This window comes from Mesorhizobium sp. M0802, assembly GCF_040320115.1.
GTDB lineage: Bacteria > Pseudomonadota > Alphaproteobacteria > Rhizobiales > Rhizobiaceae > Mesorhizobium.
This window is the reverse complement of sequence record NZ_JAMYOY010000021.1, coordinates 1-56,624: the sequence shown is the minus strand read 5'-3', so window position 1 is coordinate 56,624 and position 56,624 is coordinate 1. Positions and strand designations below refer to the sequence as shown.

Genomic DNA, 56,624 nt, shown 5'->3' with positions numbered 1-56,624 from the left:
CCAGCTTGTCCTTGGTCTGCGAGGAGAATTTCGGGTCGGGAACCTTGACCGACAGCACCGCCGTCAGGCCTTCGCGGCAGTCGTCGCCGATCAGCGCCACCTTTTCCTTCTTGGTCAGGCCCGACGATTCGCCATAGCCGGTGATCTGGCGCGTCAGCGCGCCACGGAAGCCGGCCAGATGGGTGCCGCCATCGCGCTGCGGGATGTTGTTGGTGAAGGCCAGCACGTTCTCGTGGTAGCTGTCGTTCCACCACATCGCCACTTCGACGGTGATGCCGTCGCGCTCGGCCTTGATGGCGATCGGCTTGTCGATCAGCGGTTTCTTGACCCGGTCGAGATATTTGACGAACTCTTCCAGGCCGCCATCATAGTGCAGCTCGTGGCGCACGAGATCGGCATGGCGGGCATCGGTCAAAATGATGCGTACGCCGGAATTCAGGAAGGCGAGCTCGCGCAGCCGATGCTCCAGCGTGCCGAAGTCGAATTCGACCATGGTGAAGGTTTCGGACGACGGAAAGAAGGTGAGCTCGGAACCGCTGCGGCCCTCATAGGTGCCGGGCTGCTTGTCCTGCTCATAGCTGCCGGTGGCCTTGAGCGGCGCATCGGCATTGCCATGCGTGAAGCTCATCTCGAAAATCTGGCCGTTGCGGCGGATTTTCAGCTTCAGCCAGGCCGACAACGCGTTGACCACCGAGACGCCGACGCCGTGCAGGCCGCCAGACACCTTGTAGGAATTCTGGTCGAATTTGCCGCCGGCATGCAGCTGCGTCATGATCACTTCGGCCGCCGAAATGCCTTCGCCAGTGTGAATATCGGTCGGAATCCCGCGGCCATTGTCGATAACGGTGACCGAACCGTCGGGATTAAGCGTCACCGTGACGAGGTCGGCATGGCCGGCCAGCGCCTCGTCGATGGCGTTGTCGACCACCTCATAGACCATGTGATGCAGGCCCGAGCCGTCGTCGGTATCGCCGATATACATGCCCGGCCGCTTGCGGACAGCGTCCAACCCCTTCAAAACTTTGATGGAATCGGCGCCGTATTCGGCCTCAGCGCCGTTGGCGTTGTCGCTTTGATCGCTCATGAAAACCTGTCTGATTGATGCCGCATGCTCAGCGCGAAAAAATGGCTTCGAATCACGCCGCTTTGATGTCCTAGATATAGGCGCAAAAGGCGGTTTTTCCAAGGTTTGCGGGCATTTCAGGGCTGAATCCCGAGCTGGCAGCCGGCTATTTTTTCGCGGCTTTCAATTTGGCCAGAAGACCGCGCAGATATTTGATCGTGGGTTTGTCCCTCGGCGCCAGTTTGCCTGTGCGGTCAAGCTCCAGCGTCAGGTCTAGCGCCTGCGACAACACAGCCTTCGGATTCTTCGCCACATAGGCATAGTTGATGTAGGCCTGTACCAGATCGAATTGCCAGATCGCATTGTCTGGATCGGACAGGGCCAACCGCTGGCGGATGGCCAGGCTGGCTTCGAAGGCCTTCTTCGAGCCCTCATAGTGGCGCTGCTCGGTCTCCAGCAGGCCTATTTCCTCGAACGTGATCGACAGGTCGCGCTGCCAGTCGGAATTGCCCGGGTCGAGATTTGCCAATCGGTTGGCAATGACGAGACTGTCCTGATAGTTCTGCAAAGCACCGGCGATATTGCCCTGGGCATCAAACACGCCGGCAATTTTTTCCAAACAGACCGATAGGTCGCGCTGCCAGTCGGTGTTGCCTGGGTCCCTGGCGGCAAGGTCTCGCGCCGTGGCCAGCGCTTGCTGGTAGGCCTCCAACGCGAGTGGCCAGTCCTTCTGGTCGCCGTAAGCATTGCCGATCTTGGCGTAACCGACCGACAGGTCGCGCTTCAAATCGGTGTCGTTTGAGTCGCGGCGCACCAGCGCTTCGGCGATTATTTGGCTCTTGTTGTAGGCGTCGAGCGCGCCCGCAGCGTCGCCACGCTCGCGCAGGACGTCGCCGATCCTGGTGTAGCTGACGGAGACGGCGCGCTGATGCCTGGGGTCGTCGGGGTTGTTCTGCGCCAGCGCCAGCCGAATTCTCAGGCTCTCTTCGAATGCAGTCTGGGCGCCATCCAGCTGGCCGGCGGTGCGGGCAAGGCCGCCGATTTCGTCGTAGGTAATGGTCAGATCGCGCAGCAGATAGACGCTGTTCGGCTCGGCATCGGCCAATTGCTGCTTGATGGACAGGCTTTGCCGGTAGGCCTGGGCTGCCGCACCCACATCGCCTTGCGTGGCCAGCACATTGCCGATCTTATCATGGGCCATGGCGAGATCGCCGAGCCAGTCCTTCTTGTCCGGCACGTTTGTGGTCAGGCCCTGCAACATGTCCCTGGCCGCCTCATAGTTTTGCAGGGAGGCCGGCAGATCGCCTTGCGCCATCTTGATGTTGGCGAACTTGATATGGCCGATGGCGAGGTCGCGCTTGACGCTCGGATCGGTTTCTTGACGCGCTCGCTGCTCAAGATTGGCAACCAGCGCCGCAAAGGCGCGGCCGGCGGCGTCGGTGTTGCCAACCGTTGTGTAGAGGATGCCGAGCTCTTCCAGCGTGCGGCTTTGGCGGTCGGCCTGTTCCAGGCTGAGCGAGGTCTGCCCGGCTTCGCCATAGAGCGCCAGCACCGTTTCATAGTCCTTGATGGCGGTTGCATAGTCCAGGGTGGCACGCGCCGCGCCGCCCGAGAGAAATCGCGTCGCGGCTTCGGACAGGGTGCGGCTGACGAAATTGGCCTTCAACGCCTGGCGCGAGACATTGTCGACGTCGGCGGCCTTGGCGAGGATCACGCGTGCACCATCGAAAGCGCCGAGCGCCAACTGTTCCTCGGCCTGGCGGCGCAGTTCGGTCACCTGCGGGTCGTCGGCGGCCAGCGTCTTCATCTCGCCGCGCACCTTGACGAAGGCGTCGGCCGCCTCGCGCAGCTTGGCGTCCAGGCTTTCGCCGGAGAGATGGCTGGTGTCGGAACTGATCAGCGCGCCATAGAGCGGCGCCAGCGGCATGTCGGCATCGCTGGCGACCCGTTCGACCGCGCCGCGCATTTCCGGCGTCACATCGGCCATGGCAAGCAACAGCCGCTCGCGCTCCGGCAGTTGTTCCTTGGCCGCCGAGGCGAAGAACAGCTTCGGCAGCCCGCTTTCGACGTAGGGCAGCTGTTTTCCGCGCGAAAGGTCGTAGACCTCCTGCTGCACCAGCGTCAGCACCGAGCGGATTTCGAGCCCGTCGGTGCCGAGGTATTTGATCAGCGCCGCTGTAAAGGGCGAATTCGCACCGGTACCGTCGGCAGCCGTCTCGCCGGGCGCCGCCGAAAAGGCGAACAGGATGTTTTCCGCCTTGCCGACGCGTCCGAGGCCCGGCTTGATCTTGTCCACAAGGTCCTTGATCAGCGATGTGGCGCCACGCCCGTCGCCGTTGCCGCCTGTGAACGGATCGCTGCGGCAGGCGTCGAGCACGATCAGCCCGACCTTCGCCGTGGCGGCAACCGCATCGCGCACTTCCTCCAGCGGCAGGCTGGTCTTCTCCAGCTGGTCGAGCGAGGAGGCATCGGCATCGACCGGCAGAAGACGGTTGTCGCCGGAGATTTCGACGCCATGGCCGGAGAAATACACCAGCGCCACGTCGGCGCCCATGGCGTCCTCGCGAAAATCGTCGAGAGCCCGGCGCATGCGCCTGAGATCACGATTGGTCTCGACCACGACCTCGAAGCCGAGCTTCTTCAGCGCCACTTCCATCACCTCGCCGTCATTGACAGGATTGGCCAGCGGCCGCACCAGCCGGTAGTCGTCCTCGGCAATGACCAACGCCACGCGCCGCTCCGCCACCGCTGTGGCGGTGGTCGCAAGCATCAACAGCAAGGCAAACAACAGGCGCAAATCGAACCGCCCCCGGCTCAGTCACCTGCCGACCATTCCACCTCTTTATGGCATGAGCAAGCCGGGGCCGGCTGCGTTACGCAGCCCGCATCGGCTTCAGCGCCCCGCTCCAGCGCGAGAGCTCGTCCAGCATGGTCTTGGTCCCACCCTCTACCTGCTCACTAGCCTGGAAGGAGCCGTCGCTCTCCAGCAGTTTCTGATACATCGGCAGCGCGACGCCTTCCGAGATGGGCATGACGCCCACCGCGGTCAGCAGCGGCTTCAGCGCCTGCGCGGCGCGCAGGCCTCCGGAAACGCCGCCATAGCTGAAGATGGCGGCTGGCTTGTATTTCCATTCGCGCGCAAGGTAGTCGATGGCGTTGACGATCGCAGGCGCCACGAAATAATTGTACTCCGGCGCAACGAACACGAAGGCGTCGGCGGCATCAATGACCTTCGACCAGGCTTTGGTGTGGTCGTTCTGGTAATTGCCGAGCCTGGGGTGATGCGGCTCGTCCAGAACCGGCAGATGGAACGTGGCAATGTCGGTCAGCACCGGTTCGAATTTGCCGTGCTCGCGGGCAAAATCCTCCAGCCAGTGGGCGAAGACCGGCCCGGCGCGGCCCGGCCGCGTGCTGCCGATTATGATGTTCAGCTTGTGCTTCAAGCGGACTCTCCTGGGCGATTGGCAGTAGCTGTTGGTAACTGTCACCTATGGCAGAGTGTCCAACCGGACAAGCCGCAACCGTTTCACCGGCGGTCACGATCCGATGAACACACCGTCTGTCGGGCACACCGGGCGCTGCAGCGTTTCAGTTTGCCGTTCGGTCACATGGACGCCCGGATTGCCAGCCACTACATCTGAGCTATCAGCGGAGCACCTCATGGACACGCAGCCCGTCCCCTTCGTGCCGCCGGCGCCCAGGCCGCGCACGACGCCGCCTTCGACGCTGGAGATGATGCGGATCGTCTACCGCAATCCGCTCGAACTGTGGGGCGAGCACACCTACAACGAGCCCTGGATTTCGGCGAATGGCGTCGGCGGGCATCTGATCGTCGCCAACGATCCCGGCCTTATCCGCCACGTGCTGATCGACAACGCCAAGAACTACAAGATGGCGACGGTGCGCCAGATGATCCTGCGACCGATCTTGCGCGACGGGCTGTTGACCGCCGAAGGCGAGGTGTGGAAGCGCTCGCGCAAGGCGATGGCGCCGGTGTTCACGCCGCGGCATATCTTCGGCTTCGCCGAGCCGATGCTGCGCCGCACGATGCAGTTCGTCGCCCGCTACGAGGAGGGCGGCATGACCGATGTCGCCCACGACATGACGCTGCTCACCTACGATATCCTGGCCGAAACGCTGTTTTCGGGCGAGATTGCGGGCGAGCCCGGCAGTTTCGCGCAGGAAATCGACCGCCTGTTCGAAACCATGGGCCGTGTCGATCCGCTCGACCTGTTGCGCGCGCCCGAATGGCTGCCGCGGCTGACCCGCATCCGCGGCCGCAAGACCATGGCGTATTTCCGCAAGATCGTCACCGATACAGTCAAGATGCGCGAGGAGCGGCTGAAGCGCGACCCCGACACCGCGCCGCAGGATTTCCTGACGCTTCTGCTGCGCGCCGAAGGCCCCGACGGGCTGACGCGGGCGGAAGTCGAGGACAACATCATCACCTTCATCGGCGCCGGCCACGAGACCACCGCGCGGGCGCTGGGCTGGACGATCTACTGCCTCGCCGAAGCGCCGTGGGAGCGCGAAAAGGTCGAGCGCGAGATCGATGCCGTGCTGGCGCGCGAACCCGACCCGACGAAATGGCTCGACGCAATGCCGTTCACCCGCGCCGCCTTCGAGGAGGCGCTGCGGCTTTATCCGCCGGCGCCGTCGATCAACCGCGAGCCGATCGAGACGGAGACCTGGAACGATCTGGTGCTCCCCAAGCGCGCGGCCGTACTGGTGATGCCTTGGGTCGTCCACCGCCACAGAAAACTGTGGGACATGCCCGACGCCTTCATGCCCGAACGCTTCCATCCGGGAAACCGCGAGAAGATCGACCGCTTCCAGTATCTGCCGTTCGGCGCCGGTCCGCGCATCTGCATCGGCGCCAGCTTCGCCATGCAAGAGGCGATCATTGCGCTGGCCATCATGCTGTCGCGCTTCCGCTTCGATGTGACCGCCGAGACCAAGCCGTGGCCGGTGCAGAAACTGACGACACAGCCGCAAGGCGGCCTGCCGATGCAGGTGACGCGGCGCGTTTAACGGCGCAACGCCTTGTTACGCGATGCCGGCGGGCTTGCGCTGGAACTGGCCTGCGGCGCGGAAGCGCCAGAGATAGCTGGGCAGGATTGTGCCGATAGACTGCGGCTGGATGTCGAGGCCGGCAAGGTTCCGGTTGGCCTTGTTGGCCTCCTCCGACACGATGTTGGGCTGGCGCAGCAGCAGCACCTGGTCCTTGGTCAGCAACGGGTTGGGCAGCAGGCCGAGGATCGAGGCCTGCAGATTGGCCATCCACCACGGCACCGGGACCAGGAGCCGCTTGCGCTCGATGACGGTGAGCAGCTCTTCCATGCACTGCTTGAAGGTGAGCACTTGCGGCCCGCCGAGTTCATAGATCTGGCCGCCCTTGATCTTGCCCTCGACCGAACGCGCCACCGCTTCGGCGACATCGCCGACATAGACCGGCTGGAACTTGGTCTGGCCGCCGCCGATCAGCGGCAGCACCGGCGAATAGCGCGCCATGTCGGCGAAGCGGTTGAAGAAACTGTCCTCGGGTCCGAAATTGATCGACGGACGGAAGATGACGGCGTCCGGGATCGTCTCCAGGACGGCCTTTTCGCCGAGCGCCTTGGTGCGGGCATAGTCGGATTCGGCGTTGAGGTCGGCGCCCAGCGCCGAGATGTGGGTGAGCCCTGCGCCGACCGAGCGTGCGGCTTCGGCGACGGCGCGGGCGCCGAATTCGTGCACGGTGTTGAATTTCTGCCGGCCGCTTTCATGCGGGATGGCGACCAGATTGATGACATGGTCGGCGCCCTGCACGGCGCGGTCGACAGACCAGCGCACGCGCACATTGGCCTGCACCGGCTGGATCTGGCCGACATTGCCGAGCGGCTGCAAATGTCCCGCCAGATCGGGCCGGCGCACCGCCACCCTGATGCGGTAGCCGCGCTTGGCCAGCGCCCGCACGATGTGGCGGCCGACGAAGCCGGAGCCGCCGAAGACGACCACGAGCTTGGGGATCTGCAGGATTTCGGTCATGGCTGGCTCCGGCGCTCGAAAGCTTGGCTGAAGCCGTTTCATAGTCCGTTTTGGGCCAAAGGCAAAGGGTGACGCGTCGTCGCTGCCACCCTCTTATGGACCTTCAGAACGCCTTGCCGAGGCGCGCGTCGACCGACTGGCGGTTGCCGCCGCGGATAACGAAGAACAGCAGGATGGCCGCCCATAGAAGCGACTTTTCAGCGCCGGAAAAGCCCTGGCCGACAGTGATCCAGTGGAACCAGACGGTGACCAGCAGCACGATCATACCGGCAAAGGCGGCGGGCCGAGTCAACAGGCCGATGGCGATCAGAATGCCGCCGAAGAATTCGGTGCAGGACAAAAGCAGCGACCAGAACGCGCCGGGATAGAAGCCGAGGCCTTCGACCATCTCGGCGGTGCCGAAAGGGTTGGTGATCTTCTGCGAGCCGTGAATGGTGAGAAACCCGCCGGCGACGACGCGCAGAAGGGTTTCGGCGCCATCATACAGGGACGAATACAGGCGGCCAAACACCGGAACGATAAGTTTGCCCCGGGAAGCGTCGGTGGTTGCGGACATCGTAGCTCCTGTTGTTGTGACGATCCCTTGCAAACGCCCGATGGTTCCGGCAAGTCAAGTTAACAAAAGTTAACTTCCGCCATCATGTTTTAGCACACAGAGCACGAACGCAGAAAACCCCGCCGAAGCGGGGTTTTCCGGGTGACGCAACTGTCGGGACAGAGCGCAACGCGGCGGATAACCTGAGACGGCATACGCCCGCCCGGGCCCTAAACGCATCCACAGAAGACACCGACCGGGCAAACCCGACCCGGCAGCTATTGGTCGTTGCGATCGGTAGAAAGGTTCAGCCAGGTCGCGTAAAAATTCGTTGTCGCAGGACTGCTTCAGCCCGAATAGCGCTCGGCGAATTCGGAAATGCGCTGCACTACGGCTTTGGAGGCATTGATGCCGCGCGCCTGCGCCTTCTCGGCCGCTTCGGCCCGCGCCCGGCCCGGCACGTGCACGCCAAAGCGCCGGCGCAGCCGGTCGAGCTGGTCCTTCATGCGCTGCTCGAAATCCGGGTCGAGCAGCTTGGGCTCGACAGCGAGCACGAACAGGCCGGTTCCGGGGCTGTCCGGTCCGCCGGAGAACCACGGCGCGTCGAGCGACCAGTTGGCGCCCGACAGGCCGGCAGCCAGGACTTCGACCATCAGCGCGATGTTGGCGCCACGCTGGCCGCCGAAGGCCAGCATGGCGCCCTTCATGGCCGCGGCCGGATCGGTGGTCGGATTGCCGCTGGCGTCCAGCGCCCAGCCTTCGGGGATCTTCTTGCCGTCCTCGGCCGCCTTGCGGATGTTGACGAAGGCGGTGGCGCTCGACGACTGGTCGATGACCAGCGGCGCGCCATCGGCGGCGGGTGCCGCAAACGACATCGGGTTGGTGCAATAGACCGGCTTGACCGAGCCCGAGCCTGCCAGCACCGCCGGCCCGTTGGTGGCGGCGAAGGAGACCAATCCCAGCTGCGCCAGACGCCCAGTGAAATAGCCTAGTGCGCCGCAGGTATAAGCGTTCTTCTGCGAGAAGATGGCGACGCCGAACAGCTTTGCCGCCTTGGCGAGGTCGTCGATGGTGCGGTCGAAGCCGGTATGGGCGAGGCCGCCACGCGCATCGGATTGATAGACGGCGAGCGCCGGCCTGGTGATCACGGGATCGGCATTGCCGTCGATGCGGCCGGCTTCCAGCGCTTCGAGGTAATCGATGAAATGGGTCAGCCCGACGGTCGAAAGCCCTTCCGCCTCGGCGGCAATGATCGAGGCGGTGAGCGACTTCGCCGCCTCCTCATTGGCGCCGGCGCCGAGCGCCGCCATCCGGCACAGCCCTGTTGCCTGGTCGAGAGAGAGTTGCATGGTGCGGACCCGATTGGTGGTGAGTGATTAGGGAGTAGTCAGTAGGGAGTAGCGAAAGCAAGCGGTTTCCCGGTCATATGCTGACTACTCACTACTGCCTACTCACTATTCCCTAGCCCACCTTGTTCGGTATGCGCGCCTCGATCTTGCTGAATGCAAACACCAGTATGCCGGTGATGATCATGTAGATCAGCGCCAAAAGCAGCAAGGGTTCGTAGGTGAGGTAGGTGTCCTGCCGGACCTTGGACGAGACTGCGAAGATGTCGATGACGCTGATCGTCGCCACCAGCGGCGTCGACTTCAGCTGCAGCACGGTTTCGCCGGTCAGCGTCGGCAGCGCCCGGTAGATGGCCTGCGGCAGCCAGATGCGGCGGAAAATCTTCCAGCGGCTCATGCCGAAAGCGCGGGCCGCCTCTAACTGCCCCTTCGGCACGCCGGCAAAGGCGCCGCGCATCACTTCGCCCTCATAGCCGGCGAAGGACAAGGTCAGCGCCAGCACTCCATAAGGCCAGGCTTGCCTCAGATACGGCCACATCCAGGATTCGCGGATCCAGGGAAATTGCGGAAACAGCGAGCCCAGCCCGTAATAGAGCAGCCATAGCTGGATCAGCAGCGGCGTGCCCCTGATGACGGTGCAGAATGTCCTGGCGGGCGCGGAAAACCAGAAAGAGCCGGCGGCCTGCGCGAGCCCGAGCGGCACGGCGAGCAGGAAGCCGAGAAAGCAGGTGACGGCCAGGATCCACAGCGACCGCCAGATGCCGAGAAGCCCCATTTCATAATATTGCGGCAGCCAGTCCCAGCGCATGAAGAAGGCGGCGCTCAGCACCAGCCCGATCGCGATCAGGATCAGCACGATGCGATGCGGCTGCAGCCACAGCGACGTCCGCGCGGCAACATTGATGATGATCGCTTCTCCGGCCATCAGCGCGCATCCTTGAGCGACGGCATACCGCGCCGCGACCAGGCCTCGAGACGGCCGATGAGGAGGTTGGAGACCAGCGACAAGATGAGATAGAGCACGCCCGCGGCGAAAAAGAAGGTGAAATAGGCTTTGGTGACGCCCGCCGCCTGCCGCGTCGCCAGCGCCAGCTCGTAAAAGCCGACGACCGCCAGAAGGGCCGTATCCTTGGTGGCGATCAGCCACAGATTGGCGAGCCCGGGTATGGCGAAGGGCAGCATCGCCGGCAAGGTGATGCGCCGCAGCATGAGCCCGGGTGACATGCCATAGGCGCGGGCGGCTTCGATCTGGCCCTGCGGTATGGCCAGGATGGCGCCACGAATCACTTCGGTCGAATAGGCGCCCTGGACAAAGCCGAGCACGGCGATGCCTGCCGCAAGGCCGCTGATGTCGACGCGCTGGTAGCCCATTGCCGTCAGCGCCTGGTTGATCAGGTCTGTTCCGGCATAATAGAGCAGCAGGATCAGCACCAGTTCGGGCACGGCGCGCACGATGGTGGTGTAAACCGCCAGCAAGTCGCGTACGACCGGCCCGCCGTAAAGCTTGCCAAAGGCGCCCCCGGTGCCGATCAGGAGACCAAGGACCGTGGCGCCGAGCGCGATCTCGATCGAATGGAGCAGCCCAAGCAAGAGCGTGCCGCCCCAGCCCGGCGGATTGGGCGAAAGAAGCTCGATTATGCCGGCCGCCGAGGCCGAAAGAAGTGCGTCGATCAGCGTCGCCCCCGGATTGCTGGCTTCAACCACCGCCGACGGCAGCGCCGGCGGGGGCAGGGAGGCATGGCGCTAACGCCGTGCCCCCTAGCTCATGCGAGGATCGTCAGTTCGACTGCGCGCCGCCACCACCGTAAATGTCGAAATCGAAGTATTTCTTCGATATCTCGTCATATTTGCCGTTCGAGCGGATCGCCTTGATGCCGGCGTTGATCTTGGCCTTAAGGTCGGTGTCTTCCTTGCGCACGCCGGCGCCCACGCCCGGTCCGAGCACTTCATCGTCCGGAGCCACCATGCCCTTCAGATCGCAGCAGGCCTTGCCCTGGTCCGACTTCAGGAATGCGTCGAGCGCGATCGAATCCGCCTGGACGGCGTCGAGGCGGCCTGCGGCCAGATCGTTGTTGGCTTCGTCCTGGGTCTGGTATTCCTTGATCTCGGCGGCCGTGGGGCCGAAATGCTTCTTGGCATAGGCCGAATGGGTGGTCGACACCTGCACGCCGAGCACTTTGCCCTTGAGATCGTCCGGCGTGGCGCCGAATTTCTGGTCCTTCGGGCCGATGATGGCGGTCGGCGTGTTGTAGTACTTATCCGAGAAGTCGATGGTCTTCTCGCGTTCGGCGGTGATCGACATCGAACTGGCGATGACGTCAATCTTCTTGGTCGTCAGCGCCGGGATGATGCCGTCCCAGGCGACAGGCGTGATGACGCAGTCGAGCTTCTCCTCGGCGCAGACGGCGTCGATGAACTCGATTTCCCAGCCAACCCATTTGCCGGAAGCGTCCGGCGAGGTGAAGGGCGGATAGGGCTCGGCGGCGACGCCGATCTTGACCGGATCGGCCTTGGCCACGCCCATGGCGGCGACGCCGAGCAGCAGCGCTGCGGCGAATGTTTTCAGAACAGTCTTCATGTCACGACTCCCAGTTTGTTGTTGGTTCCCGGTTTTCTTCCGTCCCGGCTTGTCCTAGCCGATGTTGCGGATGAACTGCTTCAGCCTTTCGGATTTCGGTGCGCCGAATATCTGCTCCGGCGGCCCCTCTTCCTCGACCAGCCCGTTGCAGAGGTAGACGACATGGGTCGCGACCTCGCGGGCGAATTTCATTTCATGCGTGACCAGCACCATGGTGCGGCCCTCGCGCGCCAGGTCGCCGATCACCTTCAGCACCTCGCCGACCAGCTCCGGGTCCAGCGCCGAGGTCGGCTCGTCGAACAGCATGACGCGCGGGTTGATGGCCAGGGCGCGGGCGATCGCCGCGCGCTGCTGCTGGCCGCCCGAGAGATAGGCCGGATAGACGTCGCGCTTTTCGGCGAGGCCGACGCGCGCCAAAAGCTTTTCGGCTTCCCTGATCGCCACGTCGCGCCTGACGCCCAGAACATGCACCGGAACCTCGATGACGTTCTCGATCAGCGTCATGTGGCTCCACAGGTTGAAGTTCTGGAACACCATGCCGAGCTTGGCGCGGATGCGTTCGATCTGCCGGCGGTCGGCAGGCACGGTGTGGCCGTGGCTGTCTGCCTTGAGTTTGATCTCCTCGCCATTGACGCGGATGATGCCGCTGGTCGGATTTTCCAGGCAGTTGATGCAGCGCAGCAGCGTCGACTTGCCGGAACCCGAGCCGCCGATAATGGCGATCACCTCGCCGTCGCGCGCCGACAGCGATACGCCTTTCAGCACATGCAGATGGCCGAATTTCTTGTGCAGGTTCTCGACATGGATGGCTTCGGCGGCGCCGTCCTGCGCCTTGCCGGATTGGACTGCGGCGGTTCCCGCCGCGCTCACCGGGGAACCTCTGCCACAGGGTCCACGGCAGATCGTCGAACGTCTATCCGGCTAATCAACATACGCTGTAATGCCCACTCCAGACTTCAGCATGGACCCAACAGCGCGAGCCCGTCAATCCCGCTCATTACGGCACTTGCGGCCTTATTGTGCAAGTGTATAAATAGCCTCCGATGAAATTTTTTCCATTTTTTTCACCTTGAACACGGCATTGAAAAGGGCACTGATGAGCGCTTTCGGATCACAATCCATGGCGGCGCCGTTGCGGCGCGTGCTGATGCGGTCGGCGGCCAATGCCATGCGCGGTGCCGACCGGGCTACCTGGCACTATGGCCCGGGTTTCGACCCGGCGAAAGCGGCGGCGCAGCACGCGGCTCTCGCTGAGCTGGTGACGGCGTCCGGCGCCGAAATCGAATGGATCGATGACAAGGCCGACGGGCTGTCGGATTCCGTATTCACCCACGACCCGTCGCTGATGGCCGACCGCGGCGCGCTGATCCTGTCCATGGGCAAGCCATTGCGCGCCCGGGAGCCATCGCTGCATGAGGAAACCTACACACGCCTGGGTATTCCTATCCTCGGCCGCGTCGAGGCTCCCGGCCAGGTCGAAGGCGGCGATTGCGTATGGCTGGATGCCAGCACGCTGGTGATCGGGCGCGGGGTGCGCTCCAACCAGGAAGGCATACAGCAGGTTTCCAACCTGCTGACGCCGCTCGGCATTTCCGTCTACGGCTTCGATCTGCCGCTGTGGCAGGGCGAGGAGGCGTGCCTGCATCTGATGTCGGTGATCAGCCCGCTGGCCGACGACCTGGCCCTGGTCTATTCACCGCTTTTGCCGGCGCCGTTCTATCAGTTGCTGAAGGCGCGCGGCATCCGGCTGGTGGAAGGCGACGCCGAAGAGTTTGCCGCGTCCAACGGCCTCAGCCTGAACGTGCTGCCGACGAGCCCGCATAAAGTCATTGCCGTCGCCGGCTTTCCCAAGACCAAGGCCGCGATGGAAGCCGCCGGCTGCACGGTTCAAATCTTCGAGGCGGATGCCCTCTGCATCGCCTGCGAAGGTGGGCCGACATGCCTGACGCGGCCCATCCTGCGGCAATGAATGAGCGCCGCAAGTTCCGCCGCGAGGGCGAGGAGCGGCGGCGGCAGGATTTGATCGACGCGACCCTGGACAGCGTGGCCGAACATGGGCTGGAGGGCGCCAGCCTGCGCACCATCGCACTGCGCGCCGGCGTCACCGCGGGGCTGATCCGGCACTATTTCCCCGGCAAGGAAGACTTGCTGCAGGAAGCGTACGCGGCGCTGATGGGCCGTATGACCGAGCAGGCGAAGGCAGCATTGCTCATGGAAGACGCCGCGCCGCGCCAGCGCCTTGCGGCCTTCGTTACCGCCAACCTCAACGCCCCGATCATCGATGCACGCGTGTTTTCGCTGTGGGCAACCTTCATCGGCCGCGCCGGCGCGGATCCGAGCCTGGCTCGCGCCCACCGCGAAGGCTATCTTGGCTTTCGCAACGAGGTGGAAGCAGTCGTTGCCGAAGTGCTCGGCGCCGAGCAGCGCAGGCCAAACGCAAATGAGCTGCGCCGCCATGCCATTGCCATCAACGCGATCATCGACGGGCTCTGGATCGAAGGCTGTCTGGCCGCAGAGATGTTCTCGCCTGGCGAATTGGCGGCGATCGGCGTCAAAGCCATAGAGGCCGAGCTCGGCCTCGCGCCGCAAAAGGGAGAGAAGCCATGACCACCATCGGCGAAGCGCTGATCACGCTGCTCGAAGCGCATGGCGTCGACACCGTTTTCGGCATTCCTGGCGTCCACACTGTCGAGGTTTACCGCGGGCTGGCGCGTTCAAAGATACGCCATGTCACGCCGCGTCACGAACAGGGCGCCGGCTTCATGGCCGACGGCTATGCCCGTGCCAGCGGCCGGCCGGGCGTTGCCTTTGTCATCACCGGACCGGGGCTGACCAACACCATCACCGCAATGGGCCAGGCGCGCGCCGATTCGGTGCCGATGCTGGTGATTTCGGGCGTCAACGCGATGCCGACGCTGGGAAAGGGGCTGGGCTTCCTGCACGAACTGCCGGACCAGCGCGGCATGATGGAGAAGGTGGCGCTGTTTTCGCAGCGTGTCACCGAGGCCAGCGAATTGCCTGGCGCTTTGGCGCGGGCCTTCGCGCTGTTTTCGTCGTCGCGGCCGGGCCCCGTCCATATCGAGATCCCGACCGACGTCATGGTCAAACCGGCCGACGGCATCGCTGCTTCGCTCACCAATGCAGCGCCGCGGGCGCCGGATGGCGCGGCCATTGCCGAGGCAGCCAGGCTGATCGCAGCCGCGCGCCGGCCGCTGATCCTTGCCGGTGGCGGCGCCAAGCGCGCCGAACAGCCATTGCAGCTTTTGGCCGAGCGGCTCGGCGCGCCTGTCGCCCAGACCGCCAATGCGCGCGGTCTGCTGCATGCACATCCGCTTTGCGTGCCGGCCAGCCCCAGCCTGAAGGCGGTGCGTGCGCTGATGGCAGACGCCGATCTGGTCATCGCCGCCGGCACCGAATTCGGCCCGACCGACTATGACGGTTACAGCGATGGCGGCTTCGTGCTGCCCGCCAATCTGATCCGCATCGATATCGGCGCCGACCAGCTCGCCCGCCGCCCGGTGAGCGTCGGCATCCAGGCCGATTGCGCGGAGGCGCTTGGTGCACTGCTAGGCGCGCTCCACCCTGATCATGCCGCAGCGAAGGACGGCGAGAGCCGCGCAGCCGCGTCGAGAAAGGCGGCCTTTGCCGAGCTCAGCCCGGCCTATGCCGCGCAGGTGCGTGCGGTGGAAACCATCCGCGACGCACTGCCGGGCGCCATCATCGTCGGCGATTCCACGCAGCCGATCTACGCCGCCAATCTCTATTACGACCATGACCGGCCAGGCGGCTGGTTCAACGCCGCCACCGGTTTCGGCGCGCTCGGCTACGGGCCGCCGGCGGCGATCGGCGCAGCGCTCGCCATGCCCGGCGTGCCGGTGGTTTGCCTGACCGGCGACGGCGGCTTCCAGTTCACCTTGCCGGAGCTAGGCGCGGCGCTCGATGCACCCGCACCGGTCATCTTCGTCGTCTGGAACAACAGAGGCTATCGCGAGATCGAAACGTCGATGCTCGATGTCGGCGTCGAGCCGGTCGGCGTGTCCCCGGCGCCGCCGGATTTCTGCAAGCTGGCCGAGGCCTACGGCATATCAGCCGAGCGGCTTGCCGGTACTGCCGGTCTCGCCGATGCGCTCAAACGCGCACGCGCAACCAGACTGCCGCACGTCATCGAAATCACCATCGACTGACGCCTGGCCGCGCGCCGTACGTCCATGCGCGGGGGTCGGAAGGGGCGGTCGGCGGCTTCGAGCGATGCAAAGACGCAACAACTGCCATGTCGAGATGTCGGTTGAGTGATCGTGCAAAAGGCGCGACGCTCTGCGTCGGCGCGGCACGACAAGCGACATAATATAAGAAACGACAGGAGCGTCCAGGATGACGGAAACAGTTCAGGGCAAGCATATCGTGGTGACCGGTGGCACCGGGGCGCTGGGTGCCGCGGTCGTCGGCAAATTGCTGGCGGACGGCGCGATCTGCCATGTGCCCAATGCCCACGCGTCGGCCCCCTCGCATTTCCCCTTCGCGGCCCATGATCGCGTCCGGCTGGCGCATAATGTCGATCTCGCCGATCCTGCCAAGGTCGATGCCTTCTATGACAGCGTTCCCGAATTGTGGGCCTCCATCCATCTGGCCGGCGGCTTTGCCATGGCCCCCGTCGAGAAAATCGAATCCGCATCCTTTGCCGAAATGATGGACACCAACGCCCGCACCGCCTTTCTGTGCTGCCGCGCGGCAGTGCGCTCCATGCTTGGCTCGGCCACTGCAGGCCGCATCGTCAATGTCACGGCACGCGCCGGGCTCGACCCGCGCCGGGGTGCCGGCATGGTCGCCTATAGCGCCAGCAAAGCGGCGGTGGCAGCGATGACCGTGGCGATGGCCGAAGAGCTGAAAGGCAAGGGTATCCTGGTCAATGCGGTTGCGCCTTCGACGCTCGATACGCCGGCCAACCGCGCCGATATGCCGGACGCCGATTTCGGCAAATGGGTCAGCCTCGAAGCCGCCGCCGAGGCAATCGCCTATCTGGCATCACCCGCCAATCTGGCAATGAGCGGCACGCTGGTGCCGCTCTACGGCCGCGCCTGAAGTTCCGCCGCGCAGAGCGGCTCATTTGGTTTGGCTTCCGATGGCGGCCTTTGCCGACCTCGCCTGATCTACAGCGGAGGTTGGCCATTCAATCATGGCGACCGCCGACGCCTCCACGGCATTAGACTAGAAGGCCTGCGACTACGTCAGGTTCGAGACCCCACTTCCACGACCTCGACTGCGTCGCCGATGGCGATCGTGCCGGCGTTGTTGGGAATGGCATTCTGGCCGAAAATGATGCCGCCCTTGGCGGAGCGGTGGAGTTTGCCAAGCGTCTGCAACGGCTCGCGCGGGTCCGGCTGCTCGCCGCTCAACGGATCTCGGGTGGTGATGACGCAGCGCGAGCAGGGCTTTGCGATGCGCAACTCGACAGCGCCGATGCCGATCGTCTTCCAGCTGTCTTCGAGCCATGCGCCGTCTGCGTCGACGACGATGTTTGGCCGGAACCGCGCCATCTCGATTGGCCTGGCAAGATGGCTGTTCAGATGGTTCAGCGAGCCTGTCGTGGCGATCAGCAGCGGAAAACCGTCGGCAAAGCCGACGAAATCGCCGGGCTGGCCGAATTTCGCATCGACCGGCCGGTTTTGCGGATCGTCGAAATAGACGAGATCGACAGGCCGGCCAAGAATAGCCGAGAGATAGGCGCCGGCGGCCGGATCGCCCGGCCGCGCGGCAACCATATCCTTCCAGATCTTGACTTGCCGGAGCGCGGTGCCGGGAGCCGGTGCCTCGACGAAGTGCGAGCCATGCCTGTCATGTTTCAACAGGATGCCCGTTCCGCGATGCTCGACGTCGATCGTCGTCATATCAGGTATCTGGCGAATGGTGAGGAACTGCCCATCCTTGTCGACGACCATCCAGCGGCGGTCGCCTTCCATGCCCATTGTCTCGATGTCGGCGCTCGGCACGGCATGGCCGCGCAGGCTCTTGACCGGATAGCGATAGAGTTCGACGACCTTCATCGCGCATGCTTCTCCGTTGCCCGAAGGGCCGGACTTCCGTGTTTACGTCTGCAACGACGGCCGAGCCTACAACCGCGCGTGTGGAATTGAAGGGGTTGCACAGTCTTAGTCTAGTGCCAATCGCGCAGCCGAGCATGAAAAACCCGCGAGCCTTGCGGCCCGCGGGTTTTCTTGTTCAGGCTGCGCGCGAGGCGCAGCCGAGGCTTACGCTTGCGCGAAGCGGCTTACGCGCTGCGCGCAAAGCGGCTTAGCTGCCCTGCTTCTTCAGCGCGGCGCCAAGGATGTCGCCCAGCGAAGCGCCGGAGTCGGTAGAGCCGTACTGTGCGACGGCTTCCTTCTCTTCGGCGATTTCCAGCGCCTTGATCGAGACCTGCAGCTTGCGGGTCTTCTTGTCGAAGGCGATGACGCGGGCGTCCAGCTTCTGGCCGACCGAGAAGCGCTCGGGGCGCTGCTCGTCACGGTCACGGCTGAGGTCGTTGCGCTTGATGAAGGTCTCTATGCCGCTGTCGACCAGCCGCACTTCCAGGCCGCCATCCTTGATGCCGGTGACTTCGCAGGTGACGACCGCGTTCTTGCGCAGTTCGCCTGAAGTCGCCGCTTCGCCGACCGTATCCTTGGCCAGCTGCTTGATGCCGAGCGAGATGCGCTCCTTGTCGATGTCGACGTCGAGCACCTGCGCCTTGACCATGTCGCCGCGATTGTACTCTTCGATGACCTGCTCACCCGGACGGGTCCAGTCGAGGTCCGAGAGGTGCACCATGCCGTCCACGTCGCCTTCAAGGCCGATGAACAGGCCGAACTCGGTCTTGTTCTTGACCTCGCCCTCGACCTGGCTGCCGACCGGATGGCTCGCGGCAAAAGCCTGCCACGGATTCTCGAGCGTCTGCTTGAGGCCGAGCGAGATGCGGCGCTTGGCCGGATCGACCTCGAGCACGACCACGTCGACTTCCTGCGTCGTCGACAGGATCTTGCCGGGGTGCACGTTCTTCTTGGTCCACGACATTTCCGAAACGTGGATGAGGCCTTCGATGCCCGGCTCCAGCTCGACGAACGCGCCGTAGTCGGTGATGTTGGTGACGGTACCCTTGATCTTCTTGCCGATCGGGAACTTGGTGCCGATCTCGGACCACGGATCGCTCTCGAGCTGCTTCATGCCGAGCGAGATGCGGTGGGTTTCCTGGTTGATGCGGATGATCTGCACCTTGACCGTCTGACCGATGTTGAGGATCTCGGTCGGGTGGTTGACGCGGCGCCATGCCATGTCGGTGACATGCAGCAGGCCATCGATGCCGCCGAGGTCGACGAACGCACCGTAATCGGTGATGTTCTTGACGACGCCTTCGACAACCTGGCCTTCTTCGAGGTTCTGCACGATTTCCGAACGCTGTTCGGCGCGGCTTTCCTCGAGCACGGTGCGGCGCGACACAACGATGTTGCCGCGGCGGCGATCCATCTTGAGGATCTCGAAGGGCTGCGGGTTGTGCATCAGCGGGGAGACATCGCGGATCGGGCGGATATCGACCTGGCTGCGCGGCAGAAAGGCCACGGCGCCGTCGAGGTCGACAGTGAAGCCGCCCTTGACCTGGTTGAAGATGACGCCTTCGACGCGCTCACCCTTGGTGAACTTCTCTTCGAGCTTGACCCAGCTCTCTTCGCGGCGGGCCTTGTCGCGCGACAGGACGGCTTCGCCCAGCGCGTTTTCGATGCGCTCAACCATAACCTCGACCGTGTCGCCGACCTTGAGCGTCGAGTCCTTGCCCTTGACGCCGAATTCCTTCAGCGGCACGCGGCCTTCGACCTTGAGGCCGACATCGATGATGGCCATGTCTTTTTCGATCGCCAGGATCGTGCCCTTGACGACCTGACCTTCGCCGGAGTGACCGGTGGTAAATGATTCTTCGAGCAGGCTCGCGAAATCGTCGCGAGTGGGATTTGCAGCTGACATATTTTCTCCTGGAGTGCCCCGCATCTGAAGCGGAACGGGCGCCGTGGGTTAGCGTTGCGTTGGCCTGCCGGCGTTCCGGGCTACAAAAGCCCTGGGCCGCCTAAGCGGCAATTCCGGCGCATGAAGAATGCTGGCAGGCTGGTTCGTGCCCGATATGGGTATTTTCTTCGCTTCCGGCAATCGGTGGAGCGGGAAAACCCTGGATCAGGCTTTGTCTCTCTTAGCCAGGGCGTCGTCGATGATCGCTTTGGCCGCTAGAAACGCGGCCTCTATAGCCATTTCGGAGGTATCAAGCAAGTGCGCGTCCGCCGCTGGCTTCAGCGGCGAGTCGGCGCGGCCCATGTCGCGCTCGTCGCGCCGCACGATATCGGCAAGGATTTCGGCGTAATCGGCAGTGCCGCCAATGCTCTCGATCTCCGCCAGCCGGCGCTGCGCGCGCACCTGCGCGCTCGCCGTCACATAGAGTTTTATGTCGGCATCGGGGCACACGACGGTGCCGATATCGCGCCCGTCGAGCACCGCGCCTGGCGGTGTCCTGGCGAAATCGCGCTGCTTTTCGACCAGGATGCGCCGGACGGTAGGGTAAATCGCGACCTTCGAGGCCGCCTCGCCAACCGCATGCGCCGACAGCACCGCACGGTCGAGCTTTGCCAGATCGACCTGGCGTGCGGCGGTTTCGGCTGCTGAGACATTGTCGAGTGGCAGCGCGTGCCGGATCAACGCATAGGCGACGGCGCGGTAGGTGAGGCCGGTGTCGAGCAGGTTGAGGCGGTAGTGGTCGGCCAGCCGTCGGGCCAGCGTGCCTTTGCCGGCGCCGGCGGGACCGTCGATGGCGATGGTGAAGGTCATTGGCGGGCCAACACGAAAGACAGACGCCGCGATCCTTCGCGCCCCCCTCTGTCCTGCCGGACATCTCCCCCTCCAGAGGGGAGATCAGAAGCTTCTGCGCCCCACTCTTTCCTGCAATTTCGAAAACTGGCGAAAGCCGCTGTGACGGCCGATCTCCCCCCTTGAGGGGGAGATGTCCGGCAGGACAGAGGGGGGCGCTGTCCCGCCGACATCTCTGCTTGCTTTGCGCTTGGCATCAACCTACCCGATCTCCGCACCGAGCCCCGTCATCAGACCCATGAACTCCGGGAAACTCGTCGCGATCATGGCGGCGTCGTCGATGGTCACCGGCTTTTCCGTTGCCAGCCCCATTACCAGGAAGCTCATGGCGATACGATGGTCGAGATGCGTCTGCACCGTCGTGTCCTGGCCATTGGGATGGCCGCCCAGCCCCTTGCCGCCGGGCTTTCCGCGCACCGCGAGCGAAGCTTCGCCTTCGGCGCAGTCGACGCCGTTGAGCTTCAGCCCATTGGCAACCGCTGCCAGTCGGTCGGATTCCTTCACCCGCAGCTCTTCCAGCCCCTGCATCAACGTCTCGCCCTCGGCGAAGCTCGCGGCAACCGCCAGCACCGGATATTCGTCGATCATAGACGGCGCCCGCTCGGGCGGCACGGTGACGCCCTTGAGCTCGGAGTAGCGCACGCGCAGATCGGCAACATCCTCGCCGCCGGCATTGCGCGGGTTCAAGATGTCGATCTGGCCGCCCATTTCCTGCAACGTTAGAAGCAGGCCGGTGCGGGTGGGGTTCATCAGCACGTTCTCGATGACGATGTCCGAACCCGGCACGATCAGTGCCGCGACCAGCGGGAAGCCGGCCGAGGAGGGGTCGCCGGGCACGGCGATGGTCTGCCCCGTCAATTTGCCCTGGCCCTCGATGAAGATGTGGCGCACGCCGCGCTCGTCGGTCTCGACCGAGAGATTGGCGCCAAATCCCCTAAGCATCTTTTCGGTATGATCGCGCGTCATCACCGGTTCGATCACGGTGGTGATGCCGGGCGTGTTGAGGCCTGCCAGCAGCACGGCCGACTTCACCTGCGCCGAGGCCATCGGCACGCGGTAGGTAATGGGTGCGGCGTGTTTCGGCCCATGCAGCGTGATCGGCATGCGGTCGCCCGGCGTCGCCTTCAGCACCTGCACGCCCATCTGGCGCAAGGGTTCGAGCACGCGGCCCATCGGCCGTCCCGACAGCGATGCGTCGCCGATGAAGGTCGTTTCCATGTCGTAAGTGCCGACGAGGCCCATTGTGAGGCGGGAGCCGGTACCGGCATTGCCGAAATCGAGCGGGCCTTCCGGCTGCAGCAGCGCGCCATTGCCGGTGCCGCGGATCACCCACTCGGCGCCGCGCTTCTCGATATGCGCGCCCATCGCCTTCATGGCGGCCGCCGTGCGCATCACATCCTCGCCTTCGAGCAGGCCGGTGACGCGGGTTTCGCCGGAGGCAAGGCCGCCGAACATCATGGAACGGTGCGAAATCGACTTGTCGCCCGGCACGCGAGCGGTGCCGGAAAGGGCGGATGATTTGCGGGCGGTGGCCGGCTTGGCAGCGGCGGCGTGAGACATGGAATTTCCCTGGACGGAATGCCGGCGCACCGGCGCTTTTCATTTGTTGCGGCGGTCTCGTATCACGGCGGGCACGAATGGTCATCCCCATGGTCGTCGCTTGGCGCGAGGCCTTTCAGTGCTTGGTTTTGTGACGCCGGCTTTTCGCTTTGACAGCGCGGTAAACTGTGGTTAAGGGGACCACTCTTTTACTGACGAGGCTTGACGTGGCAAAAAACGAACTTGGCACAAAGCGTGTCGACCCTGAAACGGGCCGAAAATTCTACGACCTGAACAAGGACCCTGTCGTCTCGCCCTATACGGGCAAGACGTATCCGCGTTCCTATTTCGAGGACGGCAAGATCGCCGTCCTCGAAGAGGAAGAGGAAGTGGCCGAGAAGGAAGTGGACGCCGAGGAAGAAGAAGGCGTTGAAGTCGTCTCGCTTGAAGAGGCCGACGAAGACGTCAAGGCCGGCGACGAGCTTCCCGACCTGGGCGACGACGAGGACGATGTCGATCTAGGCGACGATGAGGACGATACTTTCCTTGCCGACGAAGAGGAAGAAGACGACGATGTCGCCGACATGATCGGCGTCGGCGACGACGACGACGAAGTCTAAGAACGCTTCGAACGCATGCATTTAGCGGCGTTCACGGGCTATGACGAAAAAGCGGCCCTCGAAGGCTTGATCTTCAGGGAAGGCGGGGTTAGAAGCCGCCTGCACTAAACGGCGCGGTCCTGAAACCCGCGCCGGACCTCTCGCCGGCAACGGCGACGGCTGACTGCCGGAGTGGGGCCATAGCTCAGTTGGGAGAGCGCTTGAATGGCATTCAAGAGGTCGTCGGTTCGATCCCGATTGGCTCCACCAAACAGTCTCTTTCCGACGCTCGGTTTCGCGGCATTCATGCTTGTCGCCTGCCAGTCGGCGCCTGAACCATCATCGCCGCCCGCACCTCAGCCCATGGAGCCTGCCGCGATCTCTGCTCCTGATGGTGCGGCGGTCCTCGATCCATCCGTGCGGGTTATGCCGCCCGGCGAAGGCGTCCCGGCCAAATATGTCGCGTTTTCCGGCATATGGGGCGGACAGCTGGACGGGATGTATGACGGCAAGCTCGCCGTGCTGACGATTACGCGCGGCGGCAATGTCACCGCCACCTATGCCTGGGGCGATGTCGCCGACAACAAACCGGGCGTGGCCGATGGCGAAGGCAAGATTTTCGGCAACACGTTGAAACTGCGGCGCCTTCCCAATGGCGCGGACGTCAGCGCGGTCATTCAGGCGGACGGAACGCTGGCCGTCACCTATGGGCTTGCCGACCGAACCTATACGGGCACGTTCACCAAGCAATAATCGCGAGAGCTAATCTTCCGGGGGAGCCACGGCTGGCCCCTTCCCTTGATCAGTGCAATCCGAATTCGCGCAGCAATTCTTCACGGTAGCGCACGAAGCGGCTCTCGCTGCGCTCGCGCGGGCGTGGCAGGTCGATGTCGATCAACCGCGCCGCGCCGCCTTTCTCCTTGGGCAGGATCAGCACCCGGTCAGCCAGATAGATCGCCTCCTCCAGATCGTGGGTGACCATCACCATGGTGACGTTCTCCTCGCTCCAGATGCGCGCCAGTTCCTCCTGCATGCCGATCTTGGTCATGGCGTCCAGGGCCCCCAGCGGCTCGTCGAGCAGGAGGATCTCGGGCTGCACGGTGAGCGCCCGGGCGATGCCGACGCGCTGCGCCATGCCGCCGGAAAGCTGGCTCGGAAAAGCATCGGCGAATTCGGCAAGGCCGACCAGGGCGACGTAGAAGCGGGCGCGTTCCTCGGCCTGCCTCTTGGGAACACCGCGCACTTCGAGGCCGAACGCGACATTGCCGAGCACGCTCAGCCACGGCAGCAGCCGCGGCTCCTGGAAGATCACGGCACGCTCGGCGCCGACGCCATGCACCGGCTGGCCGTCGATCGCGACACCGCCGCTGTCGGCCGCCTCCAGCCCGGCCAGAATACGCAGCAGCGTGGTCTTGCCGGAGCCGCTGGCGCCGACAATGACCAGGCATTCCCCCGAACGAATGTCGAGGTTGAGCGTCCGCAGCACGGCAAGCTGGCGCCCGCCGAGGCTGAAGGATTTGGACAGGTCGCGGATCGAGACCTCCCCGCCGCGGTTGGAACCGGTCATCTCATCTCTCAGCTATTTCAGAGCTCAGTTGATCTTGGTTTCGCCGGGCCGGTACAGAATGTCGGCGGCTTTCAGCTTGCCCTTGGCCAGACGGCCGTCGCGCTCCAGCACGGCGACCCAGAAGTCGATGTCGCGGTCGGTCGCCTGCGCACCTTCGCGCAGACCAAAGCCGGTCCAGTAGCGGGCGAGATCGCCGTTTTCACCGCGCTTGTCGAGGATAGTGGCCAGCACCTTGCGGGCTTCGTCCGGGTTCTGGCGCGACCAGTCCGAGGCGCGCGCCGACTGTTCGACGAAGTTGCGCGCCGCATCCGGGTTGGCGGCAATGAAGTCGCGCCTGAGTACGACGAAGCCGCCGGCGAGTTCGCCGAGCACCTGCGTGTCGTCGAACACGCCGCGCACGCCGCCATTGGCGACCAGCGCGCCGGCAAAGGTCGCCTGCCAGTAGCCGAGGCCGGCAATGTCGACCTGGCGCGAGCGCAGCGTCTGCTCAAGCTGCGGGCCGGGCACGACAATGAGGTTGGCGGCGGTCGGCGGCAGGCCGACGCTGTGCAGGGCCTCACGCACCGTATAGTCGAGATGAGCGCCGAGCGTGTTGACCGAGATGGTCTTGCCGGCAATGTCGGCGATCGATTTGATCGGGCTGTCTTCCAGCACGTAGAAGACGCTCTTCACATCCTTGTTGATACCGTTGCTCGGATACGCCGCGACGAAGTCGTTGCCGCCCGAGATCGAGTTGATCACCGCCGCGGTGGCGGCCGAGCCGATGTCGACGCTGCCGGAAGACAGCGCAAACAGCGATTCCGGTCCACCCGAGGAATAGCCGACATTCTCCAGCTCGACGCCGAGCCCTTTGAAGTAGCCGAGCTCGTCGGCCAGCTCATGCGGGGAGATGCTGCCACGGCTGGCGAGGTAGCGGAACTTGACGGCTGCGGCTTGCGCAAAGGCCAGGCGCGGCAGGCCGGCGGCGATGAGGCCGGCGGCAAGCGGCGCGCCGGCAAGCAGCGAACGGCGGGTGATTTTCATGATCGGGTCCTTGTGAGGTAAACGGTGAGGGGCGGACTGCTCAGTTGACAGGATTGCTCCAGCGACAGAGCCGCCGCTGCAGGGTGACCAATGCCTGGTTGGCGATCAGGCCAAGCCCGGCGAGGATGACGATTGCCGCAAACATCAGCGGGATCTGGAAATTGTACTGCGCGTTCATCACCTGGAAGCCGATGCCCTTGTTGGCACCGATCATCTCGGACGCGATCAGCAGCAGCAGCGCCGTGGTGGCGCTCAGCCGCAAGCCGACGAAGATCGACGGCACGGCGCCCGGCAGTACGACGCGGCGAAACACGGTGAGCCGGCTCGCACCATAGACGCGCGCCATTTCAAGCAGCTTGGGATCGACTTCCTTGACGCCGCTGGTGGTGTTGAGCAGCAGCGGAAACAGCGTCGCCCAGAAGATGACGAAGATCTTCGAGGTCTCGCCAAGTCCCAAGAGCAGGATGAACACCGGATAGAGCGCCAGTGCAGAGGTCTGCCGGAACACCTGCAGGATCGGATCGAGCGCGGTTTCGACCGGGCGCACCTGGCCCATGAACAGGCCAAGCGGAATGGCGACGGCGACGGCTGCGGCAAAGGCGATGCCGGCGCGCTGCAGGCTGATGGCGATGTCGCCGAGCAGGCTGCCGCCGGCAAGCCCCTTCCAGAGCGCTTCGACGATCATGTCGATCGGCGGCAGCACCGCCGCGTTGACCCATCCGACGCTGCTCGCCACCTGCCAGAGCGCCAGGAAGCCGGCAAGCACGCCGTAGCGCTTCAGGAAGCGAACAGCAGCCCGGCCGCCGAGGCGCAGAAAGTCGGTGCCGAGCCCGGTTTCGCCACCACTGCGGCGAACCGTGATTTGCCGATCGATGTGCTGCAACGTCATTGCTTCACCCCTTCGATGCCAAGGTCATTCGGCGGCAAGGACGGTCGAGCGGGCGACGGTCCATGGATTTTCCGGGCGCCTGAGGCCGAGATTCTCGCGCAGCGTGCGGCCTTCGTAAGCCGTGCGGAACAGGCCGCGCCGCTGCAGCTCGGGAATGACCAGGTCGACGAAATCGTCGAGCGCGCCGGGCAGCCAGGGCGGCAGGATGTTGAAGCCGTCGGCCGCCTCGCTGGTGAACCATTCCTCCAGCTGATCGGCGACCTGCGTGACGCTGCCGACGATGGTGTAGTGGCCGCGCGCCGTCGCTACCCATTGGTAAAGCTGGCGGATGCTGAAATTGTGCTCGTCGGCAATCTGCCGGATCAGCGCCTGGCGGCTTTTCATGCCTTCGGTTTCCTTGCTCGGCGGCAACGGGCCGTCGAGCGGATAGCCCCTGATGTCGAGCGTCTGGCCGGCCAGCCCGTTGAGGAGCGCAACACCGTCCTCGGGCAGGATAAGGTCGTTAAGCTGTTGGTATTTGGCGCGGGCCTCGTCCTCGGTGCGGCCGACAAAGGGCGCGACGCCCGGCATGATCAGCACCTGGTCGGGATCGCGGCCGACTTCAGCCACGCGCGCCTTGATGTCGCGGTAGAATTCCTGCGCCGTCTCGAGCTTCTGATGGGCGGTGAAGATGACCTCGGCCGAGTGCGCGGCAAGCCCGCGTCCGTCTTCCGACTGCCCGGCTTGTACGACAACCGGATGCCCCTGCACCGGGCGCGGCACGTTGAGCGGACCCTTGACGCTGAAATGCTCGCCCTTGTGGTCGATGTCGTGCAATCTGTCCTTGTCGTAGAAACGGCCCGACTGCTTGTCGCGGATGAAGGCGTCATCCTCCCAGCTGTCCCACAGCGCCTTGACCGTCTCGACATGCTCATGCGCCCTGGCATAGCGCTCGGCATGGCTGGGCTGGACGTCGCGGTTGAAATTGCGTGCCGTTTCGTCGCCGGCCGAGGTCACCACGTTCCAGCCGGCGCGGCCGTTCGACAACAGGTCGAGCGAAGCGAATTTGCGCGCCAGCGTGTAAGGCTCCTCATAAGTGGTGGACGCCGTTGCGATGAAGCCGAGATGCGTCGTCAGCGGCGCCAGCGCCGCAAACAGCGTCACCGGCTCGAAACCGGCGATCTTGGCATTGCCGCCCTCGCGGGCGCCGAGGCCGACGGTCAGGTTGTCGGCCAGGAAATAGGCGTCGAACAGGCCGCGCTCGGCGGTCAGCGCCAGTTGCTTGTGGAACTCGAAATTGGTGGCCCCGTCGGCCGGCGCATCGGGATGACGCCAGGCGGCGATATGCTGCCCGCCGCCGGGCAGGAAAGCGCCGAGCTTGATCTGCCGCGGCCTGCTATCGGACTTGCTGGCTCGAGTCATTTGCAGGCGTCCTTCTGGTCTATGCGGGATGGAATGTTGCGTCGCGGATCGTTGGTTTTCAGGCGGCAAGGACGACGCTGTAGGGCACGCCGGCCACCCGGCATGCCTCGGCGACCGCCTGCCGGGCTCGCGCCTTGACTGCCTCTGACACCAGCACGCCATCTGCAAAGTCCTTGTCCGAGGCGTAGATCGCGGTCGGCAGGGTCTGCGCCTCGAAGAAGCCGAACAACGGCCGCAACTGGTGTTCGACGACTAGCGAATGACGCTCGCCGCCGCCTGTTGCCGCCAGGATGATCGGCTTGCCGCGCAGCGACGACGGGTCGAGCAGGTCGAAGAAGTGCTTGAACAGCCCGGTGTAGCTGCCCTTGAAGGTCGGGGAGCCGACCACCAGCACGTCGGCGCCGAGCAGCTGCTCGATAATACCGCGCGCCGCCGGATCGAGATCGCCAAGCTGTCTTGCAGGCGCAAAGGACGGGCCGAGATCCTCGATGTCGAAAACGCTCAAAGCCGAGCCGGCCCGGCTCGCCACCTCACCGGCGATGTGGCTGACGAATGCCTTCGTCTTGGACGGACGGGTCAGGTTGCCGGACAACCCCACCACCAGCTTTTTTGACATCCGAGGCTCCTTCTCGCAGACGCACTATCCGCATTAAGCCTACCGATTTTGTAGAATTAAATGAGCGAGAAGATTTCAAAACCGGGCTCTGAAGCGAATGGAGTTTGCGGTACATCGCCTTTGGTTGGTTCATTTGGCCCCAAAAGCGCCGCGGCAGATGCTGACGCGGTCGCGCAAGGCATCGCCGGGGACCATGGCCTTGGTCCTTTGCGCACCGATGGGTATCGTTGCGAAACCGTCAAGGGCCGGCGGCATTGACACTGCGTTGTGTGAGTGTCGATTGAACCCGATCGCGTGGGCGACGAAGTAGGCAACTGGAATCAAAGAACAGGATGCGCGCATGAAAAAGATCGGCTTTCTTTCCTTCGGCCATTGGTCGCCCTCGTCGCAATCGCAGACGCGCTCGGCGTCCGACGCGCTGCTGCAGTCGATCGACCTGGCCGTCGCCGCCGAGGAGCTGGGCGCGGACGGCGCCTATTTCCGCGTCCATCATTTTGCCCGCCAGCTCGCTTCGCCGTTTCCGCTTCTGGCCGCGGTCGGCGCCCGCACCAGCCGCATCGAGATCGGCACCGCCGTCATCGACATGCGCTATGAGAATCCGCTGTATATGGCCGAGGATGCGGGTGCTGCCGACCTGATCGCCGGTGGCCGGCTGCAGCTTGGCATCAGCCGCGGTTCGCCGGAGCAGGTGATCGACGGCTGGCGCTACTTCGGCTACGTGCCGCAGGACGGCAAAAGCGATGCCGACATGGCGCGCAACCATGCCGAGGTGTTTCTGGACGTGCTGCGCGGCGAAGGTTTCGCGCAACCCAATCCGCGGCCGATGTTCCCCAATCCTCCGGGAATGCTGCGGCTCGAGCCGTTCTCGGCCGGCCTGCGCGACCGGATCTGGTGGGGCGCCGCTACCAACGCGACCGCCGAATGGGCGGGCAAGCTCGGCATGAACCTGCAAAGTTCGACGCTGAAGTTCGATGAGGGCGGCCAGCCGCTCCACATCCAGCAGGCCGAACAGATCCGCGCCTATCGCGCGGCGTGGAAGGCGGCCGACCACACACGCGAGCCGCGCGTGTCGGTCAGCCGCAGCATCTTTGCGCTGGTGAACGACCGCGACCGCGCCTATTTCGGCGGCGGCAGCAGCGAAGATCATTTCGGCTATATCGAGCCTGAGAAGCTTGCCGTCTTCGGCCGCTCCTATGCCGCGGAGCCCGATGTGCTGATCGATCAGCTGAAAGAGGACGAAGCGATCGCCGAGGCCGACACGCTGCTTCTGACCGTCCCCAACCAGCTTGGCGTCGAGTACAACGCCCACGTCATCGAGGCGATCCTGAAGCACGTCGCGCCGGCTCTGGGCTGGCGCTGACAAGAGGCGCCAGCCGCCCGGCAAACAAAGAGATAGACCGTTTCGCCGGCAAACGGTGAAACGCTCTAAGGGAAGAGGCGGCTAGGCATCCGCCTTGAAGGTCTGCTTCTGCTGGCCTAGCCCCTCGATGCCCAGTTCCACCACATCGCCGGGCTTCAGGAACACGGGCGGCTTCATGCCCAGCCCAACGCCGGGCGGGGTGCCGGTGGAGATGATGTCGCCAGGATGCAGCGACATGAACTGGCTGAGATAGGAAACGAGATAGGCGACGCCGTAGACCATGGTCCTGGTCGAGCCGTTCTGCATCGTCTTGCCGTTGACCGTCAGCCACATTTTGAGGTTCTGCGGATCGGCAACCTCGTCCTTGGTGACAAGCCACGGCCCGGTCGGACCAAACGTGTCGCAGCTCTTGCCCTTGGTCCACTGGCCCTGGCGCTCGGCCTGGAAGGCGCGCTCGGACACGTCATGGGCAACGGCATAGCCGGCGACATAATCCAGCGCATCGGCCTCGCTGACATATTTGGCTTTTCTGCCGATGACCACGGCGAGTTCAACCTCCCAGTCGGTCTTTTCCGAGCCGCGCGGGATCAGCACATCATCGTCGGGGCCGACAATGGCCGAGCTTGCCTTCATGAAGATGATCGGCTCCGGCGGCACGGTGGCGCCGGTTTCGGCGGCATGGTCGGAATAATTCAGGCCGATGCAGATGAACTTGCCCGTGCCGGCGACGCAGGCGCCGAGGCGCGGCTTGCCGGAAACCGCCGGCAGCGAGTTCGGATCGAGCTTCGACAATGTCTCGAGCGACGCCGGATCGAGCGCCTTGCCAGCAATGTCGGCGACATGACCCGAAAGATCGCGGATCGTTCCATCCGCATCGAGCAGGCCGGGGCGTTCGCTCCCTATCTCGCCATAGCGCAGCAGTTTCATCTTGCTCTCCAAATTGCGGCCCAAGGCCGTTTTCAAAACTCGTTCCGCCAAGCGATGACTGGGCGGACTCTGGCTATCGGACCCGACCTAGGGCAAGCCGGACTTTAGAACTGTTCGAGCCTGGACCTGCGGATCGAGGCTATTGCTCAGATCGACCAGCCGCCGTCGATATTATAGGCCTGGCCCGAGGTGTACGTGGCGCCGGCGAGGTAGACGGCAAGGTCGGCGATTTCCTCGGGCGTGCCGAGACGGCCCATCGGCTGGCGGGCAATGAAGGCCGCCCGGGCGGCGTCATAGTCGCCCTGCGCATGCATGCGGTCCTGCAGCGACGGGCTCTCGACGGTGCCGGGGCAGATGGCGTTGCAGCGAATGCCCTTGGCGACATAGTCGGCCGCGACCGCCTTGGTGAGACCGATCACGGCCGCCTTGGTGACGCCGTAGGCGAAGCGGTTGGGCACGCCCTTGCCGGCGCCGGCGACGGACGACATGTTGATGATCGAGCCGTCGCCGCGCTCCAGCATGCCGGGCAGCACGGCCCGAATGGTGCGGATCATGGCGCGGACATTGAGATTGAAGGCGAAGTCGAGATCGGCATCCTTCATCTCGAGGATCGAGCCGGAATGAACGAAGCCGGCGCAGTTGAACAGCACGTCGACGCGGCCGATTTCGGCGAAGCCCGACGTGACGGCATCATCGTTGAGGACGTCGAGCCTGCGGGTCTTGATGCCGGAGGTCTTGGCGAGTTCGGCCAGCAGCGCCTCGTTGATGTCGGTGGCGTGCACGACGGCACCTGCCTTGGCGAAGGCCAGAGCGCTCGCTCTGCCGATGCCTTGCGCCGCCGCCGTGACGACAACGACCTTGCCTGCCAGATCCGCCATGCGTTTCTCCTCGCCCTCTTTGGCCACTTCCCGGCCCGATTTAATGCGGGCTGACCAGGGCGTCCTGTGCCAGACAGGCGCGACTATGCGGCCTGCACAATCCATCAGTCCATAAACAACAAATGTTTTTTCTGGTTAAAGAACACACGTCCGGGCGTCAAGCCCGAACGCGATCACCTTCGCGACGGCTGATGTAATGCACATCGCTTGCTCTGATGCAACAACATGTATGACAACCGGGCAACGAGTCGCGCTGCCATGGTTCACTCAAGCACAGCGCGCTTCAGGCGGCATTAGTCGCCGTATGGCACCCAGACGTTCTTCACTTCGACGGCGCGGCGCAGCATGGCATCGCCGGCGGCCTCGTCGGACGTCCAGTCGAGGCTGCGGCCGTTGCCGGTCCAGACGCGCTTGAGATTGCCGACGGAATCGGCCTCCGCCTTGGAGCAAGTGTCGGCATCGGCAAACAGCCAGAGCCCGTCGACATCGTCATGCTTGGCCAGCACGCCGGCAAGCTCCGCCGTGCGGCCGGTGACGATGTTGATGGCGCCTGCCGGAACGTCGGAATATTCGATCACCTGGTAGAGATCGGTGGCAAGCAGCGGGTATTTTTCCGACGGCACGGCCACCACCGTGTTGCCCATGGCAAGCGCAGGTGCGATCAGGGAGATCAAGCCGAGCAGCGGCGCGCTGTCCGGGGCGACGATGCCGACGACGCCGACCGGCTCGTGCAAAGCGAGCGTGACGGCGCGGGCCGGTGGCTGATGCACCCTGCCCTCATACTTGTCGGCAAGGCCGGCATAGAGGAACAGGCGCTCGATCGATTGTTCCACTTCCTCCCGCGCGGCCTTGGCGTTGGCGCCGGTCAGTTCGGTCAAGCGTGCGGTAAATTCGCCGGTGCGGCCGGACAGATTTTCGGCGAGGTAGTAGAGCACCTGGGAACGATTGTAGGCGGTCGCCTCCGGCCACGCCTTGCAGGCGCGGGCGGCGGCAACGGCGTCGCGGATGTCCTTGCGGCTGCCGAGACCGACTTCGCCGGCGAGCTTGCCCTTGGCAGTGGCTATCGCCAGCGAATAATTGCCGTCGGGCCGCACCTGCTTGCCGCCGATGAACAGTTTTGCCGTGCGGTCGATGGCGCCGCCATCCGATTGCTCGACCGGCTGCGCCGAAGAGGTCGCCGGCTTGATCACGGGACCAAGCGGCAGTTTCACCGACAGATATTCGAACATGCCCTCGCGGCCGCCTTCACGGCCAAAACCACTTTCGCGGTAGCCGCCGAAGCCGCAGGCGGCGTCGAACATGTTGGTGCCGTTCACCCAGACGACGCCGGCCTTCAGCTGCGGCGCGACATGCAGCGCGAGATTGATGTTTTCGCTCCACACCGAGGCGGCCAGCCCATAGCGCGTGTTGTTGGCAAGCTCGATCGCTTCCTCGGTGTTGCGGAAGGTCATGGTGGCCAGAACCGGACCGAACACCTCTTCCTGCGCCAATATATTTGCCGGCGAAACACCGGTGGCGAGCGTCGGCAGGTGGTAGTAGCCGGAAGACGGCAGCACCGCGTCGGGCTGCCAGCAGACGGCGCCCTGTCTGGCGCCTTCGGCGACCAGACCCTTGACGCGGTCGAGCTGTGTGCCGTCGACCAGCGGTCCGATATCGGTGTTCTTGTCGAGCGGGCTGCCGACGCGAAGCCGGCTCATCCTGACCTTGACCTTGGCGATCAAGGCATCGGCAATGCCTTCCTGCACCAGAAGCCGTGACCCGGCGCAGCAGACCTGGCCCTGGTTGAACCAGATGCCGTCGACCAGTCCTTCGACGGCGCTGTCGAGATCGGCGTCCTCGAAGACGATGAAGGCCGACTTGCCGCCGAGCTCCAGAGACAGCTTCTTGCCCGATCCGGCCGTGGCTTTCCTGATGATCTTGCCGACCTCCGAAGAGCCGGTGAAGGCGATCTTCTGGATGCCGGGATGGTTGACGATGGCGACGCCCGCTTCCGGCCCGCCCTGGACGATGTTGACGACGCCCTTCGGCACGCCGGCGCGCTCGCAGATCTCGGCGAACAGGATGGCCGTGAGCGGGGTGAATTCGGCCGGCTTCAGCACCACCGTGCAGCCGGCGGCGAGGGCCGGCGCAATCTTCCAGGCCAGCATCAGCAGCGGGAAATTCCATGGGATGATCTGGCCGACGACACCGACGCCCTTGTGGCCGGAGAAATCCATGTCGAGCGCCTGCGCCCATCCGGCATGATGGATGAAATGGCGGATGGCCAGCGGCACGTCGATGTCGCGGCTTTCGCGGATCGGCTTGCCGTTGTCGATTGACTCAAGCACTGCGAACAGGCGCTGATGACGCTGCATCGCGCGGCCGATGGCGTAAAGCACCTTGGCGCGCTGGTAGCCGGAGGACGCCGACCATTTCGGTAAGGCCTTGGTGGCTGCGGCGACGGCTGCGTCGATATCGGCGGCGCCGGCATCGGAGATCTTGGCCAGCAGCTTGCCGGATGAGGGTTCGCTGGTCTCGAAGGTCTTGCCGCCGCTTGCTGCCTTCCAGCCGCCGTCGATGAACAGCGCCTTGCCGAAATCGCGTCCGGCAAGCCAGGCATCGGCCTCGGTGCGGGCTTCCGGCGCCGGGCCGTATTCCATGGCGTGATAGCGTTCGAGAATGTTCATGACGCGCTCCAGATAATCGTCTTGGCAGGCGCTCTGTGGCGCCCCCCTCTGTCCTGCCGGACATCTCCCCCACAAGGAGGGAGATTAGCCTTCGCGCCTGTCGGCTCTGAAACGTCGACAATTGGCGAAATCGTCGACGTTAGCCAATCTCCCCCCAAGTGGGGGAGATGTCCGGCAGGACAGAGGGAGGCGCGAAGGAACTCGACGTTCAAGGCCTTCTCCGCCTCACGCCATCGCATGGCGGTGGTTGGCCGAATAATGCCCGGTCAGATGATGCTCGAGCTGGCGCTCGATGTCGGTGAGCAGGCTCGAGGCGCCGAAGCGGAACAGGTCTGGCTCCAGCCAGGGCCGGCCGAGCTCCTCCTTCATCAGCACCAGCCAGTCGAGCGAGGCCTTGGCGGTAGAGATGCCGCCGGCCGGCTTGAAGCCGATGAGAAAGCCGGTCTCCTCGAAATAGGCTCGGATGGCGCGCACCATGGCAAGGCCGACGGGCAGCGTGGCGTTGACGCTTTCCTTGCCGGTCGAGGTCTTGATGAAATCGGCGCCGGCCATCATCGCCACCATCGACGCCAGCATGACATTTCGCAGCGTGGCGAGGTCGCCGGTGCCGAGAATGACCTTGAGATGCGCATCGCCGCAGGCTTCGCGCATCGAGACGATCTCGTTGTAGAGCTCCTGCCACTTGGCGCCGAAGACCAGGCCGCGCGGGATGACGACGTCGATCTCGTCCGCGCCGTCGCGCACCGATGCCTCGATCTCCTGCAGGCGGGTCGACAGCGGCGCAAGGCCGTGCGGGAAAGCGGTGGAGACGGCGGCGACATGGATGCCGGTGCCGCGCACGGCATCAACAGCCGTCGCGACGAATGGATGATAGACGCAGACCGCCGCCGGGCGGATTTTTTCACCCTCGATGCCAAGCCCCTCGACGATGTCGCGGCGGAACGGGTTGATCGCCTTGGCGCACAGGCGGCGGACGCGCTCTTCGGTGTCGTTGGAATTCAGCGTCGTCAAATCCATGCAGGAGACGGCGCGCAGCAGCCATGCCGCCTGGTTGTCGGCCTTGATCGAACGACGCTTGGTCAGGCTGGCGACGCGGCGCTCCAGCGCCGAGCGATTGACCGAGCGCACCGATTCCATGAAGCCGAGATCGAGCCGCATGCCGGTGTTGCGGGCGATGCCATGCGATTGCGGAACGGGCGTGTTGGCTGCGGCACGCGCCGGCAGCGGCGTGACCTTGGACCCGCCGAGATCGGCTTCGCGGATTGTGCTGCTCATCTCCTGCCCTTTCGCTCGACGATTTTACGTCGTGGTGCGTGTCGTTGCTCCCGGACCGCACGGCGGCTTTAGGCGACGCACACCGAAGATAGCCCGTGAAGCATCGCTTCACGAGTCCTTCAAGCGGTCATAGCGGAAAAAGGCGGCGAAAGCAGCTGAATTTTGACCGCATGGTCAAAATTCCAATCGAGAAGCAGGCGCCGAGGCGCCTGCTGATGTCAGCCGACGAAAGCGCGCTCGACGACGAAGGTCGAGGGATGGCTGAGCGAGCCCTCATGGAAGCCGAGGCTTTCGGCCATTTCCTTGACGTCCTTCAGCATATGCATCGAGCCGCAGATCATAATGCGGTCCGTCTCCGGATTGAGCTTCTCGATGCCGAGGTCGGCGTAGAACTTGCCCGAGCCGATCAGCGCCGTGATGCGGCCCATGCGCGCCGATTCTTCGCGGGTCGTCGAATTGTAGAGGGTGACGCGGCCGCCGGTCAGTTCGCCGATCAGGGGATCGTTCTCGAGCGCGGCCACCAGTTCCTGGCCATAGGTCAGTTCGGCATTGTCGCGGCAGGTGTGGGTCAGGATGACCTGATCGAATTTTTCGTAGGTATCGGGGTCGCGCAGAAGGCTGGCGAAGGGCGCAATGCCGGTGCCGGTCGAGATCATGAACAGGCGCTTTGCCGGGGTCAGCGCGTCGACAACCAGCGTGCCGGTCGACTTCTGGCGCATGATGACGGTGTCGCCGACCTGGATCTTCTGCAGTTCGGAGGTCAGCGGACCATCCGGCACCTTGATCGAGAAGAATTCCAGCTCCTCGTCCCAGGCCGGGCTGGCGACCGAATAGGCGCGGTACACCGGCTTTTCGGCATTGGGCAGACCGATCATGACGAACTCGCCGGAGCGGAAGCGCAACGACTGCGGGCGGGTGATGCGGAACGAGAACAGGCGGTCGGTGTAATGCTTCACCGAGACGACGGTTTCGGCATAGACATTGGCCGGAATCGGGAACTGCAGCGGACGGGCGCCGGCGGTGTTGAGTGCGGATGTGGTGTTCATCAATCCAACTCTGTCTTGCCCAAGCCACTACGCGGGCGCCAAACCGTTTCCTGCGCGCCCAGACCCTTCAGGTCCCGGCGTGCCGTTCACACACTCCAAAGCAGTAAGCTCTTGTGTCCCAAATTTATTAGTATACAAACGATATTTGTGTCAAGATACCACGCTAAAACAGCATTCCAAACTGCGGCATATTCATAGTCCTGGCATTTCGGGTTTCGACAATGAAAGAGAATTTTTCGGTGAAGCAGCCGGATTCCCTGGGTCACGTCGTTGCCGGCATCGATGTCGGCGGAACCTTCACCGACCTCATTTTGATCGACGGCAAAGATGGCGGAAAGGTGCATATCGCCAAGACGCCGACGACGGTCGACAATCAGGCGTTCGGCGTGGTTTCAGCGCTGGGCGCCACAGGCTTTGCCATAGACGGCATCGACCTCATCGTGCATGGCACGACCACCACCACCAATGCGGTGCTGGAACGCAGGCTGGCGAAAACCGGCATGATCACCACGCGCGGTTTTCGCGACGTGATCGAGCTTGGCCGCCGCACACGGCCGCAGCCCTACGGCATGACAGGCACCTTCGTTCCGATCATCCCGCGCGATCTCAGGCTCGAAGTCTCGGAGCGCGTCGAGGCGTCGGGCGCGGTGCGCACCCCGCTTGACGAGACCGAGATGCGCGACGCCGTGAAGACGCTGATCGCGGCCGGCTGCGAGTCCCTCGTCATTCATTTCCTGCATTCCTACGCCAACCCTTCGCATGAGCGGCGCGCTGCCGAAATCGCCGCCGAGCTTTGGCCGAACGGCTACATCACGACTGGCCATGCGCTGCTGTCGGAAGCCCGAGAATTCGAGCGCGGCGTGACCGCCGCGGTGAACGCCTCGGTGCAGCCGATCCTCGAGCGCTATGTCGAGCGGCTGCGCAAGGAATTGGCCGCCAAAGGCTATGCCCGCGACTTCCTGATCATGAACGGCAATGGCGGCATGATCTCGGCCCGCTTCGTCACGCGCGAGTCGGCCAAGACCGTGATGTCAGGCCCGGCTTCGGGTGTCATCGCGGCTGCCTATACGGGCAAGCGCGCCGGCTTTGAAAACCTCGTCACCTACGACATGGGCGGCACCTCGACCGATGTGGCGCTGATCCGCAACGCCGAGCCGGCGGTCTCCAACGAGATCGAGATCGAATATGCGATGCCGATCCACGTGCCGATGGTGGCGGTGCATACGGTCGGCGCCGGCGGCGGCTCGATCGCGCGCGTCGATGCGGCCGGCCTGATCCAGATCGGCCCGGAAAGTGCCGGCGCCAATCCCGGTCCGATCTGCTACGGCCGCGGCGGCTTGGAGCCGACCATCACCGATGCCAATCTGGTGCTGGGACGGCTGGCGCCGAAAAAACTGCTGGCGGTCGAAAATCCGGTCACCGTCGAGCGCGTCACCGGCATTTTCGAGAACAGAATAGGCAAGGCCGCCGGCCTCTCCGGCGTCGAAGCGGCGGGCGCGGTGCTGCGCCTCGGCAACATGAAAATGGCCGGCGCCATCCGCATGGTCTCGGTGTCGCGCGGCCATGATCCGCGCGATTTCGCGCTGTTCGCCTTCGGTGGCGCCGGGCCGCTGCATGCAACCGCGCTGGCGCGCGAACTCGGCCTGCCCCGTGTGCTGGTGCCGGCGCGTCCGGGCATCACCAATGCGCTCGGCTGCGTCGTGGCCGATCTGCGCCATGACTTCGTCAACACCATCAACCAGCCGGTCGCCGTGCTCGATGAAGCCAGGCTTCGCGAGGTGCTGGAACGTCACCGCGGGGAAGGCGAGGAACTGATCGGCAAGGAAGCGGTGAAGCCGGAAACGATCCGCGTTACGCACTCTGCCGACATGCAGTTTGTCGGCCAGACCCACATCATCAACGTGCCGTTGCCGTCTTCATCGGTGACAAGGCAAGAGTTGCAGGTGCTGTTCGAAAAAGCCTATTTCGCCCGCTTCAAGGTCGAGTTGCCGGAGATCCGCGCCAATCTGGTCAACCTCAACACGTCGGTGACGGGCGTGCGGCCGGCGATCGACCTGTCACGGCTGATCGACCCGGCCGGACGTACAAAGACGCTAGACGAGGCGCTGCGCGAAACAAGGCCTGTCTGGTACGCAGGACACTGGCACGATACGCCGATATACGCACGCGAAAAGTTGCCGCCCGATGCCGTCATCGAAGGGCCGGCGATCCTCGAACAGATGGATGCGACCACAGTGCTCGAACCCGGCGACCGCGCAAGATCGGACGCCGACGGCAACATCATCATCGATATCGGCGAGGCCTGAGATGCAAAAGCTCGACGCCATCACGCTTTCGGTCCTGCAGGCAGCCTTGCAGCAGGTCTGCGACGAGATGGATCTCACTTTCTCCCGCGCTGCCTTCTCGCCTGTCATCGCCGAGGCCAATGACCGCTCCGACGGCATCTACTCGGCCGTCGACGGTTCGTTGATCGCACAAGGCAGCCAGGGCCTGCCGGTGTTCGTCGGCGTCATGCAGTATTCGACCAAAACGGTGATCGAGATGATCGCCGACGGCCGCTGCCTGCCGCCGGAACCCGGCGACATCTACATCGTCAACGATCCCTATCTCGGCGGCACGCATCTGATGGACGTGCGCTTCGCCATGCCGGTCTACCGCGGCGGCAAGATATTTTGCTGGCTATCGAATACCGGCCACTGGCCCGATATCGGTGGCTCGGTGCCGGGCGGCTTCTCCGCCTCCGCCACAGCCGTCGAGCAGGAAGGCCTGCGGCTGCCGCCGGTCAAGCTGTTCAAGAAGGGCGTACTCGACACCGAAATCTACGCCATCATCTGCTCCAACATCCGCGTCGCCGACCAGCGCATCGGCGATATAAGGGCGCAAGCCGCGGCACTGCTGATCGGCCAGGACAGGCTCAATGGAATCCTCGATCGTTACGGCGACGGAACCGTCGTCGGGGCGATCGCCGAACTGCGTCGCCGCGCCGCCGAGCAGATGCGCGCCAACATCTCCGCCATTCCCGACGGCACATACAGCTCGAAGGCCTTTGTCGACTCGGACGGCGTGGTCAACGAGCCGCTGACCATCGCGCTCGCGGTGGAGAAGAAGGGCGATACGCTGACCTTCGATTTCACAGGTTCGTCAAAACCCTGTGCCGGGCCGATGAACAGCGTGCTGGCGACGACCTTGTCGTCGGTCTATCTCGCCATGCGCCATATTTTCCCTGATGTGCCGATCAGCGCCGGCGCTTTCGAGCCGCTGATCGTCAAGCGGCCGGAAGGCACGTTCCTCGACGCCAAATACCCGCGTCCCGTCTCCGGCTGCGCGGCTGAAGTCTCGCAGCGCATCGCCGAGGCGGTGTTCGCGGCGATGGTGCAGGCGCTGCCGGAAAAGGTGACGGCCGCACCCGCCGGCTCCAGCGGCAATTTCGCGCTGGGCGGCAACGATCCGGCGCGCGGCCGCGACTATGTCATGTATCAGATCTCCGGCGGCGGCTATGGCGGCAATTCAGGCCATGACGGCCTGACCAATGGCTGCTCGACCATCGGGATTTCGAAATCGCCGCCGGTCGAGATCATGGAGCAGGCATTTCCGGTTCTCTACCGCCACTATGCCTTGCGCGAAGGCTCGGGCGGCGCCGGCAAGCAGCGCGGCGGTTTTGGCCTCGCCTATGAGGTCGAGATATTGCGAGGCGAGGCGCGCGCGTCCTTCGTCATGGACCATGGCCGTTTCGGCCCGCAAGGCGCGCTCGGCGGCAAGGACGGCGCGGTGAACACGGTGACCGTGTTCCGCGGCGGCGAAGCCCACGTACCGCCGCATCTGTCCAAGGAACAGGACATCGCGCTCAAGGCCGGCGACCGCGTGCGCGTCGGCACGCCGGGCGGCGGCGGCTATGGCGATCCGCGTCAGCGCGATCCGAAACTGGTCGCCGAGGATGTCCGGCTTGGTTACTACACCGATGAACAAGCCAAAGAGCTGTTCGGAACCTGAGAGCCGACAAGCCCGAGCCGCGTCAGGTCTGCAGCTTGGCCTTCAGCGCATCGGCGAATTTCTGCGCGATCTTCTTGAAGCCGGCGGGATCGGGATGCAGTTCGTTGGCCCAGTCGGCTACTTTCAGCGTGCCTTGCGTGTCGACCAGATGGAAATTGTTTTTGGGTTCGTCGGCCAGGCGCTTCACCACATCGCGGAACGCCGCCAGCGCGTCGTGGACGATGACCGTGCCCATGGCGACCGTCCAGTTGCAGAAATCGAGCGACGGTTTCAGCCACGGGCCGACACAGGACGGATGCGCTCCGTTCGGGATCGGAAAATCATAGCAATGGCCAAAGATCGGCACGCCTGGCGCGACGCGGTCGCGCAGCGCGAACAAATCGAGATAGCAGGCCTCGACCATGCCGAGCGCCTTGGTGAAGCGGTTCTTGTTCAGCCCGGGGGCGTGGCCGTCATTGAAGTCGAGGAAGATGCAGAACTGGTCGCCGGCAATGTCGTTGCCACCGGCAGAGAACAGGATGGCATCGGGCTTGCCGTCCAGCCAGTTGGCCTTGTTGCGCAGGGCGGCGATCATGCGCTGCTGCTTGGGCAACGACATCTCGTCGGTCGCCGCATCGCCATGATGGGCAAGGTTGAGGATGGTCGGCGGCATCGAGCCGATGCGTCGCAGCTGCGCGATCACGTCGGTGTCGACGAACGGAAAGCCGTTACCGGTGAGCGGATAGTCGAACCAGGAATCGCCCTGCGCCAGCATCACCAGCGGCCGGTTGGCGACGGCCGCCTCGAGATTGCCGGCGCTTTCCCTTGCGGTTTCGAGCCGCTCGATGTTGGCTTGGTGAACCCTGATGCGCTTGGCGATGTCGTCGTCGATGCGCCGCTGCGCGGCTTCCTGCACGAATTCCTGCTGGTCCATCCCCAGGTCCCTCCCACGACCGTCTACTTCCAGCTGAGCATGCGCCCATGTCCATGATCGGTCTGTAATTTAGATCACAGTAAGATTCCTGGGGAAGGACGGCTTGCCGCGCCGTGATCGCCGCAGAGCATGTCGTTTCCGTCTCCGTGGGGCCTGCAAAACACCATAGACTTCTATCCTTGTTTTCGCGCAATTCCGGACGGGAAACCGCCAACACCTTCCCTGGAATTGCTTAGTCAACGGAGATCAGGAACATGCGTCTTTTCGGTCGTTTCGTGCTTGCCGCTTCCGCCGCCCTGCTGCTTGGGACCGGTGCTGCCTCCGCCGAGAAACTCAGGATCGGGACCGAGGGCGCCTATCCGCCCTTCAACTATGCCAATTCGGACGGCACGCTGGGCGGCTTCGACATCGATCTCGGCAAGGCGCTGTGCGCCGAGATGAAGGCCGAGTGCGAATTCTCCGTGCAGGATTTCGATGGCTCGATTCCGGCGCTGCAGGCCGGCAAGTTCGACGCCATCATCAACATCACCATCACGCCGGAACGCGCCGAGAAGGTCGAGTTCACCCACAAATATTACCAGACGCCGCCGGCCATCGCGGTGCCGAAGGATTCGACCATCGCCGGCACATCGCCGGACGATCTGAAGGGCAAGATGCTGGGCGTGCAGAGCGCAACCATCCACCAGAATTTCGCCGAGCAGAAATACTCCGGCTCGACCGTGAAAGCTTACCCCACAGGCGACGACGCCCGCACCGACATGGCCAATGGCCGGCTGGACGCGATGATGGACGGCTCGATCATCCTGACCGAATGGCTGAAGAAGCCGGACGGCGCCTGCTGCAAATTGCTCGGCACCTTGACCGCCGACCCGCCCATTCACGGCCCCGGCGTCGGCATCGCCCTGCAAAAGGGCAGCAAGGAACTGGCCGACAAGTTCAATGCCGCCATCGACGCCCTGCGTGCCAACGGCAAGTACAAGGAAATCAACGACAAATACTTCTCGTTCGACGTCTACGGAAGTTAACCCCTTCACCGCTCCTACCTCGGCAGCGCCATCAGGTGCTGCCGTTTTCATGAGATGACGGAGAAGTTTCTTGGTTGAGCGGCGCTCCCCTTTCTACACCAGCATCGTTGGCCTCGGCGCCACGATGGGCCGGGTCGGCGGCGACTTCGTCTCGGCCAAAACTTATTCCGGCATCGCCGACGAGCATCTGAACACGCGCAAGAATGTCGGCGTGCAGGATCTCAGCACCATGGGCAAGATGGACATCAAGGGGGCGGAAGCCGAGGCGCTGGTCAACCACATCATCGTCAACGATGCGGCCGCGATGAGCCCCGGCCAGGTGCGCTATTCCACCGTCTACCGCGACGATGGCGGCATCATGGACGACCTCACCGTGTTCCGGCTGGCGCCTGAGCATTTCATGCTGGTGACCGGCTCGGTCAACCGGCTGAAGATGCTGCCCTGGCTGCAGCATCATGCTGAAGCGCGAAAGGCCTATGTCACCGACATCACGGCGGCCGTCGCCTTTCCGACGATACAGGGGCCGCGCTCACGCGAGCTGCTGAAAGCGATAGTGTCGGATGCCGATCTCGAAGAGTTGAAACGCTGGGCGTTCACTTCAGGGCGCGTCGGCGAGACCAAAGTCCTGATCTCACGAACCGGGGTGACCGGCGAGCTCGGCTTCGAACTGTTCGTGCCGGCGGACGAGGCGACTTCCGTCTGGGACGCGCTGGTGCGGACCGGTAGCGATTTCGGCTTGAAGCCATACGGCGTGCTGGCCATGTTCACGCTCGGGCTGGAAAAGGCCTATCCGGCGCATGGCATCGACATGGACGAGAGCCGTACGCCCTTCCATGTCGGGCTCGATCGCTGGATCAAGTTCGACAAGGGCGAGTTCATCGGCCGCGAGGCATTGCTCAAAATTCGCGACAAGGGGCTCGACGAACGCTGGACCGGGCTGATTCTCGACGGTGACAAGCCGGCCGCGACGGATGCCAGGGTTTTCGCCGACGGCGAGGATGCCGGCGTCGTCACCTACAGCGATCACGGCTATTCCTTAGGCAAAGTTCTGGCGACCGCGCATTTGCGGCTGCCGTTCACGCAGATTGGCACCGAGTTAAGCATCGACATAGACGGCAAGCCGACCCGCGCCGTGGTGGCGCCGATGCCGTTCTTCGATCCCGAAGGCGTGCGGCTGCGCGCCTAGGCGAGTTTCGCCAGCAGCCGCATAAACGTAGCGGCCTCCTTGGCGGTCAGCGGCGCCAGCGTTTCCTGGGTGATGGCGCGGGCCAGCGGGATCAGCCGCTCGATCGCCTCGCGTCCCCGGGGCGTGAGACTGACCAGCAGGCGCCTTTTGTCGACCTCATGCTTGGTCAGGTCGACTAGGCCACGCGCCTTCAGCCGATCGATCACGCCCTTGACGGTCGCCGCATCCATGGCGATCAGCGTTCCCAACTGGTTCTGCGAGGTCTCGCCGACATCGTGCAATTTGGCGAGCGCTGCGAATTGCGGCGGCGTCAGGTCGCTGATCTGGGCGGCAAAGATCGAGACATGGCGCTGATGCGCCTTGCGCAGGATGAAGCCTACCTGCTCCTGCAGGCGGTAATCATGTTCGTCAGGCTCTTCGGCCTCGACGAGCTTGAGAAGATTGTCGCCGCCGCTCATCGCAAGCCGTCCCAGGCCTTGATGTCTCCTGCAGCCAGGCCGCCCATGCGGTCGTGCACGCGGGGGCCGCAGCTCATGGCGAGGCAAAACAGGATTTCGTCGGCGCGCGGCCCGTCACTGAGGCCGACTTCCATGGCGTCGAAATGGCTGCGGACATAGGCAGCGTTGGTGTGGCCGAGCGGCACGTCAAGCCGCGAGCCGAACGCGCCGACCTTGGTTGCCGACGGCACGATCGCCTTGGCGTCGCCCAGCCGCTCGCGCATGGCGTAGCCGCCAGGAACGTGCCACAGCGCGCCGTGTTCGAGTTCACCTGACGAGCCGACGATGGTGCCCTTGCCGTAGGCGTCGATCTGCTTGATGTCGCCGCCCAATGCGGCAATGAGCTTGTCGGTGAGCAGCAGGCCAAGCGGCTTCAGATCGTCCATGGCGCTCTGCAGTTCTTCGACGTAGCGGCCGGCGAACGGGTTCTTCACCAGGGCCACGGCTGCAGCGCGGCGGCGCGGCAGAGCAGCGACCGGCCCGCCATCGTGAAAGATCTCTTCGGTCAGAACCGCGATCTTGCGGATCGGAAACTCAGGCATGGGCAACTTCCTTCCCTGGATTTTTGTTGGGCGCGGCAAGCGCCATGGAACCACTGATGCGCGCTTCCCCACCTAGAAACAGCGCCGATGCGGCAATCAGGCCGCGCCGGCGAAAATCTTCGGCGACGGCAAGGCCATTGTCCAGCGCCCGCTCCACATCGCCACGCGCGAGCATGCCGACGGCTTGTGTCACCAGCCGTGCACCGAGGTCGCTGTCGGGCGCCAAGTCCTGCGCGGGAATGCGCTTGATGGCAGGATTGCCGGGCAGGTCGACGGCGTTGGCAATGAGTGTCGCCGCCGCATCGGCCTCGGCGCCGGTGCGCGCCAGCACGGTGACGGCGTCGGCAATGCCAAGCGAGAACGAACGGCCGCGCCAGCCGCTGGTGGCGACGCCGCGCACGCCGTCCGCCGAGCGAATGGCGAGGCGGTCGGCCATGCCGTTGCCGGTGCCGGCGATCGCCAGGTTCATCGACTGGCCCTTGCCGATGTGGAGTGCGCTGTCTCCGCCATTGTTGACATAGGCGCGGTCGAGCCTGCGACCGGCAAGCAGCGCGGCGAGCATTTCGTCGGCTACTGATCCTGCGACGGCGGCCATCGGCGTGATGAAGCATTCCGCTAAGGGCATGACGGCTGCTTCCATGCGCCGCGCAGTCGGGCCGGCGAAGGTGCGCGGCGCCAGGAAAAATGCCGGGAGCCGCAATTCGGGAAGCTCCTCGACCAATTCGATCAGGATCGTCTGGAAGCGCTCGATCGCCTGATCGTAGGCGGCACGACACTCAGCCGCCTCGCCGAAGGCCTCGACGATCAGGTCGATCGGCCCGTGGTTGAGGTGCAGCCGCTTGCCGTCCTGCAGCCAGTGGACTTGCGGACCTTGCATCAAGAGGCCCCGTTCGAGCCGACGCGGCGCAACTGCGCCAGCGGCGGCCATGGATTTTGGGCCTCGGCGGCTGAGCCGCGGCGCGGATTGAGGTATTCGCCGCCTTTGGCAACGATGTCATCGACGCTGCGGATCTCGGCCTCGTAGCCGCCCAGCCTGACATAGTCGTCGCGGCGTAGCGTGAATTCGATCGGCGCCACCAACGCCGGCGTCGGCACATAGCCGAAGGCGCCTTCCGGCACGCGCATGACGTCGACCATCAGCGTAATGCCGCCGCCCGGCCAGACATAGACCGGAGCGCCGCCGACGGTCACATAGGTCTTCAAGCCCTGCACCGAGCGGGTGAGATTGACCGGATTCTCGGTGACACCGGCGCGCAGCGACCCGCCGGCGCCGCCGATGAACAGCACGGTGCAGAGCGCCGGCTCGCAATTGTCCTCGATCAGGCCGACCGATTTCTGCAGCCGCTCGGGGAACGGTTTTTCCACCGGCTTCAACTCGTCGTCGAGCTCGTAATAGGCGAACTGCTCGCCGGTGGTCGACACCATCAGCAGCGAGAGACCGGGGCGGGCGCCCTTCTTGGCGTTCCATTCGCCGAGGATCGACAGCGGGTCGGAAATCGAGGTGCCGCCCCAGCCGAGGCCGGGCTCGGAAACCTTGAAATAGCGGCCCGGCGTCGAACGGCGGCCGATGATCTTGATGCCGGTATCCTGCCAGCCCAGCACCTTGCCGGCCTGATGCTCGGAGACGACGCCGGTGATATGGTCGTCGACCACCACCACCTCGTCGACAAGGCCGCGCCATTGCGTGGCGAACATGCCGATCGTCGCCGAGCCGCAGCCGACCCGCATGCGCTGTTCCTGCTTGCCGTCGATGACAGGTGGTTTGCCGGCTTCGACGGTGATGGTGGCGCCGCCATCGATGGTCAGTTCGACCGGCTTGCGATTGCACAGACTGAGCATCGCGTCACAGGTTGCCCGGCCTTCGGCCTTGGAGCCGCCGGTCAGATGATGCACGCCGCCGAGCGACAGCATCTGCGAGCCATATTCGCCTGTCGTGACGTGGCCGATCGGCTCGCCTTGCGCGCGCACGATTGCCGTTTCGGGACCGAGATGGCGGTCGGTATCGATCTTCACCTTGACGCCGCAGTAAGAGAAGATGCCCTCGGTGACCACGGTCACCAGATCGACCCCCTCGACCTCCTGGCTGACGATGAAGGGGGCCGGCTTGTAGTCGGGATAGGTGGTGCCGGCGCCGATCGCAGTGACGAAGCGGCGCCCGGTGTTGACCAGTTCGCCGTCCCATTGCTCGCCCTCGGCGGTGAAGGGCACGACCGCGGCGCCGGTCTCCGCCGCATGGTCGAGGATGGTCAGCGGGTCCATACGCACGATGCGGCCACCGACATTGCCGTAGCGGTCGCAGGCGCCGGTGCGGCCATCGGCGATGTAGCACATCACCGGACAGGCATCGCAGCGGATCTTCTCCGCCACCAGCTTCTCGCCGGGATCGTGGGTTTCGAAACGTTCGGCAAGCTCGCTCATCGGCGTGCCTCCTGGTCGTGGATGCCATCTTTTTCGCGGATGGCAGCGCGGATGCGCGCCGGCGTCGCCGGAACCTTGGTGATGAGAACGCCGGTGGCGTGGCGTATGGCGTTGAGGATGGCGGGTGCGGTCGGGATCAGCACATGCTCGCCCAGGCCCTTGGCGCCGAACGGTCCCTCCGGATCGGGAACCTCGATCAGAATGTGCTCGATCTCAGGAACGTCGCCGATGGTCGGGATGAGATAGTCGTGCAAATTCTCGGTGCGGCCGGGGATGTATTCCTCCATCAGCGCCATGCCGATGCCTTGCGCGATGCCGCCTTCGATCTGGCCTTCGACCAGCAGCGGATTGATCGCCTTGCCGACATCGTGCGCGGCGGTGATTTTCAAGAGCTTCACCGTGCCGAGCTTGAGGTCGACCTCCAGTTCGGCGATCTGCGCGCCATAGCCATAGACGGCGTAAGGCTTGCCCTGGCCCTTGGCATCGAGCGGCAGCGTCGGCGGATCGTAGGTCTCCTCGGCGCGGAAGACGAAACCGCCCGCATCGACATCGAGGGCGGGGAGATCGATGCGCCGAGTGGCTTCGCCCTCGCGAATGACGATCGCCGGGCCGTCCAATTGCAGGCTCGCGTTCTCCGAGACATTGGCAAAGCGCAGGATCTTTTCGCGCAAGGCGCGGCCGGCTTTTTCGGCCGCCTTGCCGGTGACAAAAGTCTGGCGCGAGGCCGATGTTTTGCCGGCGTCGGGGCTGATCGCGGTGTCGGCGCTCTTCAGCTTGAATTTTTCCAGCGGCAGGCCGAGTGCGTCGGCGCAGATCTGGGCGATGACGGTGTTGGAGCCCTGGCCGATATCGACGGCGCCCTGATGCAGGATGACGTCGCCCGCTGGCGAGATACCGACCCTTATGGTCGACGGATTGGGCAACGAGGTGTTGCCGCAGCCATACCAGCAGGACGCGACGCCAACGCCGCGTTGTTTGCTCGTATTGGCGGTATTGAATTTATCTGCGTCAGCCTTCGCGCGAGCCCAATGCGGCCGCAAGGAGTCGAGGCACTCGAATATGCCGACGCCCGACTCCAGTCGCTGCCCGGTAACCGTTTCGGAGCCGTTCCGAAGGCAATTCTTCAAGCGAAAATCGAGCCGGTCCATGCCGAGCTTGCCGGCAAGCTCATCATAGAGCGTCTCCTGCATGATCGTCGCCTGCGGCACGCCGAAGCCACGGAAGGCGCCGGAGATCGGCCCGTGGGTGTGGATGGCGCGGCCTTCGGCGCGGTAGTTCGGCGTCGCATAGGGACCGGAGGCATGCACCGGCACGCGGTTGGCGACGGTCGGGCCCCAGCTGGCATAGGCGCCGGTGTTGAAATCGCCTGTGAAGACCATGCCGGTGACATGGCCCTCGGCATCTACGCCGATGGTCGCCTTCATCTCGGACGGATGTCGCTTGGTGGTCGACATCATGGATTCGTTGCGGGTGTAGGCCAGTGCTGCCGGCCGGCCGGTCTTCAGCGCCACAAGGCCGATGAGCGGCTGCAGTGAAACGTCCAGTTTCGAGCCGAAGCCGCCGCCGGTCGCGGTCGGCACGATGCGCACCTTGTCGACGGCAAGACCGAGCACCTTCGCCGTTTCGTCGCGGTCCATGTAGGGGGCCTGGGTGCAGGCGACGACGACCAGCGTGTCGCCATCCATATAGGCATGGCCGGCTTCCGGCTCGATATAGGCGTGCTCGACATAGGAGGTGTCGATGGCACCGGACACTGTGAAGGCAGCCTCGCCAAGCGCCGCCTCGGGGTCGCCGCGCTCGACAAAGCCCTTGGTCAACAAATTGGCCGGGCGGTTCGCGTGGATGAGCGCCGCCCCTTCTGCCTGCGCGTCGCCGGGCTGCAGAAAATGCGGCAGCTCGGTCCAGCGGACCGGGAAATCCTGGAGGTCGAGATCGAGCATGGCCTCGCGCTCGCCGGCGACCAGCGCCACTGCCTCGCCGCGCAGCCGCGCAAAGCCTTCGGCCAGCGCCGGCTGGTCGGCAAACGGACCGATGACGCCGAAACAATTTTTTCCCGGAATGTCGGCGGCGGTGAAGACGCCGGCGATGCCGGGATGCGACTTCACCCAGCCCTCCAGGTCGCCGAAGGCGAAGCCGGCATGATAATGCGGCGAGCGAACCACCAGCATGGCCAGCGCATCGGCGGGAAAGGCATCGGCGCCGAATTTTTCAGCGCCGGTGACTTTTGGCACGCCGTCGAGCCGGACCGGGGAGGCGCCTACAGCATTCCCTGTGGTTGGCATTCTACGTTCAAAGTTGAATTCCAACGAATGACGTTGGCGCTGCCCCTCACCCTTACCCTCTCCCCGTGAAGAACGGTGAGAGGGGAGCGTCGGCGCTGGAGCACTTCCCTTATCCCCGTCACTATACGGGGTGAAGGTGCCGGCAGGCGGATGAGGGGCAGCGCCGCCGGTCGACGTCTCGAACCGTCCCGCATCCATCACTGCCGCGATGATCTTTCTGTAGCCCGTGCAACGGCACAGGATGCCACCCAGCGCATCCTGCACCTCGGTCTCGGTCGGATTCGGCGTGCCATCCAGCAGCGCCGTTGCCGCGACCAGCAGCGCCGGCGTGCAGATTCCGCACTGCGCGGCGCCATGCGCCAGGAAAGACGCCTGTAGCGCCGACAACCGGCCATCGGCAAGGCCTTCGACGGTCGTTACGGACGTCCCGGCTGCGGAGGCCGCTGGCATCAGGCAGGCGCAGACGGCGTCGCCGTCCACCAGCACCGTGCAGGCGCCGCAATCGCCGGCATCGCAGCCAACCTTGGTGCCGGTCAGCTGCAATTCGTCGCGCAAAACCTGCGACAGCCGGCGCAACGGCGGCACGTTGACCGAGACGGCGCCGCCATTGACCGCGAAGACGATGTCTACGCGCTCGGGGCCGAAACCCCGCACGAGATCAGGCAGGGCTTCAATCATCTCGGAGTGGCTCATGCCGCCACCATGCTGTTGTCGTTCGTCAGCCCGCAAGCCCCCAGCACGGCGCGGGCGACAAGCTCGCGCGCTGCGTCGAGCCGGTATTCGGCGCTGCCGCGCACGTCGGCAATCGGCGAGAGCTCGGCCATCGGCGCGGACAGGAGCGCATCGGCGAGTGCCGGGCCGACAGGCTTGCCCACCAGCACGGCTTCGACAGCGGCGAGCCGCTTGGCCACGGCCGAGCAGGACCCGACCGCGACAGCGGCTTCCATGACGATGCCAGCCTCGGAAACGAGGCGCGCCGCCACCATGGCGATGGAGATGACGAGGTAGCGCCGCGCACCGAGCTTGACGAAGGCCGACGTGCCGGCGGCCCTGGGCTTCGGCACCCGGATGGCGGTGACCAGCTCGCCCGGTAGCAGCGCGGTGCGGCGGTTGCCGAGAATGAACTCCTGCAGCGGCAGATGACGCGTCGCGGCTGCAGAGCGCAGCTCGACCTCGGCGTCCAGCACCAGCAGTCCCGGAACGCCATCGGCGGCAGGCGAAGCATTGCAGAGATTGCCGGCGATCGAGGCGACATTCTGGATCTGCAGGGAGCCTACTTCGCGCGCGGCCTGCTTCAGCGCATCGAAAGCCGCCGGCAATGGATGGCGGACAAGGTCGGTCCAGGTGGTGCGGGCGCCCAAAACCCAATGGGTTTCGGTCTCGGCAATGCCGCGCAGCGAGTGCAGGCCGTTAATATCGAGAACATTGTCGCGGAACGGTTTGGCGCCCTGCGCCGGATAGAAATCGGTGCCGCCGGCAAGCACGCGCCAGGCGCCCTCGCCCAGCAGAGCGAGCGCCTCGTCGAGCGTGGTGGGTTTCGCGTAACGGATCACGCTTTGCCTTCCAAAAAAATCGGCCTTCCCATTGGGGCCTTCAAGGGTGGGGTCTTCCCGAACCCCGCCAGTGTCTGACCAGGCCAAATTCATTCGTATGCAAATGATATCAAGCTGGCGGAAATTGTCAAAGCCGGAGTTTAAGGGAACCCGGCCGCCACGCATTTGTTACGTCCGCGCACGATCCCCAAAAATCGGAATCGATTTTCGGAAAGGATCCTGCGCAAAGTAAAGTGCTACAGCGTCCTTTGCGCGTCCGAAGGGGACGCGCGGCGCTGTAGGAGGTTGACGCAGGCGGCCATCCGGTCAAGTTTCTGCATCCGGTCGCATCAGCGGCGTATTTCACTCGATCCCCCGTTCGAGACGTAGAAGAGGAGAGGCGCCATGGCCGACGAAGCGCTTGTTGTCATCGACCTGCAAAACGACTTCTGCCCCGGCGGCGCGCTGGCGGTTGCCGGCGGCGACGAGATCGTGCCGCTGGTCAACGATATGATTCGGCACGCCGAGCATGTCGTGCTGACGCAGGACTGGCACCCGGCCGGACATTCGAGCTTTGCCTCCAGCCATCCGGGTGCCCAGCCCTTCAGCGCCATCGAGATGCCCTATGGGCCGCAGACTCTGTGGCCCGACCATTGCATCCAGGGCAGCCTCGGCTCGGACTTTCACTCGGGGCTCGCCTGGACCAAGGCCGAGTTGGTGATCCGCAAGGGATTTCGCCCTGATATCGACAGCTACTCCGCCTTCTTCGAGAACGACCACAAGACGCCGACCGGGCTCGCCGGCTACCTCAAGGAGCGCGGCATCGGCACCGTGACCCTGGTTGGCCTGGCGACCGACTTCTGCGTCGCCTTCTCGGCCCTCGACGCGGCCAACCAAGGCTTCAAGACGACGGTGCGGCTCGACGCCTGCCGCGGCATCGATCTCAACGGTTCGGTCGAGGCGATGCTGAAGCGGATGCGCGATGCCGGGGTGAGGCTCGAAGACCCGATCTCGGAGTGACTGGATCGTGAGGCATCGAGGGGGCTGCACACGGTTGGGGAAGGCTTTCGCTGCAGGTGTACTCGCTTCCGCTGTGTCTCCGCAAATGGCGTTCGCGGCCGAGGCCCGCGGCCTGCCCGATGCTGCCATGTCGCTGTGGTGGGCGCTGCCTTTCGCCGGCCTGCTGCTCTCGATCGCCACCGGACCGCTGCTGTTCCATCATGTCTGGGAGCATCACTACGGCAAGATCGCAGCCGGCTGGGCAGCACTGGCAGTGGTGCCGTTGGCGATCGCTTTCGGCATGTCCTTGGCGAGCGAGGCGGTGCTGCACACGCTGCTCACCGAATACATGTCGTTCATTATCCTGCTGTTCGCGCTCTACACCATTTCGGGCGGCATCCTTGTCGCCGGCAACATCCATGGCACGCCGCTGGTCAATGCCGGGCTGCTGCTTGTAGGGGCAATGCTGGCCTCGGTGATCGGCACCACCGGCGCCTCGATGATCCTGATCCGGCCGATGCTGCGCGCCAACGACAACCGGCAGTTCAACGCCCATGTCGTCATCTTCTTCATCTTCCTGGTGTCCAACATCGGCGGCTCGCTGACGCCCTTGGGCGACCCGCCGCTGTTCGTCGGCTTCCTGCGCGGCGTCGACTTCTTCTGGACTACGGCGAACCTCTGGCGCGAGACTCTGTTCACCGGCGGCCTGGTGCTGCTTGTCTTCCTGGCCATCGACATCATGCTGCATCGCCGCGAAGGCGGCGCGCCGAAGATCAAGGACCCGACGCCGGACACGAAGGTGCGTCTGCGCGGCCTGGCCAATCTGCCGCTGCTGGCTGGCGTCATCGCCGCCATCCTGCTGTCCGCAGCATGGAAGCCGGGCGTGAGCTTTTCAGTGCTGGGCGTCAGCCTCGAACTGCAGAACCTGGCGCGCGACGCCATTATCCTGGGGCTCGCCGGACTGTCGCTTGTCGTGTCACTCAAGAGCCATCGCGAGGCCAACGGCTTCACCTGGGGCCCGATCGCGGAGGTGGCGAAACTGTTTGCCGGCATCTTCATCTGCATCGTGCCGGTCATTGCCATCCTTCGCGCCGGCCATGACGGCGCGCTGGCGCCGCTGGTCGCGCTGGTGACGTCACCCACCGGGCAGCCCAATGATCTCGCCTATTTCTGGCTGACCGGCGGGCTGTCGTCCTTCCTCGACAATGCGCCGACCTATCTGGTGTTCTTCGAACTCGCAGGCGGCGACGCGCGGCACCTGATGACGGAGGCGGCCTCAACGCTGGCCGCGATCTCGGCCGGCGCGGTGTTCATGGGCGCCAACACCTATATCGGCAATGCACCCAACTTCATGGTCTACGCCATTGCCCGACACCGCGGTGTGAAGATGCCGGGCTTCTTCGGCTACATGGCATGGTCAGGGCTGGTGCTGATCCCGATCTTTTTGATCGCCGGGTTCCTGTTTTTCGGCTGATCAGCCGACGCCGACATAGCGCCTGACTGCCGATGGGTCGGCGCGCAATTGCTCGACATCGACGGTCTCGCGGTTGCGGCCGTTCTCGATGAAGCAGACGCGGTCGGCGACGGACAGCACGGCGTCGACGCGCTGTTCGACCAGAATGGTGGAGACACCTAGCTCACGCAGCTTCACCACCGTCTCGCGGATTTTGGCGATCATCGACGGCATCAGCCCCTCCGTCGGCTCGTCTAGCAACAGCACCTGCGGCTCCAGACAAAGCGCGCGGGCCATGGCCAGCATCTGCTGTTCGCCACCGGACAAAGTGCCGGAGCGCTGCCGCAGCCGCTGGCGCAGCAGCGGGAAGAGGTCGAGCACGCTCTCGCGCGTCGCTCTTCCCTTGCCGCGCGCCATCAGGCCGATCTCGATGTTTTCCGCCACCGTCATCTCGGCGAACAGCCGCCTGCCCTGGGGCACATAGGCGACGCCGGCCTTGGGCACCTCATGCGCCGGCAGGCCGGTCAACTCCTTGCCGGCGAGCCGGATCGAACCGGCGCTCGACCGAACCAGCCCCATGATCGCTTTCAGCGTCGTCGTCTTGCCGGCGCCGTTGCGACCGAACAGGCACAGCACCTCGCCCTTGTTGAGCACTAGGTCGAGCCCATAGAGCACCTGAACCTCGCCATAGAAGCAGTCGAGCCTGGAGATAGTCAGCGCTTCAGTCTCGTGGGCTTCAGTCTTGGGGGCCTCAGTCTTGGGGGCTTCGCTCATGCCGCCGTCCCCAGATAGGCTTCCTGCACCTGTGTGTTGGCGCGAACCTGTTCGGGCGTGCCTTCGGCCAGGATCTTGCCGGCGTTGAAGACCGTGATGCGGTCGGCCAGCTGCATGACGACCGGCATGTTGTGCTCGATCAGGAGCACGGTGGCGCTCTTGGCAATCTCGCGCACCAGTCCGATGAAATTGTCGATCTCGCTGTCGGCCAGCCCCTGCGTCGGCTCGTCGAGGATCAAAAGCCGCGGCTTAAGCGCCAGGCCCATCGCGACTTCCAGCAGGCGCTGGTGGCCGTAGGAAAGCTGGCCGGCCGGCATATGGGCGCGGCCGGCCAGTCCGGTGCGTTCCAGCGCGGCCATGACGCCGGTGCGCACCGCACCTTTCGAGCGGCCGTCGGTCAGCGTGCGCTGCACCGGCAGCGCGACATTATCGTAGGCAGAGAGGTTGGCGAAGACGCTGGTGATCTGGAAGGTGTAGGCGATGCCCCGGCGCACCCTGAGATAGGCCGGCTGGCTGGTGATGTCGGCGCCGTCGAAGACGATCATGCCGGACGATGGCTGAATGCGGCCGCTGACCAGGCTGACGAAGGTGGTTTTGCCAGCGCCATTGGGACCGATGACGGCGCGGATCTCGCCCGGCATCAGCTGAAAATCGACACCGTCGACGGCGCGCAGGCCGCCGAAACTGCGCGCCAGGCCTTTGGTGGTCAGCAACGGCATCATGGCAGCCACCCGAGCCAGCGCTGGCGTATGGTGCCCAGAATGCCTTTGGGGAAAAACAGCACCAGAAGGATGAGCGCAATACCGACGATCAGGAGATAGGCGGAGGTGTAACCGCTGGCGGTGTCGATGACATAGTACATGAACACCGTGCCGAGCAGCGCGCCCAGCGTCGTGGCGGCGCCGCCGAGCAGCACCCAGAGCAGCGGCAGGATGGAATACTGCACCGAGGCAAAGCTCGAGCCGACATAGCCGAACAGCAGCGCATAGGCCGCACCCGAGGCGGCGCAGATGGTGCCGGAGACGACGACCGCAATGAGCTTGTTGGAGAAGGTGTCGTAGCCCAGCATTTTCGTGCGCTCCTCGTTCTCGCGCACCGCGACCAGCACGCGGCCATAGCGGGAGCGGACGATGGCGAGGGTGATCAGCAGCACGACCGAGAACAGCGCCAGCGCGCTCATGTAGCGCACGGTCGGGTTGGTTAGGTCGAGCGATGTCGCGCCGAAGGCCAGAACCCGCGCCGGCTGCGGCACGACCAGACCCTGGTCGCCGCCGGTCCAGGCGGCGAAATAGAGGATGACGAGGTAAAACACCTGCGCGAACATCATGGTGACGATCATGAAGGCGACGCCGGTGGTGCGCAGCGCCAGCAGGCCGATCACCAGTGCCAGCAGCGCGCCGCAGGCGATGCCGGCGAGGAAAGCCAAAGGCACGCTCCAGCCGAGATGGATGACCGCGAGACCAGCGCCATAGAGCCCGGCGGCGAAGAACATGGCGTGGCCGAGGCTGAGCAGGCCGACATAGCCGAACAGCATGTTGTAGCCCATGGCGAACACCGCCAGCACCATGATGCGGGCCAGCAGGCCGTGATGATAGTCGGGCAGGACGAAGCTCAGCGCAAACAGTAGCGCGATGACGCCGAGATGCAATGTATAGGTTTTTGCCGGCGAAGCATCGCTCATCGCGGCGCCTGCCCGAACAGGCCCTGCGGCCGGAACACCAGCACCATGGCCACCAGCAGCGTGGCGATGATCTTGGCCAAAGTCGGCGAGAAGAACACCGAGATGATGCCGTCGGACAGGCCGATCAGCACGGCGGCGAAGACGGTGCCGCGCAGCGAGCCGAGGCCGCCGATGATAACGACGATGAAGGACAACAGCAGCGGGTCCTGCCCCATCAGGTAGTGCGCCTGACTGATCGGCACGATCAGCACGGCGGCGATGGCCGCCAGCATGGCGCCGAGCCCGAAGACGCCGGCATAGACGCGGTCGACCGGAATGCCGAAGGCCTGCGCCGTCTCGCTGTCATATTGGGTGGCGCGCATGATGAGGCCGATCTTGGTGCGCGTCAGCACCAGCCAGGTGGCGATGAGCAGAAGGGCCGAAGCGGCAATGATCGACAGCTTGTAGCCGGAATAGCCGAACCAGGGCAAAAGGATGCGGTAGCTGAAGGGCGGCTCCACCGGGCGGGCTTCCGGGCCATAGAAGCTCAACGCCAGCTGCTGGATGATGTAGAGCATGCCGATCGTGGCGACGATGGTGGCTTCCGGATTGTAATTGAGCCGCCGCAGCACAAGCCGCTCGGCGACCAGCGCAATGGCCCCGACAATCAGCGGCGCAATCACCAGCGCCGCCAGGAAGCCGAGCGTGGGATGGCCGGGTATCGCCGTCGAGATCGCCCAGGCCAGCACCGCGCCCAGCATGAAGAACTCGCCATGGGCGACGTTGACGACGCGCATGACGCCGAACACCAGCGACAGCCCAAGCGCCGTCAGCGCCAACACGGCAGAGGTGACAAGGCCTTCGAGGGCGGCGAGGAGGAGGTGGGGTCCGAAATGCATTCAGGGCGCCCTTACCCTCCCCTTGTGGGGAGGGTGACCGCGCAGCGGTCGGGTGGGGGTTGGGCACGGGCCGTCGCGGGCCCCCCCCCCCCCAACGCCCGGGGGGGAAAAAAAGAGAGGGAAGGGGGGGGCCCCCCCCCCCCCCCCCCGGGGGGGGGGGGCCCCCCCCCCCACAAACGGGGGAGGGTAAGAGCGGCTTCCCCTTCCGCGCCGCCACCTTCGGCAACATCACTGTCGCTCTCGCC

General features: G+C 64.4%; 51 protein-coding genes and 1 tRNA gene (1 of these 52 running past the window's edge). 16 read left to right on the top strand and 36 right to left on the bottom strand.

Going from position 1 to position 56,624, the window contains the following annotated elements; all coding sequences use genetic code 11:
* From gyrB to NKI10_RS25260, 3 genes are all read right to left on the bottom strand, one after another.
* Nucleotides 1–1,084: the 5' portion of a DNA topoisomerase (ATP-hydrolyzing) subunit B gene (gene gyrB, locus NKI10_RS25270; protein ID WP_352862212.1), read on the bottom strand. 1,388 nt of this gene lie to the left of the window's left edge; the window shows 1,084 of its 2,472 coding nt (coding positions 1–1,084); its start codon is at nt 1,082–1,084; its stop codon lies beyond the left edge, outside the window.
* A 145-nt stretch (nt 1,085–1,229) separates the two neighbouring features.
* Entirely contained in the window at nt 1,230–3,860 is a 2,631-nt protein-coding gene (locus tag NKI10_RS25265) for a caspase family protein (protein ID WP_352862211.1), read from the bottom strand.
* A gap of 76 nt (nt 3,861–3,936) precedes the next feature.
* Nucleotides 3,937–4,506, bottom strand: coding sequence for an NADPH-dependent FMN reductase (locus tag NKI10_RS25260; RefSeq protein ID WP_352652439.1), 570 nt, complete (start codon nt 4,504–4,506; stop codon nt 3,937–3,939).
* A 217-nt stretch (nt 4,507–4,723) separates the two neighbouring features.
* On the opposite strand from NKI10_RS25260, the gene NKI10_RS25255 reads away from it, so the two are divergent.
* Complete coding sequence (locus NKI10_RS25255) at nt 4,724–6,094, top strand: cytochrome P450 (protein WP_023729734.1); 1,371 nt, start codon at nt 4,724–4,726, stop codon at nt 6,092–6,094.
* A gap of 15 nt (nt 6,095–6,109) precedes the next feature.
* Here NKI10_RS25255 and NKI10_RS25250 read toward each other — a convergent pair whose 3' ends face one another.
* The 8 genes from NKI10_RS25250 to NKI10_RS25215 all read right to left on the bottom strand — a co-directional run bounded on the left by NKI10_RS25250 (nt 6,110) and on the right by NKI10_RS25215 (nt 12,719).
* Nucleotides 6,110–7,090 (bottom strand): complex I NDUFA9 subunit family protein, encoded by a 981-nt coding sequence (locus tag NKI10_RS25250; protein ID WP_023693143.1) that lies wholly within the window; start codon nt 7,088–7,090, stop codon nt 6,110–6,112.
* Between the two features lie 103 nt (nt 7,091–7,193).
* Nucleotides 7,194–7,646 carry a DoxX family protein gene (locus NKI10_RS25245; protein ID WP_023755780.1) on the bottom strand — a complete coding sequence of 151 codons (453 nt, stop codon included), beginning with the start codon at nt 7,644–7,646 and terminating at the stop codon, nt 7,194–7,196.
* A gap of 326 nt (nt 7,647–7,972) precedes the next feature.
* Complete coding sequence (locus NKI10_RS25240) at nt 7,973–8,974, bottom strand: Ldh family oxidoreductase (protein WP_023745829.1); 1,002 nt, start codon at nt 8,972–8,974, stop codon at nt 7,973–7,975.
* Between the two features lie 112 nt (nt 8,975–9,086).
* Entirely contained in the window at nt 9,087–9,896 is an 810-nt protein-coding gene (locus NKI10_RS25235; RefSeq protein ID WP_023729737.1) for an ABC transporter permease, read from the bottom strand.
* On the bottom strand, nt 9,896–10,609 hold the full coding sequence (locus NKI10_RS25230; protein ID WP_196813869.1) for an ABC transporter permease: 714 nt from the start codon (nt 10,607–10,609) through the stop codon (nt 9,896–9,898). Before NKI10_RS25230 ends, NKI10_RS25235 begins: the two co-directional genes overlap by 1 nt.
* Before the next feature lie 139 nt (nt 10,610–10,748).
* Entirely contained in the window at nt 10,749–11,549 is an 801-nt protein-coding gene (locus tag NKI10_RS25225; RefSeq protein ID WP_023671323.1) for a transporter substrate-binding domain-containing protein, read from the bottom strand.
* Nucleotides 11,550–11,603: 54 nt separating this feature from the next.
* On the bottom strand, nt 11,604–12,419 hold the full coding sequence (locus NKI10_RS25220) for an ABC transporter ATP-binding protein (RefSeq protein ID WP_023671322.1): 816 nt from the start codon (nt 12,417–12,419) through the stop codon (nt 11,604–11,606).
* 144 nt (nt 12,420–12,563) lie between these two features.
* Nucleotides 12,564–12,719 carry a hypothetical protein gene (locus tag NKI10_RS25215; RefSeq protein ID WP_196813600.1) on the bottom strand — a complete coding sequence of 52 codons (156 nt, stop codon included), beginning with the start codon at nt 12,717–12,719 and terminating at the stop codon, nt 12,564–12,566.
* Between NKI10_RS25215 and NKI10_RS25210 the strand changes: the two genes are divergently transcribed.
* The 4 genes from NKI10_RS25210 (at nt 12,646) to NKI10_RS25195 (ending at nt 16,628) form a co-directional block, all read left to right on the top strand.
* Nucleotides 12,646–13,518, top strand: coding sequence for a dimethylarginine dimethylaminohydrolase family protein (locus tag NKI10_RS25210; RefSeq protein WP_352862210.1), 873 nt, complete (start codon nt 12,646–12,648; stop codon nt 13,516–13,518). The two genes, NKI10_RS25215 and NKI10_RS25210, sit on opposite strands and share 74 nt — an antisense overlap.
* Nucleotides 13,488–14,156, top strand: coding sequence for a TetR family transcriptional regulator C-terminal domain-containing protein (locus NKI10_RS25205; RefSeq protein ID WP_023725953.1), 669 nt, complete (start codon nt 13,488–13,490; stop codon nt 14,154–14,156). Before NKI10_RS25210 ends, NKI10_RS25205 begins: the two co-directional genes overlap by 31 nt.
* On the top strand, nt 14,153–15,733 hold the full coding sequence (locus NKI10_RS25200; protein WP_352745208.1) for a 5-guanidino-2-oxopentanoate decarboxylase: 1,581 nt from the start codon (nt 14,153–14,155) through the stop codon (nt 15,731–15,733). Before NKI10_RS25205 ends, NKI10_RS25200 begins: the two co-directional genes overlap by 4 nt.
* A gap of 187 nt (nt 15,734–15,920) precedes the next feature.
* A complete protein-coding gene (locus NKI10_RS25195; RefSeq protein ID WP_352745211.1) occupies nt 15,921–16,628 on the top strand; it encodes an SDR family NAD(P)-dependent oxidoreductase in 708 nt (235 codons plus the stop codon).
* A gap of 146 nt (nt 16,629–16,774) precedes the next feature.
* Here NKI10_RS25195 and NKI10_RS25190 read toward each other — a convergent pair whose 3' ends face one another.
* From NKI10_RS25190 to aroA, 4 genes are all read right to left on the bottom strand, one after another.
* Nucleotides 16,775–17,590 (bottom strand): MOSC domain-containing protein, encoded by an 816-nt coding sequence (locus NKI10_RS25190; protein WP_023826652.1) that lies wholly within the window; start codon nt 17,588–17,590, stop codon nt 16,775–16,777.
* 247 nt (nt 17,591–17,837) lie between these two features.
* Complete coding sequence (gene rpsA, locus NKI10_RS25185) at nt 17,838–19,535, bottom strand: 30S ribosomal protein S1 (protein ID WP_023671316.1); 1,698 nt, start codon at nt 19,533–19,535, stop codon at nt 17,838–17,840.
* A gap of 204 nt (nt 19,536–19,739) precedes the next feature.
* On the bottom strand, nt 19,740–20,384 hold the full coding sequence (gene cmk / locus NKI10_RS25180; RefSeq protein ID WP_023745834.1) for a (d)CMP kinase: 645 nt from the start codon (nt 20,382–20,384) through the stop codon (nt 19,740–19,742).
* Between the two features lie 240 nt (nt 20,385–20,624).
* Nucleotides 20,625–21,983, bottom strand: a complete 1,359-nt coding sequence (aroA, locus tag NKI10_RS25175) for a 3-phosphoshikimate 1-carboxyvinyltransferase (protein ID WP_023671314.1) — start codon at nt 21,981–21,983, stop codon at nt 20,625–20,627.
* A 206-nt stretch (nt 21,984–22,189) separates the two neighbouring features.
* Between aroA and NKI10_RS25170 the strand changes: the two genes are divergently transcribed.
* From NKI10_RS25170 to NKI10_RS25160, 3 genes are all read left to right on the top strand, one after another.
* Entirely contained in the window at nt 22,190–22,582 is a 393-nt protein-coding gene (locus NKI10_RS25170) for a TIGR02300 family protein (RefSeq protein WP_352862209.1), read from the top strand.
* 173 nt (nt 22,583–22,755) lie between these two features.
* Nucleotides 22,756–22,831, top strand: a tRNA-Ala gene (locus NKI10_RS25165).
* Between the two features lie 147 nt (nt 22,832–22,978).
* Nucleotides 22,979–23,314 (top strand): hypothetical protein, encoded by a 336-nt coding sequence (locus NKI10_RS25160; protein WP_245259937.1) that lies wholly within the window; start codon nt 22,979–22,981, stop codon nt 23,312–23,314.
* 49 nt (nt 23,315–23,363) lie between these two features.
* Here the strand turns inward: NKI10_RS25160 and NKI10_RS25155 are convergent, their stop codons facing one another.
* From NKI10_RS25155 to msuE, 5 genes are read right to left on the bottom strand one after another with little or no spacing between them, the layout of a single operon-like run.
* Nucleotides 23,364–24,128, bottom strand: a complete 765-nt coding sequence (locus tag NKI10_RS25155; protein WP_023683542.1) for an ABC transporter ATP-binding protein — start codon at nt 24,126–24,128, stop codon at nt 23,364–23,366.
* A 24-nt stretch (nt 24,129–24,152) separates the two neighbouring features.
* The gene (locus NKI10_RS25150; protein WP_023671310.1) at nt 24,153–25,151 is read right to left on the bottom strand and encodes an ABC transporter substrate-binding protein; all 999 of its coding nucleotides are present in this window, start codon (nt 25,149–25,151) and stop codon (nt 24,153–24,155) included.
* A 40-nt stretch (nt 25,152–25,191) separates the two neighbouring features.
* Complete coding sequence (locus NKI10_RS25145) at nt 25,192–26,040, bottom strand: ABC transporter permease (RefSeq protein WP_023683543.1); 849 nt, start codon at nt 26,038–26,040, stop codon at nt 25,192–25,194.
* Nucleotides 26,041–26,064: 24 nt separating this feature from the next.
* Nucleotides 26,065–27,441 carry an LLM class flavin-dependent oxidoreductase gene (locus NKI10_RS25140; RefSeq protein WP_023683544.1) on the bottom strand — a complete coding sequence of 459 codons (1,377 nt, stop codon included), beginning with the start codon at nt 27,439–27,441 and terminating at the stop codon, nt 26,065–26,067.
* A 58-nt stretch (nt 27,442–27,499) separates the two neighbouring features.
* On the bottom strand, nt 27,500–28,057 hold the full coding sequence (gene msuE / locus NKI10_RS25135) for an FMN reductase (protein ID WP_023683545.1): 558 nt from the start codon (nt 28,055–28,057) through the stop codon (nt 27,500–27,502).
* Nucleotides 28,058–28,117: 60 nt separating this feature from the next.
* On the opposite strand from msuE, the gene NKI10_RS25130 reads away from it, so the two are divergent.
* Together NKI10_RS25130 and NKI10_RS25125 are read left to right on the top strand one after the other, a co-directional pair.
* A complete protein-coding gene (locus tag NKI10_RS25130; protein WP_155923261.1) occupies nt 28,118–28,315 on the top strand; it encodes a hypothetical protein in 198 nt (65 codons plus the stop codon).
* An 82-nt stretch (nt 28,316–28,397) separates the two neighbouring features.
* On the top strand, nt 28,398–29,417 hold the full coding sequence (locus tag NKI10_RS25125; protein WP_023745836.1) for an LLM class flavin-dependent oxidoreductase: 1,020 nt from the start codon (nt 28,398–28,400) through the stop codon (nt 29,415–29,417).
* Between the two features lie 81 nt (nt 29,418–29,498).
* Here NKI10_RS25125 and NKI10_RS25120 read toward each other — a convergent pair whose 3' ends face one another.
* The 5 genes from NKI10_RS25120 to NKI10_RS25100 form a co-directional block, all read right to left on the bottom strand.
* A complete protein-coding gene (locus NKI10_RS25120) occupies nt 29,499–30,344 on the bottom strand; it encodes a fumarylacetoacetate hydrolase family protein (protein ID WP_352510606.1) in 846 nt (281 codons plus the stop codon).
* A 146-nt stretch (nt 30,345–30,490) separates the two neighbouring features.
* Nucleotides 30,491–31,222, bottom strand: a complete 732-nt coding sequence (locus NKI10_RS25115) for an SDR family oxidoreductase (protein WP_352760008.1) — start codon at nt 31,220–31,222, stop codon at nt 30,491–30,493.
* A 293-nt stretch (nt 31,223–31,515) separates the two neighbouring features.
* On the bottom strand, nt 31,516–33,888 hold the full coding sequence (locus NKI10_RS25110) for an aldehyde dehydrogenase family protein (protein WP_352862208.1): 2,373 nt from the start codon (nt 33,886–33,888) through the stop codon (nt 31,516–31,518).
* A 225-nt stretch (nt 33,889–34,113) separates the two neighbouring features.
* Nucleotides 34,114–35,163, bottom strand: coding sequence for a deoxyribose-phosphate aldolase (gene deoC / locus NKI10_RS25105; protein ID WP_023689207.1), 1,050 nt, complete (start codon nt 35,161–35,163; stop codon nt 34,114–34,116).
* Nucleotides 35,164–35,381: 218 nt separating this feature from the next.
* Entirely contained in the window at nt 35,382–36,209 is an 828-nt protein-coding gene (locus tag NKI10_RS25100) for a ferredoxin--NADP reductase (protein ID WP_023683551.1), read from the bottom strand.
* Nucleotides 36,210–36,430: 221 nt separating this feature from the next.
* Between NKI10_RS25100 and NKI10_RS25095 the strand changes: the two genes are divergently transcribed.
* Both NKI10_RS25095 and NKI10_RS25090 read left to right on the top strand, forming a co-directional pair.
* Nucleotides 36,431–38,515 carry a hydantoinase/oxoprolinase family protein gene (locus NKI10_RS25095; RefSeq protein ID WP_352862207.1) on the top strand — a complete coding sequence of 695 codons (2,085 nt, stop codon included), beginning with the start codon at nt 36,431–36,433 and terminating at the stop codon, nt 38,513–38,515.
* Nucleotide 38,516: 1 nt separating this feature from the next.
* Entirely contained in the window at nt 38,517–40,199 is a 1,683-nt protein-coding gene (locus NKI10_RS25090) for a hydantoinase B/oxoprolinase family protein (RefSeq protein ID WP_352862206.1), read from the top strand.
* A gap of 22 nt (nt 40,200–40,221) precedes the next feature.
* Here the strand turns inward: NKI10_RS25090 and NKI10_RS25085 are convergent, their stop codons facing one another.
* Nucleotides 40,222–41,112 (bottom strand): SGNH/GDSL hydrolase family protein, encoded by an 891-nt coding sequence (locus tag NKI10_RS25085; protein WP_023725964.1) that lies wholly within the window; start codon nt 41,110–41,112, stop codon nt 40,222–40,224.
* 254 nt (nt 41,113–41,366) lie between these two features.
* Between NKI10_RS25085 and NKI10_RS25080 the strand changes: the two genes are divergently transcribed.
* Nucleotides 41,367–42,137 (top strand): ABC transporter substrate-binding protein, encoded by a 771-nt coding sequence (locus NKI10_RS25080; RefSeq protein ID WP_352862205.1) that lies wholly within the window; start codon nt 41,367–41,369, stop codon nt 42,135–42,137.
* A gap of 70 nt (nt 42,138–42,207) precedes the next feature.
* Nucleotides 42,208–43,323, top strand: coding sequence for an aminomethyl transferase family protein (locus tag NKI10_RS25075; protein ID WP_352862204.1), 1,116 nt, complete (start codon nt 42,208–42,210; stop codon nt 43,321–43,323).
* On the opposite strand, the gene NKI10_RS25070 is transcribed toward NKI10_RS25075, so the two are convergent.
* The 6 genes from NKI10_RS25070 to NKI10_RS25045 are packed head-to-tail and all read right to left on the bottom strand — an operon-like array spanning nt 43,320 to nt 50,615.
* Complete coding sequence (locus NKI10_RS25070) at nt 43,320–43,781, bottom strand: MarR family winged helix-turn-helix transcriptional regulator (protein WP_023700432.1); 462 nt, start codon at nt 43,779–43,781, stop codon at nt 43,320–43,322. The two genes, NKI10_RS25075 and NKI10_RS25070, sit on opposite strands and share 4 nt — an antisense overlap.
* Nucleotides 43,778–44,362, bottom strand: coding sequence for an amino acid synthesis family protein (locus NKI10_RS25065; protein ID WP_023703687.1), 585 nt, complete (start codon nt 44,360–44,362; stop codon nt 43,778–43,780). Before NKI10_RS25065 ends, NKI10_RS25070 begins: the two co-directional genes overlap by 4 nt.
* A complete protein-coding gene (locus tag NKI10_RS25060) occupies nt 44,355–45,239 on the bottom strand; it encodes a UPF0280 family protein (RefSeq protein ID WP_023703688.1) in 885 nt (294 codons plus the stop codon). The genes NKI10_RS25065 and NKI10_RS25060 overlap by 8 nt, the downstream gene beginning before the upstream one ends.
* Entirely contained in the window at nt 45,239–46,780 is a 1,542-nt protein-coding gene (locus NKI10_RS25055; RefSeq protein WP_352862203.1) for a 6-hydroxynicotinate reductase, read from the bottom strand. The genes NKI10_RS25060 and NKI10_RS25055 overlap by 1 nt, the downstream gene beginning before the upstream one ends.
* Entirely contained in the window at nt 46,777–49,740 is a 2,964-nt protein-coding gene (locus tag NKI10_RS25050) for a molybdopterin-dependent oxidoreductase (protein ID WP_502897576.1), read from the bottom strand. The genes NKI10_RS25055 and NKI10_RS25050 overlap by 4 nt, the downstream gene beginning before the upstream one ends.
* A gap of 11 nt (nt 49,741–49,751) precedes the next feature.
* Nucleotides 49,752–50,615, bottom strand: a complete 864-nt coding sequence (locus tag NKI10_RS25045; protein WP_352862201.1) for an FAD binding domain-containing protein — start codon at nt 50,613–50,615, stop codon at nt 49,752–49,754.
* A 384-nt stretch (nt 50,616–50,999) separates the two neighbouring features.
* On the opposite strand from NKI10_RS25045, the gene pncA reads away from it, so the two are divergent.
* Nucleotides 51,000–51,614 carry a bifunctional nicotinamidase/pyrazinamidase gene (gene pncA / locus NKI10_RS25040; protein WP_352862200.1) on the top strand — a complete coding sequence of 205 codons (615 nt, stop codon included), beginning with the start codon at nt 51,000–51,002 and terminating at the stop codon, nt 51,612–51,614.
* An 85-nt stretch (nt 51,615–51,699) separates the two neighbouring features.
* Nucleotides 51,700–53,067 carry a sodium:proton antiporter gene (locus NKI10_RS25035; RefSeq protein ID WP_352862199.1) on the top strand — a complete coding sequence of 456 codons (1,368 nt, stop codon included), beginning with the start codon at nt 51,700–51,702 and terminating at the stop codon, nt 53,065–53,067.
* Here the strand turns inward: NKI10_RS25035 and NKI10_RS25030 are convergent, their stop codons facing one another.
* Genes NKI10_RS25030 through NKI10_RS25015 form a run of 4 tightly spaced genes read right to left on the bottom strand, consistent with a single transcriptional unit; the run spans nt 53,068 to nt 56,379 of the window.
* On the bottom strand, nt 53,068–53,820 hold the full coding sequence (locus NKI10_RS25030; RefSeq protein WP_023750408.1) for an ABC transporter ATP-binding protein: 753 nt from the start codon (nt 53,818–53,820) through the stop codon (nt 53,068–53,070).
* Nucleotides 53,817–54,542 (bottom strand): ABC transporter ATP-binding protein, encoded by a 726-nt coding sequence (locus tag NKI10_RS25025; RefSeq protein WP_352655534.1) that lies wholly within the window; start codon nt 54,540–54,542, stop codon nt 53,817–53,819. The genes NKI10_RS25030 and NKI10_RS25025 overlap by 4 nt, the downstream gene beginning before the upstream one ends.
* Complete coding sequence (locus tag NKI10_RS25020; RefSeq protein WP_352862198.1) at nt 54,539–55,501, bottom strand: branched-chain amino acid ABC transporter permease; 963 nt, start codon at nt 55,499–55,501, stop codon at nt 54,539–54,541. The genes NKI10_RS25025 and NKI10_RS25020 overlap by 4 nt, the downstream gene beginning before the upstream one ends.
* Complete coding sequence (locus NKI10_RS25015; protein ID WP_352862197.1) at nt 55,498–56,379, bottom strand: branched-chain amino acid ABC transporter permease; 882 nt, start codon at nt 56,377–56,379, stop codon at nt 55,498–55,500. Before NKI10_RS25015 ends, NKI10_RS25020 begins: the two co-directional genes overlap by 4 nt.
* Between the last annotated feature and the right edge of the window lie 245 nt (nt 56,380–56,624).

What these genes read in the sequence shown, in the direction of transcription:
- NKI10_RS25055 (WP_352862203.1), bottom strand. Translation starts at nt 46,780, where the DNA reads ATGAGCGAGCTTGCCGAACGTTTCGAAACCCACGATCCCGGCGAGAAG.
- NKI10_RS25060 (WP_023703688.1), bottom strand. Translation starts at nt 45,239, where the DNA reads ATGCAAGGTCCGCAAGTCCACTGGCTGCAGGACGGCAAGCGGCTGCAC.
- NKI10_RS25150 (WP_023671310.1), bottom strand. Translation starts at nt 25,151, where the DNA reads ATGAAAATCACCCGCCGTTCGCTGCTTGCCGGCGCGCCGCTTGCCGCC.
- NKI10_RS25225 (WP_023671323.1), bottom strand. Translation starts at nt 11,549, where the DNA reads ATGAAGACTGTTCTGAAAACATTCGCCGCAGCGCTGCTGCTCGGCGTC.
- pncA (WP_352862200.1), top strand. Translation starts at nt 51,000, where the DNA reads ATGGCCGACGAAGCGCTTGTTGTCATCGACCTGCAAAACGACTTCTGC.
- NKI10_RS25100 (WP_023683551.1), bottom strand. Translation starts at nt 36,209, where the DNA reads ATGAACACCACATCCGCACTCAACACCGCCGGCGCCCGTCCGCTGCAG.
- NKI10_RS25255 (WP_023729734.1), top strand. Translation starts at nt 4,724, where the DNA reads ATGGACACGCAGCCCGTCCCCTTCGTGCCGCCGGCGCCCAGGCCGCGC.
- deoC (WP_023689207.1), bottom strand. Translation starts at nt 35,163, where the DNA reads ATGAGCAGCACAATCCGCGAAGCCGATCTCGGCGGGTCCAAGGTCACG.
- NKI10_RS25120 (WP_352510606.1), bottom strand. Translation starts at nt 30,344, where the DNA reads ATGAAACTGCTGCGCTATGGCGAGATAGGGAGCGAACGCCCCGGCCTG.
- NKI10_RS25085 (WP_023725964.1), bottom strand. Translation starts at nt 41,112, where the DNA reads ATGGACCAGCAGGAATTCGTGCAGGAAGCCGCGCAGCGGCGCATCGAC.
- NKI10_RS25095 (WP_352862207.1), top strand. Translation starts at nt 36,431, where the DNA reads ATGAAAGAGAATTTTTCGGTGAAGCAGCCGGATTCCCTGGGTCACGTC.
- NKI10_RS25240 (WP_023745829.1), bottom strand. Translation starts at nt 8,974, where the DNA reads ATGCAACTCTCTCTCGACCAGGCAACAGGGCTGTGCCGGATGGCGGCG.
- NKI10_RS25115 (WP_352760008.1), bottom strand. Translation starts at nt 31,222, where the DNA reads ATGGCGGATCTGGCAGGCAAGGTCGTTGTCGTCACGGCGGCGGCGCAA.
- NKI10_RS25015 (WP_352862197.1), bottom strand. Translation starts at nt 56,379, where the DNA reads ATGCATTTCGGACCCCACCTCCTCCTCGCCGCCCTCGAAGGCCTTGTC.
- NKI10_RS25070 (WP_023700432.1), bottom strand. Translation starts at nt 43,781, where the DNA reads ATGAGCGGCGGCGACAATCTTCTCAAGCTCGTCGAGGCCGAAGAGCCT.
- NKI10_RS25210 (WP_352862210.1), top strand. Translation starts at nt 12,646, where the DNA reads ATGAGCGCTTTCGGATCACAATCCATGGCGGCGCCGTTGCGGCGCGTG.
- NKI10_RS25020 (WP_352862198.1), bottom strand. Translation starts at nt 55,501, where the DNA reads ATGAGCGATGCTTCGCCGGCAAAAACCTATACATTGCATCTCGGCGTC.
- NKI10_RS25050 (WP_502897576.1), bottom strand. Translation starts at nt 49,740, where the DNA reads ATGATTGAAGCCCTGCCTGATCTCGTGCGGGGTTTCGGCCCCGAGCGC.
- NKI10_RS25245 (WP_023755780.1), bottom strand. Translation starts at nt 7,646, where the DNA reads ATGTCCGCAACCACCGACGCTTCCCGGGGCAAACTTATCGTTCCGGTG.
- NKI10_RS25130 (WP_155923261.1), top strand. Translation starts at nt 28,118, where the DNA reads ATGAGCGAGAAGATTTCAAAACCGGGCTCTGAAGCGAATGGAGTTTGC.
- NKI10_RS25030 (WP_023750408.1), bottom strand. Translation starts at nt 53,820, where the DNA reads ATGAGCGAAGCCCCCAAGACTGAGGCCCCCAAGACTGAAGCCCACGAG.
- NKI10_RS25025 (WP_352655534.1), bottom strand. Translation starts at nt 54,542, where the DNA reads ATGATGCCGTTGCTGACCACCAAAGGCCTGGCGCGCAGTTTCGGCGGC.
- NKI10_RS25140 (WP_023683544.1), bottom strand. Translation starts at nt 27,441, where the DNA reads ATGACTCGAGCCAGCAAGTCCGATAGCAGGCCGCGGCAGATCAAGCTC.
- msuE (WP_023683545.1), bottom strand. Translation starts at nt 28,057, where the DNA reads ATGTCAAAAAAGCTGGTGGTGGGGTTGTCCGGCAACCTGACCCGTCCG.
- NKI10_RS25145 (WP_023683543.1), bottom strand. Translation starts at nt 26,040, where the DNA reads ATGACGTTGCAGCACATCGATCGGCAAATCACGGTTCGCCGCAGTGGT.
- NKI10_RS25190 (WP_023826652.1), bottom strand. Translation starts at nt 17,590, where the DNA reads ATGAAGGTCGTCGAACTCTATCGCTATCCGGTCAAGAGCCTGCGCGGC.
- NKI10_RS25125 (WP_023745836.1), top strand. Translation starts at nt 28,398, where the DNA reads ATGAAAAAGATCGGCTTTCTTTCCTTCGGCCATTGGTCGCCCTCGTCG.
- NKI10_RS25200 (WP_352745208.1), top strand. Translation starts at nt 14,153, where the DNA reads ATGACCACCATCGGCGAAGCGCTGATCACGCTGCTCGAAGCGCATGGC.
- cmk (WP_023745834.1), bottom strand. Translation starts at nt 20,384, where the DNA reads ATGACCTTCACCATCGCCATCGACGGTCCCGCCGGCGCCGGCAAAGGC.
- NKI10_RS25205 (WP_023725953.1), top strand. Translation starts at nt 13,488, where the DNA reads ATGCCTGACGCGGCCCATCCTGCGGCAATGAATGAGCGCCGCAAGTTC.
- NKI10_RS25235 (WP_023729737.1), bottom strand. Translation starts at nt 9,896, where the DNA reads ATGGCCGGAGAAGCGATCATCATCAATGTTGCCGCGCGGACGTCGCTG.
- NKI10_RS25065 (WP_023703687.1), bottom strand. Translation starts at nt 44,362, where the DNA reads ATGCCTGAGTTTCCGATCCGCAAGATCGCGGTTCTGACCGAAGAGATC.
- NKI10_RS25155 (WP_023683542.1), bottom strand. Translation starts at nt 24,128, where the DNA reads ATGACCGGTTCCAACCGCGGCGGGGAGGTCTCGATCCGCGACCTGTCC.
- NKI10_RS25080 (WP_352862205.1), top strand. Translation starts at nt 41,367, where the DNA reads ATGCGTCTTTTCGGTCGTTTCGTGCTTGCCGCTTCCGCCGCCCTGCTG.
- NKI10_RS25110 (WP_352862208.1), bottom strand. Translation starts at nt 33,888, where the DNA reads ATGAACATTCTCGAACGCTATCACGCCATGGAATACGGCCCGGCGCCG.
- aroA (WP_023671314.1), bottom strand. Translation starts at nt 21,983, where the DNA reads ATGTCTCACGCCGCCGCTGCCAAGCCGGCCACCGCCCGCAAATCATCC.
- NKI10_RS25195 (WP_352745211.1), top strand. Translation starts at nt 15,921, where the DNA reads ATGACGGAAACAGTTCAGGGCAAGCATATCGTGGTGACCGGTGGCACC.
- NKI10_RS25250 (WP_023693143.1), bottom strand. Translation starts at nt 7,090, where the DNA reads ATGACCGAAATCCTGCAGATCCCCAAGCTCGTGGTCGTCTTCGGCGGC.
- NKI10_RS25215 (WP_196813600.1), bottom strand. Translation starts at nt 12,719, where the DNA reads ATGGCATTGGCCGCCGACCGCATCAGCACGCGCCGCAACGGCGCCGCC.
- rpsA (WP_023671316.1), bottom strand. Translation starts at nt 19,535, where the DNA reads ATGTCAGCTGCAAATCCCACTCGCGACGATTTCGCGAGCCTGCTCGAA.
- NKI10_RS25035 (WP_352862199.1), top strand. Translation starts at nt 51,700, where the DNA reads ATGGCGTTCGCGGCCGAGGCCCGCGGCCTGCCCGATGCTGCCATGTCG.
- NKI10_RS25090 (WP_352862206.1), top strand. Translation starts at nt 38,517, where the DNA reads ATGCAAAAGCTCGACGCCATCACGCTTTCGGTCCTGCAGGCAGCCTTG.